General features: G+C 43.5%; 31 protein-coding genes and 1 pseudogene (1 of these 32 cut by a window edge). 2 read left to right on the plus strand and 30 right to left on the minus strand.

Features of this window, described 5'->3' with window-relative positions; genetic code table 11:
* The 14 genes from T344_RS0112565 to T344_RS0112630 all read right to left on the minus strand — a co-directional run.
* Window positions 1-307, minus strand: partial view of a YwmB family TATA-box binding protein gene (locus T344_RS0112565; RefSeq protein WP_004625633.1) — the start only. The gene continues 446 nt to the left of window position 1, outside the view; 307 of the gene's 753 nt are visible here — the first part of the coding sequence; its start codon is at window positions 305-307; its stop codon lies beyond the left edge, outside the window.
* Window positions 308-433: 126 nt separating this feature from the next.
* Window positions 434-4,498: an S-layer homology domain-containing protein gene (locus tag T344_RS0112570; RefSeq protein ID WP_027629011.1), complete on the minus strand. Its 4,065-nt coding sequence runs from the start codon at window positions 4,496-4,498 to the stop codon at window positions 434-436.
* Between the two features lie 68 nt (window positions 4,499-4,566).
* The gene (locus tag T344_RS0112575) at window positions 4,567-9,483 is read right to left on the minus strand and encodes an S-layer homology domain-containing protein (protein WP_027629012.1); all 4,917 of its coding nucleotides are present in this window, start codon (window positions 9,481-9,483) and stop codon (window positions 4,567-4,569) included.
* A 171-nt stretch (window positions 9,484-9,654) separates the two neighbouring features.
* Window positions 9,655-20,031 carry a BslA/BslB family hydrophobin gene (locus T344_RS28165; RefSeq protein WP_034861334.1) on the minus strand — a complete coding sequence of 3,459 codons (10,377 nt, stop codon included), beginning with the start codon at window positions 20,029-20,031 and terminating at the stop codon, window positions 9,655-9,657.
* A 40-nt stretch (window positions 20,032-20,071) separates the two neighbouring features.
* Window positions 20,072-22,435 carry an S-layer homology domain-containing protein gene (locus T344_RS0112585; protein WP_051571828.1) on the minus strand — a complete coding sequence of 788 codons (2,364 nt, stop codon included), beginning with the start codon at window positions 22,433-22,435 and terminating at the stop codon, window positions 20,072-20,074.
* 199 nt (window positions 22,436-22,634) lie between these two features.
* Window positions 22,635-23,036, minus strand: coding sequence for an ATP synthase F1 subunit epsilon (gene atpC, locus T344_RS0112590; protein ID WP_004625535.1), 402 nt, complete (start codon window positions 23,034-23,036; stop codon window positions 22,635-22,637).
* A gap of 279 nt (window positions 23,037-23,315) precedes the next feature.
* Window positions 23,316-24,725, minus strand: a complete 1,410-nt coding sequence (atpD, locus tag T344_RS0112595) for a F0F1 ATP synthase subunit beta (RefSeq protein WP_027629014.1) — start codon at window positions 24,723-24,725, stop codon at window positions 23,316-23,318.
* A gap of 142 nt (window positions 24,726-24,867) precedes the next feature.
* Entirely contained in the window at window positions 24,868-25,752 is an 885-nt protein-coding gene (atpG, locus tag T344_RS0112600) for an ATP synthase F1 subunit gamma (RefSeq protein ID WP_027629015.1), read from the minus strand.
* A gap of 97 nt (window positions 25,753-25,849) precedes the next feature.
* On the minus strand, window positions 25,850-27,358 hold the full coding sequence (atpA, locus tag T344_RS0112605) for a F0F1 ATP synthase subunit alpha (RefSeq protein WP_027629016.1): 1,509 nt from the start codon (window positions 27,356-27,358) through the stop codon (window positions 25,850-25,852).
* Between the two features lie 33 nt (window positions 27,359-27,391).
* The gene (locus T344_RS0112610) at window positions 27,392-27,919 is read right to left on the minus strand and encodes a F0F1 ATP synthase subunit delta (protein WP_027629017.1); all 528 of its coding nucleotides are present in this window, start codon (window positions 27,917-27,919) and stop codon (window positions 27,392-27,394) included.
* Window positions 27,919-28,404 (minus strand): F0F1 ATP synthase subunit B, encoded by a 486-nt coding sequence (gene atpF / locus T344_RS0112615; protein WP_027629018.1) that lies wholly within the window; start codon window positions 28,402-28,404, stop codon window positions 27,919-27,921. The genes T344_RS0112610 and atpF overlap by 1 nt, the downstream gene beginning before the upstream one ends.
* A 495-nt stretch (window positions 28,405-28,899) precedes the next feature.
* Complete coding sequence (gene atpE / locus T344_RS0112620; protein WP_004625527.1) at window positions 28,900-29,127, minus strand: ATP synthase F0 subunit C; 228 nt, start codon at window positions 29,125-29,127, stop codon at window positions 28,900-28,902.
* Between the two features lie 15 nt (window positions 29,128-29,142).
* Window positions 29,143-29,865, minus strand: coding sequence for a F0F1 ATP synthase subunit A (locus T344_RS0112625; RefSeq protein ID WP_242842073.1), 723 nt, complete (start codon window positions 29,863-29,865; stop codon window positions 29,143-29,145).
* Window position 29,866: 1 nt separating this feature from the next.
* Window positions 29,867-30,283, minus strand: coding sequence for a hypothetical protein (locus T344_RS0112630; RefSeq protein WP_242842074.1), 417 nt, complete (start codon window positions 30,281-30,283; stop codon window positions 29,867-29,869).
* 221 nt (window positions 30,284-30,504) lie between these two features.
* Here T344_RS0112630 and T344_RS0112635 point away from each other — a divergent pair, with 221 nt between their 5' ends.
* Entirely contained in the window at window positions 30,505-31,320 is an 816-nt protein-coding gene (locus T344_RS0112635) for a motility protein A (protein ID WP_004625613.1), read from the plus strand.
* Between the two features lie 2 nt (window positions 31,321-31,322).
* On the plus strand, window positions 31,323-32,102 hold the full coding sequence (locus tag T344_RS0112640) for an OmpA/MotB family protein (RefSeq protein WP_027629021.1): 780 nt from the start codon (window positions 31,323-31,325) through the stop codon (window positions 32,100-32,102).
* Between the two features lie 87 nt (window positions 32,103-32,189).
* Here the strand turns inward: T344_RS0112640 and T344_RS0112645 are convergent, their stop codons facing one another.
* The 16 genes and pseudogenes from T344_RS0112645 to T344_RS0112720 all read right to left on the minus strand — a co-directional run bounded on the left by T344_RS0112645 (window position 32,190) and on the right by T344_RS0112720 (window position 48,830).
* Window positions 32,190-32,654 carry a ferritin family protein gene (locus tag T344_RS0112645; RefSeq protein WP_027629022.1) on the minus strand — a complete coding sequence of 155 codons (465 nt, stop codon included), beginning with the start codon at window positions 32,652-32,654 and terminating at the stop codon, window positions 32,190-32,192.
* Window positions 32,655-32,721: 67 nt separating this feature from the next.
* Entirely contained in the window at window positions 32,722-34,515 is a 1,794-nt protein-coding gene (locus T344_RS0112650; protein ID WP_027629023.1) for a methyl-accepting chemotaxis protein, read from the minus strand.
* Between the two features lie 168 nt (window positions 34,516-34,683).
* Window positions 34,684-35,835 (minus strand): non-hydrolyzing UDP-N-acetylglucosamine 2-epimerase, encoded by a 1,152-nt coding sequence (gene wecB / locus T344_RS31550; RefSeq protein WP_027629024.1) that lies wholly within the window; start codon window positions 35,833-35,835, stop codon window positions 34,684-34,686.
* A gap of 408 nt (window positions 35,836-36,243) precedes the next feature.
* Window positions 36,244-36,972 (minus strand): annotated as a pseudogene (locus T344_RS31820) (glycosyltransferase family 4 protein); the annotation flags it as partial.
* 183 nt (window positions 36,973-37,155) lie between these two features.
* Window positions 37,156-37,593, minus strand: a complete 438-nt coding sequence (locus T344_RS0112660) for a deoxycytidylate deaminase (RefSeq protein ID WP_004625561.1) — start codon at window positions 37,591-37,593, stop codon at window positions 37,156-37,158.
* Window positions 37,594-37,640: 47 nt separating this feature from the next.
* A complete protein-coding gene (upp, locus tag T344_RS0112665) occupies window positions 37,641-38,270 on the minus strand; it encodes a uracil phosphoribosyltransferase (protein ID WP_004625622.1) in 630 nt (209 codons plus the stop codon).
* An 11-nt stretch (window positions 38,271-38,281) separates the two neighbouring features.
* Window positions 38,282-38,731: a ribose 5-phosphate isomerase B gene (rpiB, locus tag T344_RS0112670; RefSeq protein WP_004625472.1), complete on the minus strand. Its 450-nt coding sequence runs from the start codon at window positions 38,729-38,731 to the stop codon at window positions 38,282-38,284.
* Between the two features lie 210 nt (window positions 38,732-38,941).
* Window positions 38,942-39,445 (minus strand): low molecular weight protein arginine phosphatase, encoded by a 504-nt coding sequence (locus tag T344_RS0112675; protein WP_027629026.1) that lies wholly within the window; start codon window positions 39,443-39,445, stop codon window positions 38,942-38,944.
* Window positions 39,446-39,510: 65 nt separating this feature from the next.
* Window positions 39,511-40,569: an L-threonylcarbamoyladenylate synthase gene (locus tag T344_RS0112680; protein WP_027629027.1), complete on the minus strand. Its 1,059-nt coding sequence runs from the start codon at window positions 40,567-40,569 to the stop codon at window positions 39,511-39,513.
* Window positions 40,570-40,660: 91 nt separating this feature from the next.
* The gene (locus T344_RS0112685; RefSeq protein WP_027629028.1) at window positions 40,661-41,404 is read right to left on the minus strand and encodes a ZIP family metal transporter; all 744 of its coding nucleotides are present in this window, start codon (window positions 41,402-41,404) and stop codon (window positions 40,661-40,663) included.
* Window positions 41,405-41,484: 80 nt separating this feature from the next.
* Window positions 41,485-42,564, minus strand: a complete 1,080-nt coding sequence (gene prfA / locus T344_RS0112690) for a peptide chain release factor 1 (protein ID WP_004625578.1) — start codon at window positions 42,562-42,564, stop codon at window positions 41,485-41,487.
* Between the two features lie 252 nt (window positions 42,565-42,816).
* Window positions 42,817-44,025, minus strand: a complete 1,209-nt coding sequence (locus T344_RS0112695; protein ID WP_004625473.1) for an SHOCT-like domain-containing protein — start codon at window positions 44,023-44,025, stop codon at window positions 42,817-42,819.
* Between the two features lie 32 nt (window positions 44,026-44,057).
* A complete protein-coding gene (locus tag T344_RS0112700) occupies window positions 44,058-44,426 on the minus strand; it encodes a DUF2089 domain-containing protein (RefSeq protein WP_004625631.1) in 369 nt (122 codons plus the stop codon).
* Between the two features lie 561 nt (window positions 44,427-44,987).
* Entirely contained in the window at window positions 44,988-45,236 is a 249-nt protein-coding gene (locus T344_RS0112710; protein ID WP_027629029.1) for a hypothetical protein, read from the minus strand.
* Between the two features lie 848 nt (window positions 45,237-46,084).
* Window positions 46,085-48,139: a CotH kinase family protein gene (locus tag T344_RS0112715; RefSeq protein ID WP_027629030.1), complete on the minus strand. Its 2,055-nt coding sequence runs from the start codon at window positions 48,137-48,139 to the stop codon at window positions 46,085-46,087.
* Window positions 48,140-48,158: 19 nt separating this feature from the next.
* A complete protein-coding gene (locus T344_RS0112720; protein ID WP_027629031.1) occupies window positions 48,159-48,830 on the minus strand; it encodes a DUF4956 domain-containing protein in 672 nt (223 codons plus the stop codon).
* Between the last annotated feature and the right edge of the window lie 142 nt (window positions 48,831-48,972).

The following is a 48,972-nucleotide window of genomic DNA, read 5'->3' on the forward strand; positions in this document are numbered from 1 at the left end:
TTCCTGACAATTCTCTTTTGATAAGAGTATCTGTACTGGCAGAATTCTTTGAATAATTGGCTATTTCAAGGGATTTAAACACATCTTCGCAAACAGCTGTCAGATCATCCAGATTTTTCATACTCTTATCTGCCCTTGAAAAAAAGTAAAGCTCATTTATTACCATTTTTGCTCCGGATGATTTAAAAGCATCTGAAATTGAAATTTTACCGGTTTCAGCACTCCTGGAATTGTTTATGTAATAAGTTGTTCCGATGATTGCAGCAGCTAGTACGAGTGCAATTAATACAAAAAGTGTCTTTTTCATAAGTCCTCCTGTCCATAAAAAAACAATAATTTTATTTGATAATAAAATTATTGCCTTTTTAAAAAGGTCATATACATTTTTAAAATGTCTATTTCCCGGGAGAACCGTGGGTTCCGGCAATGCTGCCTATTCAATCTCACCAGCTAAAACAAGTGCTTTTTCCAGCATATACATAAACTCTCCTCTGGAAATATTTTCAGCAGGATTAAGTTTTGTTTCGGTCACATTAGGCACAAATCCATTTTCTACCGCAAAGGCCACCCTGTTCTGGATGGATTTGTCAACCTTTCCGTAGTCGCTGTAGCTTGAGATTATATTAACATTTCCCTTGGTACGCGTACCTGACTTGATTTCATACAGGACAGTTGCCATGCAGGCCGCTTCCTGTCTGGTCAGCATGCCGGTTGCCAGCTTGTTTGTCTTGACAAGCCCAAGTTTTGCTGCCGTCTGCATAAAGCCGCTGTCATACTTGTAATCATCTATGGTATCAAATAAAATTTTAACCGCATCTCCGGCAGTGATGATTTTGTCGGGACTGAAGCTCCTGCCTGTCACACTCTTCAGCTTATGCTTATATGCCACATTTGTTATGGAACTTTCATACTTGCTTCCATAAATATCATCAAAAAGATTGCCGGTTCTATTGGCTATTGCAAACAATCCCGGGGTCCGGGTTTTAAAACTCATCACTCCGGCACTGTTATCGGTATCATAGTCTGCTGAGGTGACCTGCTGCTCCCAGCTGCTCAATACCGGATTGTAATAGTAACCGTAGGTTTTGCTCTCGGTATAGTCCTTAACATTGGTATAAGGATACCTGATCACCAGCGGAATACTGAATTGTGAAACAGTTATGACATCTGCTCCTGTCTCCAGTTTCACACCGATCTGGGCCAGAGGCTGCTTTAACACCAGTTCGTTGGCGTTGGCAACAGGCTTCTGGGGAGTCAGGACAATGTCCAGGATATATATCTGCTCTCTTTTTGTGTCGGCGGTTGATATATCCGATAGTATGCCCGCTTTGAAGTCATATGTTACTATTGTGGTCTTGAAAGCAACATTTTCCTTCAATTGTTCCAGATTGTCAAACACTCTTTTTGCCACCCAAACCGAAATCCGCGTAGCAGTTGCCGGCGGCTTGGAAAGGTCAACGGTATAATCCAGGACCCTGTCGGTCTTCATTCTCTCAATGAGCCTGTCGGCATTGACTCCTATGATCTTTACAGTCCATACGCCCCCGATGACGTTGGTTCCCTTCTCTACATAATCTCCTGTTATGACATGGTCCACATCCTGATCCGAGTCATAGTCATCCGAACTTGACCTGGTCCTCACATTAATGCTCTGTGTAGGCTGGGAACGCAGTTTCTTTGCCGGATCATAGGCATATAATCTTGCAAAATATCTGTGGTTGGATATAAGTCCCTCAACCTTGAACTCCGCTACACTTCCGGCGGTGTATTCCTTGGCGTCGGTATAATCTATATCACTGGCAATTTCAAGGATATACTCCAGATTATCTTCTTTTATCCATTCGAAGATAATACTGTTTTTGGTGACTGCATCGGGTGTATTTTTAACGCCAAACCCCCTTGGCGTGGCCGGCGGCAGGTCTTTCAGCGTTTTGACCAGCAGGGAGTCGCTCCAGACAGACTTTTCACTGAGGGAATGGTCCGGGCTGAAGGATTCTGCCTGTATCCAGAAATAATACTGTGTGTCCGGCTTCAGGCCCGGTACACGCAAATAATTCAAGCCTGAACTGATCAGCTCTTCAGTAGTGATTTCAATGGTATTGCCTGCTCTGTCAGGGTTATCTACCGTTCCGTATTTAATGTAGTACTTGTTTCCTTCCTTGTAATCCCACACCAGATCTACAAAGGTGTCCGAAACGTAGTTATAGCTGAGTTCCGGAACTGTAGGCTTTTCAACCACCTGGGTATCCGACGGCAGGGTGGTAAATATAATGGGATTTGATACATCCGACAGCAGCATCTGCCCGGGATGCTCGGGATCCGGTCTTACAGCCCTCACCCAGATAACGTAGGTAGTATTCGGCTTGAGTGTATTTACAGGTATCACTATATTATGCTTTGATGTTACTGTGTTTGTGCCTGTAACACTATCCGGAGCGTTAAGCTCGGGAATTTCATATTGGTCAAGATTTTGCTGTGCAATTGGATTTGCAGGAACATTTCCAACCTTGTAGCCATCTATGGGATATTTGGTTGTGTCGGCAAGATTTGGTTCAATACCTTCGTAGTATTCCTCACAGCCCACATATAGTGAAACGCCCTCTCCATACTCAACTTTACGGTAGTTTTTATTGTCCACCGGTGTATCCGGATCATAAGGATTATACTCTATAGTGCTGGAAGGATCATTATAATCAACTCTATCGGTCTTGACATAATACCATCTGCCGGTATCGGGCACTTTGTTATACTGCTCGTACCACCTGTTTTTCAGCTGTACGGTAACACTTTTGTCTGTGATCATCTTCTTATCGCTGTCAGGCTGCTTCTTTATTTCAAGAGGCGGATTGGACGGGATAAGGGGTGTGTCGATACCGCCCCCCGGCAATGTTATTACTACCTTTATGGCAGGCACCGAGGAATGTGTGACATTTTGAATTATTCCGTCCTTTTCCTCTGCAAAAGTTTTCTTTGCTACCAGCTTAAAATAATATGTATGGTTTGGTTTCAGTCCGGTTAATTTGTATTTATAACCAATTATCTGGTTGCCGTTTGTGGCATCCCTCACAAAATTTGTTTCACCCGGTTGAAAGGATTCCCTTATAAGTGTGCCGGACGGCGGACTGTCTATAGTATCCGGATCTTCTATCAGCCAGATATCATAGAGTATGCGGTCGTCTATGGTGCCGTCGGCCTTTTTGGGAACCTCCCAGAGTATGGTTGCAGTATCCTTGCCAAGCTCACCTTTGTGTGTAACAACCCCATCTGACACAATATCTTCATAGGATATTACCACTTTGCCTGTCGAGTCCTTAATGCTTGGTACTATTACAGGCATGGGAGGTGTTGTGGGAACTTCCATTTCCAAAAGAGCAAATTTTTCAGACTCTATTTTTATTTTCAGTTCAGGCGGATAATAGGGCAGACCGTCCTTCGTAATATTCGCCCTTATCTGATAAAACCTGGCAGTGGAATTATCGGGCACCGTTATTACATGCATCGTACTTTCTTTTACCGCCAGAGTTGTTTGCTTGTTCTCGTCATCGAAACTGATTATTTCATATTCGACCTTTACATTGCTTTCGGCACCCGACAAACTGGTCAGAACAGGACTCCATTCCAGTTTCCATACGGTGCCGGAATCATTTTTAAACATTTTTGTAGTCTTTACCAGTATATTGGTTGAAGTAGCATAAGTTTTTACCTGAGTGCTCTTAACTATGGTAGGGTCAGTAATGACCGGCACTATTTTAACGTAATAAACACGTCCGGAGTTTTTTACGTTCTGAACATATTCAAGAGTCCCGTCGGTCTGATTCAGAACGACCGGACCATTTTCACCGATAAGATCCTCGGTAATGCTGATTGGGAAGGTGTTCTTGAATTCCTTGTCCTCCGAGACATACAGCTGATAGCTGATTCTCTTTCCATCAACCCACACATCATCCCATATAACTTTTACTTTTCCTGTTCCGGCTGTAAAACATTGTACATTGATATCGGTCATGAATTTTACAGAATTGGAAGCGGCCGATTCGTCGGATTTCGCCACCTGGCTGTTTGGTATGTTTGTATTGATATATTCGTAATAGGCCTTTGCATTAGCCTTATACACGGTTCCTGATTTAAGGTTTCTCATCCTTATGGGTTTGGTGTCGGCAGCCAGGCCTTTTTCCTGGGCATAAGCCGGTCTGGCAGGTCTATAGCCTTTAGGGGATTCCTCAAGATATATATTCAGATATTTCCCCAATATGTTTATACCGGCAGAACCTGAAGGGTTGGCCAGATTACCCCAGCCTATATCGGCATAAAAACCTGATTCCCCTCCGTCGGTGAGGCTGAAGCCTATGGCAGGTTCCGGTGCATTTACAGGCGTTATGGCCAGTCCGGTTGGCGCGGGCTGAACCGGGATATCGGCGCCATATACGCCGTACATCCCGTATGATGTCAATATGAATGCAATTGATAATATTGCCGCCAGAATTCTTCTTGTTCTCATATAACTGTTAACCTCCAGCTGCAGCTGCAGCGATCAAAATAAACTATCCCTCAACAAGCTTTGATTTCTCAGCTTTCCAGCATCTTCTCAACCGCCATGGTAAATTCGGCCCTGCTTACAGTATTTGAAGGATTGAATTTGGAATTGGAATCCAAACTCATAATATCCATCTGCAGACATGCGTAGACAGGTATTGCATATTTGTCGGTGATGCCGCTGTCATCCTTTATAAGCTTATTATATGATACCTTTAGCAGACCGTAGTCAGCTCCGGTTTTCTGGCAGTACAGTTTTATTATGACTGCTGCTGTCTCCTGCTTTGTGATATTCCTGTTTAAATTTGTGGTATTGATAATCTTGTCAATACCATACACCTTTGCCTTATCCTTGACATTCTTCTGGCTGTCGACCCTCGACTCGGAAATCAGCTCATAAAACAGTACTGCTTCCCTGACGGTTACGGTAAGTTTCGTATTGAACGAATTGTCGGCCCCGGGAAATACCGATGCCAGATCATAGTTTGCGGCAAGCCTGGTGATGTACTCCTTGGCGGGATTATCATCGGCTATGGCAGATACCACATCTTTTCCCGAGAATATCATGTATTTGCCGGTACCTGTTACAACATAATTCAAAAAGCCTGTTTCCCGCTTTATGTTCTGTGAAAGCTTCTGCCAGTTTCCGCTGCCGCTGTATAAAACATATGGATTGGCAAGGGTGCTTCCCTTGTACTCCATCTTTACCGCCATCGGTGAACTGAACTTTGTAATACTGTATTTTTGTATGAACAGGCCGTTGGAATATCCCGTACCGTTAATAGTATCCTCAATATAGTATGAGAGCTCGCTTTTTATCTCGTCAATAAGCTGGAGCAGGTATTCGTTTACTTTCTGCTCGTCGCCCTTGGTTTTGGAGTTATTGGGATTTTTAAGTACATCCAGCTTTTTCTGTATGATTCCCGTTTTGTCATTATACAGCTTGTTTTTTATCATATCCTTTATTGCAGTACTGGTGGCACTGCTGGCAACCACCTGGGCCGAAAGGGAATTCATTTTCGAGGCTGCTGTGGCATCGGCCGGACCTGCCGGCTGTACACCCGTACTCTGAATATTGTCAAGCTGCAGGTAAACATCCTTTGAACGGTCCAGCTCAGCAGCTTTTTTAAACTCTTCCATGTTTTCCATATCAAAGGTTTCAGGTCTGATGGTATACTCTATTTCCCTGGTCTTTATGATCACGCTCTTGTTTGTGCTCTTCATGGCGTTCAATACACTTTTGGCCAGATATATTTCATCACTGTTCACATAGCCGGGGCTTTGTGATATGTCAATGGTAAAAGTATAGTTGCCCGGGGATTCCAGTATATTTACTATCCTCTCATCCTTGACATAAATTTTATTCATTGAACCGGTGGCCTTGTCCACTTCCCAGTATACGTTCTCTTCAAGCTTATCCAGCATATCCAGGAATTTGTCCGTGATATTGGTATTATCATCTTCATCGTCGTAGTCATCCTGGTTGAACTCCGTCCTTGTATCAACAGGACCGGCATATTTTGACCTGGCCACCGCCTCAAAATTTATGGCATCAGTCTTTTTGGTCCTGACCTTGATATAATACTTTGTATTTGCCTTTAGAGGTTTATGTTCCTTTGTACCATCCGGCAATGTCACTTCAACCGACTTAATCCTTGCATTGTATGTAAAGTAGCTGCTGTTTAAATTATTTATGCTCTTTTCAATATAATAAGGATATGTATGGGTTGAAACATCAACATACTGCTCCAGATCCTCACTGTTGTTCAAAACAGTATAGTCTGCATCATCCTCTGTTTTGATGGCTATTTCGAATTCGGTATAGGGATCCATGGCAATACCCTGCCACCTGACATCTATCTCGTGATAATCATCCCTGGTCTCATAATAGCCATTTGATGAATATTTTACTATATCAATAACGCTTTCCACTCCGTTAACCCTGGTTACAACCTGTATATTGTATGGTGTATCGGGCTTGAGCTTTATGTCCTTTGTGGTTCTGGCATAATTGTAGTATCTGGAATCCTGTACTATGGTGTACTGTGACTTTGTCAGCACCGTATAATCAATTTCACCCACGGGTTTCAGTCTGATCTGGTAATTTTGGGCAGGCAGGGTTCCGTACCAGTTAAAGGCCAGCGCACAGTCATTGACCACCTGAAGCATGGTTGGACTCTCTATTAAGGTTGTGGTTACAGGTATTGAAATCCATACGCTGGATTTTACATTGTTGCCTGCATCCTCGTTTTCCGACCTTAAACTGAAGTAGTACACCTTATTGGGAAATAGCCAGGTGTCAATGGTATATCTGCATTTTGAAGTCCCCGGACTAGTCCCCGGAATTATTTCAAATTTTGCCGGCAGCGGATCAATGTTGGGATTCATAATAAGATTTGTACCGTCACCGTCATTGCCCTTGTTACCGAATGCAGTTATAAAACTTATATATGTCGGGTCCGAAAGGATACTTCCCCCGGCTGCAAGTGTGGCATCAGGGGCCACTCTTGACGAAGTCGCAATCAGATTATAGGCAGAGTCGCTGTCCCTTATGGTCCATTCAAAGGTTACACTCTGACCTGTCAGCATCAGATCTCCATTTTTGTCTACAGCTATGGCAAAATCCTCCGGTGCCTGAGGCTTTTTCTCCGAATCATCGGGAGTCGTGGGTTCTCCCCTTGGTATGGTCACCGGCAGCAGCGCGGATTTTATTGACTCTTTCGGTTCGCTGTTGACCATGACCAATCTGACCTTGACCATAAAGTAGTATGTGGAATTAGGCGCCAGCGAGCCCCCGAAAAAGTGCTCATTGATCCCGCTAAATTTATTTATTGTTGCATATACCCAGGTGACATTATTATTATCCACCTCAACTGTAAACTTAACATCATCCGGAAGTTCGGTGACGGCAGGATCCTGAGTTGAGGCAATTTTTATGAAGGTCGAAGTATCCGGGCTTGTACTCATGTAAAGATCATAATATACCGCGTCCTGTCCCTGAACCGGCTCAGGGGTATAATTTTTCCAGTCGGCGTCATTCATTTTTATCTGGTCAAACCTGATTTTTGCTGACGCTTCCTTCGGAATGGCACTGTCGCTGGGTATTACAGTGGTCTCCACCAATTGCAGGAATTTTGGTATGGATATATCCCTGGACGCAGGAGAAAGTGTTGTAAAGCTGGTTATCAGTGACTTTTCCGAAAAGGAATCACCGACTACATATCCAACATCCTTTTGTTCTTTAGTACTTGTGTACATTTGCAGATAATAAGTTTTATTCGGAAGCAGGTAATTGGGATACGGCTGCTCCCCCTGGTAAGCGTTTGCTGGCTCCAGATTCGGCAGTGGGAAGGTATCCCAGTTACCGTCACCGTCCAGATCCTCATTTTCTACGCCCTTGAAGAGCTCATAGCCATCCATGACATATTTCAGCCGCGGTCTGCTTCCGGACTTATCCACTTCTATCCTGTTTGCATTGACACTCTTTACATCCCTGTATTTAATTTCAAAGAACTTCTCCTGTCCGTCCACCATAAGCTTTTGAGGTGAACTGACCGGATCCTCCGCAAGGCTCAAGTTGAAATGGAAGTAATAGTTCTGATCCTTTATCTGATTCCACAGTTCATCACCCGGATAATCCCAGGTTATTGTCACCTTTGAGGAGGTCTCTTTTACTGTAGTTGCCGAAGTCGGATACTCCAGCTCCACATTTGTAAGTATATTATTGGGCACAGGAGGCTTTACAAGATCATCCTGCATATTGTACTCCATAACCGGAGATTGAATCCTGTTTTCAATTACAACTATTCTATATTTAACCGGATTATTTTCACCTTTGATGATATCTATAATAGGAGCGGGATCGGTACCCAAATCCCTGTCATTAATAACATTTTCACTTGGCCTCCACGATCCTCCATAACTGGTCTGAATATCATATGTCAGATTCAGCAGTGCAATTCCTTTTTGATTGACACGGAAAACACGCACATACAGATTGCCCAAGGTATCCTTTGTCAGCTGAAATCTGACACTTGTACATATGTAATCCAAATCTATGGGGCTTTGAGTGATCCCGGTAACCACACCCGAGTCATCTCCCGTACCCTCATCAAATATTGTTATCATTGATATCCTGTAAATAGTACTGGGGTAAAGCTCCTGATACGGCAGAACACAGCCCAGGTCTCCGGCAGGTATGCCCTTCGGAGTGGGCATGGCAGCTATCTCGGTATCTGAGTCCTTCCTCCCGAGGAGATAAAATTCAAATTTTCCGGTGGCAGAATTATATTTGACATCGTATTTTGTGCCGTCATCGATTGAAACCTTATAATCACTGCTGGCCGGACTTAATTTTTTAACAATTACATCTTTAAGCATGGTGTCAAGCTGTATTTTAAATTTAAAATATATCTGATTTGCGTTAAATATAGCCGGTACGGCATCTGCGTTGACCATATCACCGCCGAAATATACCTTGGGCATGTTCCAGGAAAGCTTTACGGCAGGATATATACCGGTTTCCATTCCGCCGCCGTCCATCTTCTCGGCCTGCTGGTCCACATTGGCGGCAGTTACGGTGGTTCCTGCCAGAAAATACTTGCTTCCAACGTATGCAGTGCCGCTATCGTCGATCAGTTCCAAACTGAAATCATATATGATGTCCTTTTTTATCTTTGTTATTGAAAGGGAATTTTTTGTAATATCTATCGGTACTTCTACTTCGGTAACTCCGGTACCCGTTCCGTTCGGTACATGATATACCAGCTTCCCGTTGTCCACATTGGGAACAGCTCTCCAACTGATCGTTGCAGTAGCAGTACTCTCGCTGTATGTAACCTTGATATCTTGAAGGTCAGCGGCAAAAACCGGCTGGATTATCCCGGAAAATACGGGAAAAATCATACTTATCAAAAGTATAGTTGCTATCAATCTTAATTTTTTCTTCATTTCAGAATACCCCCGGAAGTTAGAATACTAGCTATCATCCAAAATATCGGCATATTGGCACAATTTACTTATATATTATACATACTTGTAAAGAAAACGTAAAATAAAACAAACTGCCGTACAATGAATAAAACTTCATCGTACAGCAGTCCCTCTTTTTAACATTTTAATTTAAAACGATCCGTGAACTTCTATGTCTTTTCCTACAGCTTGAATTCCTCCATCCGCATCCATTATATCCGCTGATGCGTCCAATGTCAGCCAGTCACCCGAAGCAAGGTTAACTCCTGTTGTATTGCTGATTGTTACAGTCAGTACCTTTCCATCGGCATCCCAGGAGATTCCTGACTCGTCCTGATAGCCCCAGCTGTGTGTTGTCTTCTTATCGGAAGATAAAATTTTAAAATAGCTCCTGAGCAATGCCTGCGTTATTACCTTTTTGTCGGTAGGCTGACTGAAGGTGATTGTTACTGTATCCCCTGCCGATAACCCCGCAGTGCCGTCACTGTGAATATTAACACCGGTAATCTCAGGTGCCGATGTAAAGCTTCCGGTTATGAGGGAGCTGGCATTGCAGGGATCCGTAGTACCGTCTATATCCGTCAATTTCCATGCGGTTTCTACAGTTATTTTATCCGATGCAGCAAGCAGTGAAGCGGTTGGAGCAGTGACATTGTCAAATACAATAGTCAGTATGGTACCTGAGTTCCAGATTATGGATGTATCTATTGTAACTGCTGTCCACGGAGAGTTCTTCTTTTTACCATCCTTGTCCTTAACTGTGAGGAAGGTACCAATATTGGTTTTATCCAGTTTTATCCCTTCTTTCACAGGCTGATCAAAGGTAATCACTATACTGTCGTTGTTGTTTAATCCTTCACCGTTTCCGGTATTCATGGCTTTAATGCTCACAATTGAAGGCACCGGATTGAAGCTGCCCGTCAGTATACCTTTTACCGAATAGCTTGCGGAGGTTCCGGCGGCATTCTTTATATTTGCATCAGGAGTAATCTTAACTATATTACCAATCTTCATTGTTGCTCCTGACATTGTATTGTATACCAGTGTAATGGTATTTGCCGCTGTCCAGCTGGCGGTAAAATCTGTACCCCAGCTGAGAGGAGTCGTTATAGTACCTGAATTTATGTCTCCCTCACCAACCAGCAGCCAATCCTTAATATTGGTGAGCGGTGCCTTATTTGTATTTTCCTCAAAGGTTATTGTTACCGCTTTCTTACCCGCTGCATTTTTAGGAACTGCCGCTATTGTTACAGCTCCGGCTGTAAAATGTAAGATCTTTGAATTGCTTGCAAGAGCTCTGTTTGTAGCTTTTTTCCTTACCTCCACATCCTTCGTTCCGGACAAATCGCTCTTTATACTGCCATCTATCCAGCTGCCTGTTCCGATCCGGTATTCATGTGAACCCAGCAGACCTGTAATGACATTTGCATCATCATCACTGCTGACCTCGGGAGGAGCCTCCTGAACAGGTATATCATCCACAGATTCCGCATCTGACGGCAATGCAGTTTTTGTCACCGCTGTCCTGACCTCCAGCTTGCCCGGTACAAAATTAACGGTTGCAGAACCTGGTACACCGGAAGCCTGTGCGCTCAGTGCCGACCAGCTGCCTCCATTAATCCTGAACTGGAGGTTTATGGCTGAAGCATTATATATTTTCCCTTGAGCAACATTATAGCTTATCAAACCCAAATCGATGGTATTTTTATCAGCTTTCAGGAATACTCCCAGCTGTTCCTTGTTTACTGCCGGATTGGCCTTTTCCCTTACATATATTGTAAGATCAGCGGCATTATCATCAAATGTGAATGTTGTAGTACCATTTGAGCAATCTTTCCAGTCAGTGCCGTCAAGACTGTATTCCATCAGCGTCGTGGTGTTGGATAACTGTTTCTTGGAAAGATCCACCGCAACTACTTTCAGGTTAAGCATTGAAGTTTCTGCCGGAATCAGGGCAGGAGCTGTTAAATTTCCCGCCAGGTCCTTGCATACTACATATATATCGTAATGTGATGATACCGTAAGCCCGGTTAATGTTAATGTAACCTCACCGGTAGCAGGTATTGTACCTGTTGCTTTAAGGTTGCCGGCAACTGTCACATCACTTGCATTTTTATATGCAAGCACCTGCTCCCTGGTCGGTTGGGCTGCTCCAACCGGCAGCGCTACCAGGTATGCGGTACCAGGTTCATTTATCTTTACGTCTATCTCGATCTTGTTATCCGAAAGCGGCGTCTTCTGTTTAGGATAGCCGCTGCCAAATACAGGAGGTGTATCATCTTTCGTTGTAAAATCAAATTTTGTTACCGCAGCCCTGTTGCCAGGGATATCCTCCGCAACAATGTACACAGAATAATTTGTATTCTCACTCAGGCCCGATATGGATAAAGTACCCTCGGTATTGGCCGCAACTGCCGTAATACCTGAATCAATTGATGTAGCCGGTACTGTGCCTTTTGCTTCATCAACCACCTGATCAGCCGAAGGAGCTGTACTGCCGCCCGGCACTACCACATAGTATATATTTGCAGCCTCACCGGTCTTTACGAGTACAGTCGCCGATTCCTTCTCAATCGTACCTTTTTTAGGATAAGATGCGGCATACTTGGGTGCAGCAGTATCCACAACTATCGGAGTTTTAAGCGGGTCGCCCAGCGAACCGGTTTTTCCCGGTGCCGGTAATGTAATTTTAGCAGGTACACTGGTGCCGCTGTTAACTATGGCTGTACCGGTGGGCAGTACCAGTGAGCTGGTTTTCTTGTAATCCAGTTTCGAAGCAGCATCTCCCGCCTGAACCTTATATTCGAAGGTAAGGATGTTTGCTGCGGTTTTGGTCTTGTACACGGCATCCCTGTTTGTATTCAGGTTGATAACCGGTATTCCGCCGACATCAACAGCCGTATCAAACTCCACATTAATTGTAATGGTATCATCCGTCTTAAACCTATAAACTGTCCCCGATACACTTACATCTTTTACAGCAGCAGCTACTGCTGGAGCAACATTGGTTATTTTAATACTTTGCGGAGCTGAAAGCTTGTCTTTTATCCCTCCGGCAATGCACGCCGACGGTATATTCAGTACAATACCCTGATCTGCGCCTATTTCATAGCCGGTCACCGGCGGCATTGTTATTTCAATAACCGTATCACTGGTCCTTGTGATGACTGTCTGACCGGTGAGCTTTGCTGCCGCCTGTAAAGCAGGTATGGCTTTTTTCGTCCACGCTTCGGTATCCTTGGCTGCTACGACCGGGGATACGGTCAACCCCGCGAAAAACGCATTCCGTGTTGTTTCATTTGAAACAATATCTGATACCCATTTCCCGTCGGTTAATGTTACCACCAGTGTCTTTCCGCCTGCCACTATATCCGGCTCGGCAACAGGTGCCGAAACCAGTGTCCCGGACAGTGCTGCAGATATATCGGAATAAATGGTTATTTTACTTGCAGCTGCGGCATCATTAACAGCTCCTGCTATTATTGGTTCACCTGATGAAGTCTTATACGGAACAGTTACAGTTATAACTTCATTCCCAAGAGGTTTATAGTCAACCGCCTGCAGTGTAATTGTTATTTTGTTTTCAGAATTCAGGTTTATCGCTGTCTTTCCAGCACTCACAAGTGCATTGATGACCTCCGTCCAGGCAGCGGTGTTATATGTTGCCTTCAAACCGTTAAATATCGCATCCCGTTTTACCGGGTTGGTATCCACGTCACTGGCAAATTTACCGTCTTTGAGTGTAATAACTATCTTGAATGAACCTGCCTTGATGTCACCCTGGCTGAAGCTTGTCACATCCGCATTGGCCGGCGACTTCAGAGCTATTACGACACTTGATAAGGCTGCTATGGTTATTATATTATTTGCTGCTATAGGCTTTAGGGCTCCTTTGACCAGCTCGGCAGGTATTGTTAATGTTATTTCCTGATTTGCTGTTATGTCATAGGCCACTTCACTCAACCTGATCTGAATGGTTTTATTATTAACCTTTTCAACAAGTGTAACCTTGTTCATAACCGCAGTCCACTTGGCTGCCTCTGTCCCCGATGCCTTAAATCCGCCCAGCAGCAGGCTCCTCTTTGCAGTAACGGCATCATCCGTCCACTCTGCCGAATCAAGAGTTATGGTAATTGTTTCACCGCCGGCGGCAATCCTGGTTTCATCCACCGGTGAAGTAATAAGCGAACCGCCAAGTGTGGCTATAATACTTCTGAGATCGGTGCTGTTTACAGTTATATCGGCGTAGGCTTTTATCAAACCGCCGCCATCGGTTGCCGCCAGTATGAGATGCTGCCCTTCCAGTGCCTGAATATCCGAACCCGTAGTATACACATTCCAGTCTGCCGATGGGCTGTCTTTTAAAATAGCATTAATAGCACTGCTTCTGACAATATATTTTAAGACATTTGCTCCTGACGGCTTTGTGATCAATGCTTCATCTATCCTTGTGGTATTAAGGGCAGATCCTGGTTTCAGTACCTGTCCGCTGTACTGAAGCAGAGGAGCAACGCCTCTAACTATACCTGGTTTCACTTCTAAAACAGCATAGCCTTTAACCTTTCCGGTAGCCTTCTCAACGGCATACAGTATTACATACTCCCCTTCATTGGCAAATATATCCTTGCCTGCAACATAACTGTTCTGGGTTGTTACCTGTATTATGGAATCCATTTCAACCGCAGCAGGTGTGGTGCTCTGAACCTTGAATGCCCACTCCTTTTCACCTGTGGGCAGGCCGAAGAAGTCAAGGAATGCTATCTTTACAGTATTGATACCTGTTCCGGCCTCCAATTCGGAATAGTTCTGCGGCGTTTTCAGCAGAGTTGCATCGCCCTTTCTCAGACTGCTCTCAACCACCTGAATATTCTGGTAGGCCAACGCCTTGCCCGTACTGTCTACCGCAATAATCAAAATGTACTTGCCCACTTCAGCTTTAATATTTGTACCTGAAATGTACGCACTGTAATTTGAATAATCATAACCGGCTCCCGGTGCTGCCGCATAGTTGATGGTACTTCCTGCGGCAATATTTTGAGCACTGTCGGCCACTTTGACTACATATTTCGTACTGTCGGGAGCTACATATAGAGAAGTCGTCTGCAATACCGTACCAGGCTTCAGCGCGGTGTAGTTTGCTCCTGCCGTGAGAGCCGGAGCATTGACGGTTCCCTCTCCAACCTTGATGGTTTTGTATGCCCTGACTATTCCGCTTGTTTTATCAACTGCTGCAAGAATTACATATTGATTCAACATTGCAGTTATGTCTCCTGAGGTGTAGTTGCTTATGTCAGGACTCATAAATCTGCTGTTTGCCATTATCACTTCATTAGTGCTAACTACCTTTATCTGCCATACGCAGTTTTCAGAACCGGTTACGTTCATATAGGTCAAGCCGGTAATTTTTGTGGTTCCGGGCTGGCTTCCGGGAACCGGAGCTGTATAGTTTTTATCTTCTTCAAGTAAAGGCGCTTCCGAAGGCTTGATTTGAGAAGCATCTATATTAATTACCGCATAGGCCTTGATCTTATCTTCTATGGTTGCTGCAAGCAGCCAGTAACCGGGTTCTACTTCCATATCCTCATTGGTTTTGCACACTGTGTACTCGGCGCCCGAGGAATCATCATTGAAATGTGCCTTGTAACCGTAAACGGATTTCTTATACTTCCAGACTATTGTCTCTCCGGCAGCCTTTGGAATATTGGTTTCCTGCAGGACCATTCTGACTGTGCCTGCATCATTTCCAGGCACCGGAACAGTATAGTTCTCATTCAGCTTCAATTCTTTTGCAAATGGTGCCTGGATTTCATCCGAGCCGACGGTGATATCCGCAAAGGCCTTGACATAACCCGAGGTATCCGTTGCAAGCAGCAATATATGGTCTCCAACATTTACAGGGATATTTTTATCGGTACCGTTGAAAGGATACCATAATGCTCCCGAAACCTTTGTATTTTTCGGCAGGGCACTTGCAAACTGCCCTGACTGGACTTTTACCATCCATTTGCTGGCCTGTGAATCAAGTCCTACCATAACCAGTTTATCAAAGCTGGTGGTCCCTTCCACAGTTCCTTTGGTAAGATGATAATTATCAGTCGGGATACTCTCCGCATCTCCAGGATTAATGGCTTCCTGGTTAACCAGTATATTTGCATAACCCTTTATAAATCCGTTTTTATCGACAGCCAGCAACAAAACATATTGTCTTGCCGTTACCTGGATATTAGTTGTGGTTGTTAATGCCTGTGCGCCGCTTATTGTATTAATATCGGTACCCATAGCAGGCGGGGTGAAAATACTGTTTCCCACAACATATCGCCATGTCCAGCCGGTATAGTCGGCCGTGCTGTCCAGATCCCTGAAGGACAGGTATGGTATCATTGTTGAGCCTGCAGCAGTTCCGGGCACAGGAGCCGAATAGTTGATTGATGTAAGAACTTTGGCGTCCTGTGGTCTTATCTGATCGGCACTGATCTTAATATTCTTGAATGCCAATATCTGATTCTGGTTATCCACCAAATACAGTACGAGATATTTTCCTGCATCCACCGTGACACTGAGCTGGGCGGCATATCCGTTCAAGCCGCTGGCTGAACTGAATTTTACAGGCACGGCAACCGGAGCAGCTGATATGGTATATTTCCAGCTGCTTCCGCTATTATATCCCCAGAAGCCCAGTGTCCTTATCTTGGTTTGTCCACCCTTGTCTCCGGGTTCAGGAACCGAATAATTGAAGTTGACACTGTCCTCGGCACTGGATATCAGTGTGCCCGCATCCGCCTGTCTGATCTGATTGTACTGTATCTGTTCCTTCAGGTATGCAACAGTTTTACCGTCAACATCAACAGCTATTATCAGCAGGTATTGCTTTGGAGCCACATTTAAAATATCTGTTCCGGAGGTATACACCGCTGTCATACTGCCGGTAATCTTGCTTCCGGTATATGGTATTTCAAAATCATTATTTGCAAGCTTGTACCACCATTGGGAAATGGTCTTGCCTGTGTCATTCTCTATCTTGGCTTTTGCCAGATTCACAGTAATTGCTCCGCTGGTAGTTCCCGGCACAATTGAATAGTCGTTATTGGTAGTCTTGAGTAAATAAGCATTATCCGGCCTTTTCAAACTTTCATCAACTTCTATATTCATGTATGCCTTAATAAGGCCGCTGTTATCCGTAGCAACCAGGACCAGATATTTTCCTGTGACCTTCAAGTCTTTTTCCAGTTCACTGTATATATCCGATTTGCTGTTTATTTGAGGAGCAGGCTTCAACTCAGTATCCTGGAATCTGTATTTGTACTTGGTCGCACCTGCTATCGGGGTGCTAAAGTTGGTTGTTATGCTGATGGTTCCTGCTGTTGAGCCCATAACCGGTCCGATTATATTGGACGGAGGTATGGCGGCTGCATCTTCCCGGCGGACAGCTCCGGACTCTACAAGTATATCGGCATATGCCAATATCTTGCTGTCTGCATCTGTTGTTCCAACAAGCAGGATGTGCTTGCCGTCAGCTGCAAGTATGTCTTCCTTGGCATTATAGGTATTAAACTCCTGATTACCGGTGTATTTCTTAAATTCTGACGTTGCAACGTTAATTGAAGGTATAACCGCAGGATTGTCGAGTATTACATACTGCCAGACGGCTATGCCGTAATCGCCCGGAGTCAGGCTTTGTATGGAAATAGTTCCGACAGTGCTGCCATTTGCCGGCTTACTGTAATTTGTACCTTCGACAAGTGTCCCGGCAGGTTGGCTTACCTTACCCGCAACCGGTATGCTCGCATATGCCTTCACTTTTTTATTTTCTGCGTTTTCAACAGCCGCAAGTACAATGTACTGGTTGCTGGATACTTTAATGTCATCGCCGGGGTTGTATTTCACAGTCCCGTCAAATACGCTGTCGATCAATATTGCAGGCGAAGGTGCATTCTGTACCTTGATCATCCATTCGGCTGCACCATTTACCGGATTCAGGCCGTTTAATCTGACAGAACCTGCCTGTATACCCGGTTCAACGCTGATCGTTGCAGGGTCCAGAGCTGCCGCATCGTCGGGTCTTATCATAGAAGCATCAATGGTAATTACAGCATAACCCTTGAGCTTATTGGCCGCATCAACGGCAGAGAGCATTATCTGCTGTCCGGCAGCAGCCTCTATATCCTGTCCGGCCGAATAATTGGTTCCGGTCAATACCTGATCATATACAGGATCTGCAACCACATCGCCTATGACCCACCCGGTGACTCCCGGGATGCCGATAGACGAGAGCTTGGCTATCTTTGTAGTACCTGTTACAGAGCCATATTCTGGAGTTGAGTAGTTCACACCGTTGCCCTGCAGTATCTTCAGACTGTCACAGGTAAATATTGTGCTTATTTCTGCCGGCAGCTTCGGACCTATACCGTCGGCGTCAACCACGGCAGCAAATTCGAGCTGTCCTCCTGCCGGTATTTCCTTCTTCTTCAAAGTGACTTGAAGGGTATCATCGGCAGCAAGGGCAATATTATTGAAGGACAAGGTTCCGGGATCAATTATATGCGCTTTTGTCAGAGCCGTTCCGGCACCTGAATTAATGCTGAAGGTATCGCTTTCCGACGCTGTGAAGCCTGCCGGCAGCTTGAATACGATTCTGCCGCTCGTCATATTTTCTCCGGCTGTATAGGTGATGACAACATCAATTATTTCACCTGCCTTACCGCCTGACGGTGATACCGAAAGAGTACCCGACGAGGTTGTATTGCCGGAAATTACGTTGACTGTGATTGTTGAAATTGCAGGAGCATATCCCTCTTTGACGGCCGATATGTATACATTTGTTTTTCCGACTGCGACTCCGTTTAACTGGCCTTTCTCGCCCACCGTTACAATTGAACTGTCGGCAGAACTGTAGAAGATCTCTGCTCCGTTTGAAGCACGGGCATCCAGTTTCTGATTATTGCTGCCCACCATAATGGTTTTGTTGTACACATTCGAAATTGTTATTTTCGGCAGTGTGGGATCTGTAACGGTACCGCCCGGAGTTGTTTCGGTTCCTCCTCTGATATAATCTCCGCCTGGCCTTATGCTCATACTTACATTGGGAGCATATATGTAGGCATTGGTAATAGAACCGCTGCCCGTTATGGTGGCGGCCGCATTGGCCGTAATATTCTTAAGATATGCACCGCTTGATATATTCAGCTTCGACCCTTCCGAAGCAGACTCCAGTATAAGCTTATCCACTGTTCCCTTAACCAGTGAAATGTCTGTGTTTTCCTTGACATTGACATTACTTACCGTTGCAGTTCCGTTTACGGTCAGTTTGTTGCCTATTGCTCCGGTGTCAATATTTAAGGTTGTTACCGTACCTCCCAGTATTTCAATCATATTTTGGGATGCTTTGGTGGTTATGGTTTTAACACTGCCTCCGCTTATGGTCAGATTGCCGGCAGTGCCCTTTGATATATCGATTGAATCTGCATTGCCGTTTAAATTTACAGCCAGATTGCTTTCATTTACCGATATTTTATTATAATTACCCCTAAGGTCGATTTTCTGATTTTCAACGGCCGATCTCTCTGCCGAAATGTCAACAAAACCCTGTCCGGAGGTTAAGCCGCTTTCTTCAAGGATACACCCGGATTTTATATAGGTCTTGTTAATTGTTGTAGTTCCAAAAGTCTTTACACGTACATTGCCTGCGCTTTTTTCTATTACCAGGATGTCATTGACCCTTGTATTGGTCAGGGTGACACTGTTGGGCCCCCCGCCCCTTATTATCAGCTTTCCGTTTATAGAAACGCCGTCCAGCCTCACATCACCTTCACCGGCGCCTTCCCCTACAGTCAGGTCCCCCGCCACATTCATATCTTTTAGTGTGACGGCTCCCGTGTTTATCATCATATTTCCGGAAACATTATCCGATATTGTTCCTGACTTTGTAACCACCTGTCCCACACAAACATCCAGCATATTCAGTGCATCGGAAAGTTTCAGTACTCCGTAAGGAACATATCTGCCTTCAGCCACCTGGCTGAGACAGCCTTTCTCTATGGCTGCTGCAAACTCTTCCAGCTGTTTGCTCTCCACTGCCTCGGCATCGGTTATTTTGCTGATTAACCTTTTATCTTTCAGTTCAAGTCCGAATACACGCTTGACCATTATGGCTGCTTCCAGCCTGGTTATTTCCGAGAATGGATTGAATTTAGCCTTATCCTTATTGTCTATGTATCCTGCGGCTGCGGCCTTTGCGATCTCATCACCGTACCAGGTCCCTCCCGGTACGTCGGAAAAGCTGATATTGGCTTTATTGGTGGGCTTCATTATCCCATTTATGAGAGAAATAAAGTCAATCTTCTGAACAGCCTTATTAAGGTCACTGTTTGTCAAACTTTTGTCCACCAATCCGTAGCCCTGCCATTTGCCCAGCAGCGGATCGGTGACATTGGCACTGACCGCACCTGCCGCCGCCAGTGAATTAAGCGGTATTAAAAGCAGATATGCCATTGTCAGCATAATTGATATGAGTTTTATTAATCTCTTCATCGGTTCTCGCTCCTCAATATAACCATAATTGTATCAACCATCAAAGGCTAAGCGCTTTATACATCATGACAGCAGCTTCGGCTCTTGTAACATTGCTTGTAATACGTAAATAGACCTTGTCCTTCTCCTGTCTTCCTGTGATAATTCCCGCACCGCACACTGCCGATATCCTTTCTGCAGAGCCTTCCGAAATCTGCTGGTAATCGGCAAATTGCTTAAGTATGCTGCTGTCCTGTTCAGGAAGCGGTCTCCCGCTGATCTTTAGTGCCAGTGCAAGCATTACTCCGGCCTGTTCTCTTGTAATAAGCTGGTCGGGGTAAATTTTGTTATTCTTGTCGTTGGATACTATACCAAGCTTTGCTGCTATCATTATTTCCTTATAGTATTTGTGCTTTGAAGTGACGTCTGCATACCGCCCTGCCGCTACATCGCCAAGTTCAAGGCTCCTGACAATGATGGCACAGTACTCTCCCCTTGTAATACTCTGTTCAGGATAAAATTTTGTGCCCGGCTTCGCATCGAATACCTTTTTGCCGGCCAGGCCCTCAATGGCTTCAACAGCCCACTTTACCCCTCCCAGATCGGTATAGCTGGCCTTCTTGCCTCCCGAAGCCATGGCCTCATTTGAATATGCACTCTGTACAATACCGTTTACAGCTTTTACACGGTATGTAAATGTACCCTCCGACAGCGTTCCCTTGTGTATAAAAGTGGTAGTATTCGCGCCGACCCTGCCTATCTCCCTGAAGGAAGTGAACTGCTTGACTTCTATGACAAATTCCTTTTCCTGATAGGAATTGTCCTTCCAGATCAGCTGAATCTCATTTGCAGAAATATTTCTGGCCTCAAGCTCGGTGGGCTTTCCAGGTATCTGGAACGATACTTCCACTTCATTGCTGTAACTTGTCGAATTAGCCGCATCATAGACTTGAATCCTGTAGTAATACACTTTTGTGTTGTTAAGCCTTTTATCGGTATATTTGACGGTGTTGGGATTCAACTGTGCTATTTGCTGCCATTTCCCCAGCTCCCCTTCTTTTCTTTCCACCTTGAAGCCGGTTTCCGATCCGCTGGAATCCTGCCAGCTCAATTCTATTTCATTCTGCTGCAAAATGGTGTAGTCCAGGTTCAAAGGCGAGCTGATGCTGCTGACCCAGATATTCACCTGATTTGAAAAGTCAGAAAAGACACTGTAGTCATTAATCCTGGCTCTTATCCTGTATGTATACGACACCTGCGGTGATACCCCTATATCGGTATAACTTGTCGCATTCCTGCCCACACTGTCATACAGCGTCCAGTCGGCATCCGAAGCCGCCCTTCGCCATATCTCAAAACCTGTTTCCCCGTCACTGTAATCCTTCCAGGACAGATTGACCCTTGTGCCGTCAACACATGAAGCTGTCAGGGTGGACGGGCTGTTAAGAAATGTGCTTGTCACATTCAGCAGATCGGAATACTCCGAGCTGCTGCTGCCTGATATAGCCTGAATTCTATAGGTATATACAGTGTTGGGCTTAATGGGACTGGCACTGTCGTTTATATCAACATATACATTTACACTGTTGGGAACCACGGCAATGGTCTTGAAGGTGCTTTCATCGGGAGATTTCCTCTGAATCACATACGTTGCCGCATTATAACTGTCAGTCCATTCAATCTGTATTGAATATGGAGATTTTGCAAATCCATACAGATCTGTGGGTTTATATAACAGAGGGCTTGAGCTGTAGCCTTTGTCCTCCTCCGGAAAGGAAGTGGATTTGACTCTTTCGCTGAAAACTGAACGGACCTTGTAATAATAAGTGACACCCGACACTACATTTTTATCACTGTAGGTAAATTGTCCCGACGGAACGGTTGCAAGCTTATACCATTCGGTATCACCGGCTTCCCGCCTCTCAATCAACGTGGTAAAGGACTTGTCGTCGGCATAACTCCACTTCAGGTCTATCTGGTCGCTTGAAACAGCGCTGACCTTCAGCGAATTGGGTTTCTGTACGTCAATGGTGCTGAAGGTGACTTCGTCAGTATATATAGAGGTTATGTTTGAAGAATCTACAACTTTTATCCTGTAAGTGTATGTATGTCCCGAGTTGACGGAATAGTCGGTATAGTCCTCGGAATCCCGATATCGCGATATCTGCGTAAAGGATCCGTTGTCCACCTTTTTTTCTACAATATATCTTAACTCGTCGGAATAATTGTCAGTCCACTGCAGCTTGACCTGATTATTGTTTATAACTGTAACGGTAAGCTCCGACATAGCCTCACAGCGGGCTACATTGACCAATACCAAACTCTGGAGAAGAATTGAAAATACCAGTAAAAAAGCAAATCTTCTCAATAGTTTTGCATATCTGTTTCTTTCTTTATTTTGTTTGTCATTCATGTGTAAAATCAATGTCCAATACCTCCCGCAGAATTTAGCCTCTATTTTAAACCTCTATTTCAAATATTTCTCCCGTATTTATCAAAACGCTTTTACAGCGCATAAAGGTTCTTTATTAACGTATATCGGCAAAATGCAGCAATGATTTAACCCAAAAACACCCCGCCTTTCGGCGGGGTGTTTTTGGGTCTGCAAACCTCTATATTGATTTTTACTTGCTTGTGGCTTTAATCCGGGCCATCGCTCTTGCAAGAGCCGTCTTGGAGCGCATGTATTCCAGCTGGCTCAGCTGCTTCTGAAGCCTTTCTTCGGCACGCTGCTTTGCTGCCCTGGCACGGTTTATATCTATTTCTTCAGGATACTCTGCGGTATCAGTCATAATAACAACCCTGTCCGGCATAATTTTAGCAAAGCCGTCGGTTACAACAGCTTCCGTCCATTTACCCTCGGCATTCTTTATCCTGAGAGGTCCTACATTGACAGTGGTTACCGTAGGTGCATGCTTTGCAAGAACTCCCATTTCACCGTCAATAGACTTAAAGATAACGCATTCTGCTTCCCCCGAATAGAAATTTCTTTCAGGTGTGATTACTTCCAAAAAAAATGTGGACATACTCATTAGCCTCCATGAGCCGCAGGTGCGGCCACAAAAAATATCCTATAATTAACCTCTCTATTAATGCCGCATAAGGCGAATAAAGGAGGCTAATTAGCCATGCGCGCTTTTAAAGCATTTGAAGCCACTTTTAACCAGCATTTTAAATCAATGCTTTAAATATATCGCGCGGCGACTGGTTCTACAGATTAACTTGAAAGACAAGCAAAGCGGGCTTTCAAGTTAATCTCCATGAGCCGCAGGTGCGGCGACTACAAATATCTGAGCGGCAAGAAATTATTCTTCCATTTCTTTTGCTGCTTCATATACTTCGTCAATATTTCCCTTCATGAAGAAGGCAGCTTCAGGTATATGATCCATCTTACCGTCAATGATTTCCTTGAAACCTCTGATTGTTTCCTTCAGAGGAACGTACTTGCCCTTATAACCGGTAAACTGTTCTCCGACAAAGAACGGCTGAGACAGATATCTCTGTATCTTCCTTGCTCTGAATACTGTCAGCTTGTCTTCTTCGGGTAATTCGTCCATACCGAGGATCGCTATCATATCCTGTAATTCCTTATTTCGCTGTAATATTTCCTGAACTCTTCTTGCCACCGAATAATGCTCTTCACCGATTATCTTAGGATCAAGAATTCTTGAAGTGGAATCCAGAGGATCAACCGCGGGATAAATACCCATTGCAACTATATCTCTGTTTAAAACCGTGGTAGCATCCAAATGGGCAAAAGTAGTGGCGGGCGCCGGGTCGGTCAGGTCATCGGCAGGCACGTAAACCGCCTGAACCGAGGTGATTGACCCCTTGGCTGTGGATGCAATTCTCTCCTGAAGTGCTCCCACGTCAGTAGCAAGTGTAGGCTGATAACCAACTGCCGAAGGAATTCTGCCCAGCAGCGCCGAAACCTCCGAACCGGCCTGTACAAATCTGAATATATTATCTATGAACAGAAGTACGTCCTGTCCCATCTGATCTCTGAAGTATTCCGCCATGGTAAGGCCTGTGAGACCAACCCTCATTCTGGCTCCCGGCGGTTCATTCATCTGTCCGAAAACCATCGCGGTCTTCTCAATAACACCTGTGTCATTCATATCATGCCAGAGGTCGTTACCTTCTCTTGTTCTTTCACCAACACCTGTGAATACGGAATATCCGCCATGCTCGGTAGCGATATTTCTGATCAGTTCCATTATCAGAACTGTTTTTCCAACCCCGGCTCCGCCGAACAGTCCGATTTTACCGCCCTTTGCATATGGTGCAAGGAGGTCCACAACCTTTATACCCGTTTCCAGAATCTCCGTTGAAGGTCTCTGCTCTTCAAAAGAAGGTGCAGGCCTATGTATGGGGTAATAATCCGTGGGCTTTATATCTCCTTGCTTGTCAACCGTTTCACCCAATACATTGAATATTCTTCCTAAAACTTCTTTTCCAACAGGTACTTTGATGGCATCTCCCGTATCTATAGCTTCCATACCTCTTACAAGTCCATCTGTAGAAGACATGGCAACACATCTCACAGTATCGTTTCCGAGATGCTGCATTACCTCAGCAGTTATAACACTATCCCCTGAATCAGTCTTTGTGGGAATTCTGATTGCATTATATATGTTGGGCAATGTGCTATTTTCAAATCTGATGTCAAGTACCGGTCCGATAACCTGTACAATGACTCCTGTACTTCCAGCCATACTATCACTCCCATCTGCGCGTGCATACGCGGCTATTTTCCTCTCAAACATTAAAAAGAATATCTGTTTTTCCAATAAATCGGTATAAATCAATCATCCAATATCTGCTGTATCTGCTGTTGCAAATAAATTTGCCTATTCTCTATTTCAAAGCAGCAGCTCCGCCCACTATTTCGGATATTTCCTGAGTGATGGCAGCCTGTCTGGCTCTGTTTTTATACAGGTTTAATTTTTGCAGCATTTCATCCGCATTTTTTGTTGCACTGTCCATTGCGGTCATACGGGCGTTTTGTTCGCTGGTAAAGGCTTCCACAAACGCACCGTACATGATGCCCTTAATATACTTTGGTATCAGTACATCCAGTACGACAGAAGGTGAAGGCTCGTATTTTATCTGCTCATCAATTTTAATATCATCTGCATTTACATCGTCGCGCAGTGCACCGATTTCCAGGGGCAGGAGCTTCAGTACCTTAGGCTCCTGGGAAATAGCCGACAGCATCTGTGTGAAAATTATATATACTTCATCCACCTGCTTTTTGTTATACAGGTCAAGAATGATATCTGCAATCTCCCTTGCTCTGAATACTGTCGGATTTTGCACGGCATAGTCGAATTCAGTGTGAACATTGTAGTTTTTCTTGATAAAATATGATCTTCCTGAATTTCCGGCTATGAGCAGCAGTGCATTCTCTTTATCCTCACCCACTGCCTGCTCCGCAAGCTTTTTGATATTGCTGTTATAGCCGCCTGCCAGACCCTTGTCTCCGGTAATGACTATATAGGCCTTTTTACTGCCCGGCCTGGTATCTCTGATATCGAAATATTTGCTCTCAACATCTCCGCTATGTGCAAGAATATCTGCAATAGTTTCTCTTACCTTGTTAAAATACGGAAGGGTTTGTTCCAGTTGCGCTCTTGCCTTCTTTAGTTTTGACGCTGATATCAACTTCATGGCCTTAGTTATTTGCCGCATCTGATTAACACTTTTGATACGCAATTTTATTTCACGCATATTATTTGCCATATGATAACCCGCCGTTTCCGTCCCACAGCCCGACAAACAATTGATAACCCGTACTTATCTGCTGTGTATAATGAATGATAAGCACAGAATAATATTTTTATACAAACTGAGCTTTAAATTCCTCAGTAGCCGTCTTCATCTGCTGCATCATTTCGTCGTTGATGTCACCTGTTTCAGCAATGCTGGTCAGTATCTTCGGATATTTCTCCTTAACAAATTTCACCAGTTCCTGATTAAATTTGCTGACCTTGTTAACAGGCAGATCCATAAGATATTTGTTTGTTGCAGCGTACAATATCATGACCTGTTCTTCTACCGGCAAAGTGGAATACAGGGGCTGTTTCAAGGTTTCAACCAATCTTCCGCCCTGTACCAGCTTGTCTCTTGTGGCTTTGTCCAGATCGGAGCCGAACTGTGCAAAAGCTTCAAGTTCTCTGAACTGTGCAAGATTTATTCTCAAAGGACCTGCTATTTTTCTCATGGCTTTGATCTGAGCCGAACCACCAACACGGGATACCGACAGACCAACATTTACAGCCGGTCTTTGGCCTGAAAAGAATAACTCTGACTCGAGATATATCTGACCGTCGGTTATGGATATGACATTGGTCGGGATATATGCCGAAACATCTCCTGCAAGTGTTTCTATTATAGGAAGTGCGGTAATTGAGCCTCCGCCCAGTTCATCGCTGAGCTTTGCCGCTCTTTCAAGCAGTCTTGAATGCAAATAGAATACATCACCTGGATAAGCTTCTCTTCCCGGCGGTCGTTTAAGAAGTAATGACATTGCCCTGTAAGCAACGGCATGTTTTGACAGATCATCATAAATTATTAGAACATCCTTGTGCTGTCTGTACATAAAATCTTCGGCCATGGCACAGCCGGCATAGGGTGCAAGGTACTGAACAGAAGCCGTATCGCTGGCTGTCGAGGAAACGACTATGGTATATTCCATGGCTCCGAATCTTTCAAGCGTATTGACTATGCCTGAAACTGTGGATGCCTTCTGCCCTATGGCAACGTAAACACAGATTACATCCTTGCCTTTTTGATTGATAATAGTGTCAACAGCTATTGCCGTCTTACCGGTCTGCCTGTCACCTATTATAAGCTCTCTCTGGCCTCTTCCTATGGGAATAAGTGCATCAAGTGCCATTATACCCGTTTGGAGCGGCGTATTTACGCCCTTTCTGTCAATAACACCCGGAGCTGTAAAATCTACAGGCCTGTAAGTATCCGCCTTAATGTCGCCCTTTCCGTCAAGGGGTTTTCCCAACGGATTGACCACTCTTCCTAAAAGGGATTGTCCTGCAGGCACCTGAACTGTTGTTCCTGTTCTTTTTACAGTCGAACCCTCTCTGATCTCTCTGTCGTCTCCCAGTACAACACAGCCGACATTGTCTTCTTCAAGGTTAAGAGCCATACCATAAACATTATTGTCAAACTGTAAAAGCTCTCCCGACATACATGACTGTAAGCCATATATTCTTGCAATACCATCACCTGACTGAAGTACATAACCTACATCGTCAGTTTTTACCGCAGCTCCGTAACTTTCTATCTGCTGCTTTATAATTGAGCTAATTTCTTCCGGTCTAAGATTCATCCTTTTCTCACCCCATATGCTCTGACACCGGCTCTACATAGTAACCAGTTCAGTTAATGATTCAATTCTGCCTTTAATACTTCCGTCGTAGACTTTGTCCCCGATAATTACCTTTATTCCGCCAATTATCGAAGGATCCACAACTTCTGTAACCTTTACCGCACTTGCATTATATTTTTTCCCGAACTTTTCTTTCAAAGAGCCGGTTTGACTTTCTTCAAGCGGAGCAGCCGTGATAATTTTCATATCCAGTACATTTGCCCTCTGGTCGGCAAGCCGCACAAACTGTTCAAAAATGCCGGGAAGTTCAGCCACTCTCTGCTTTGCTATCAATAGCAGCATAAAGTTCAGCATTTTTGAGCTTAATTCGCCGTAGAATACATTTCTGACCAACCCCTGCTTTTTATCCAGCTTGACCCTTGGATCAGTTAAAAAGTTCCGGAATTGCATATCAGAATTAAATATTTCCACAAGCTGTTCAAATTCCTGCCTGACACTACCTATATCGTCAAGTGAAAGCTCCAATAATGCCTGGGCATATCTTTTCTCTACAAGCGGCATTATGCTGCACCTGCCTCATCTATAAATTTATCAACCATACTCTTGTTTGACTCGGTATCCATATTGGCCTGAACAACCTTTGTAGCAGCAGTAATAGCCAGTGCGGCAATCTGCTGCCTTACCTGACGCAGCATTTCCGCCCTTTCGCGCTCTACATCCTGACGGCCTTTTTCAACAATAACCAGCGCATCTTTTTTGGCATTTGCAATTATCTCGTCATATTCACGTGTAGCTTTGATTCTTGCTTCATTCAAAAGCTTATCGCTTTCTTCCCTGATCTTCTTTATCTGCTCTTCATAATTTTTTCTTGATTCCGCCGCTTCAAGTTTTGCCTGGTCCGCATCCTTCAAAGCCTGCTCTATGGATTTTTTCCTGTTTTCCATGAACTCTGTGACAGGTTTAAACAAAAACTTTTTCATGAAGAAGAACAATATCAACAGGTTTAATGCAACAAAAATAAATGTATATTTTTCAGGCATTAACATATAATTATCATTCGCCTTTCTGGCTCACAGAAATTTAATATGCACGCACCTATAGCGAGCCGTATAGGGTGGTAAATATACTTCACTCCGCATATATCCGCATAAACATCTATACGATATAACGGCGTCATTATATTCGTGGAGGCTGGAGGACAAATCGTCTCGGTGTGATCATTGATCGATATTGTCATATATATAATAGCAAGGAATATCAACCATGCTTTATAAACACTGCCATATCTGTGAAAGGCGTTAGACTGCCGGGGTATTTATATCCATATATCCCCTGGTATTTTAATACCTTTCACAGATATCCTCAGAGCCTGTTTAAGATCTCATTGTGCACGTCATTTTGGCGGATTTTGCGCCATGCCACGTTAAATTTTCTTGCAATAAACAAATTACTACTTCGAAAATTTGCCCTGCCTGACACAAAATCTACCTAAAATGCCAGACACAAGCAGATATTAAACAGGCCTTACACTGTAGACCATATTATCCCATCTTTAAGAATACGAGTACCAAAGCAACTACAAGACCATAGATGGCTGTGGCTTCTGCAAGAACCGCTCCGAGAAGCATAACATTTCTTATCTGGCCGGCAGCTTCAGGCTGTCTTGCAATACCTTCAACAGCTTTACCCGTTGCCAAACTGATACCTACTCCGGCGCCAATACCTGTAAAAACTGCTATCGCTGCTGCTATAGCTATTATTCCTGTCATTATTTATTCACCCCCTTATTCTAATACCTCTGCAATATATAGTGAAGTTAAAAACATAAACACATATGCTTGAAGTATCCCGTCAAACAAATCAAAATAAATACTTAGTGCTGCCGGTATTACCGGAGGCATTGCCATGTAAATCAGCTCCATTACTATGAACGCACCCAGTATATTGCCAAAAAGACGCAAAGCGAGAGATAAAGGTTTTATACCATAATCCAGTATCTTGAAGGGTAACATCATTGGGATAGGTTCAACAAAGCTTTTCAGCCACCCGCTCATCTTCTTGTACCTGATGCCTGCATAAATAACCACACAAATTGACATAATTGCCATACATGCAGTTACATTGATGTTTCTGGTAGGAGGTCTGAATTTAAAACCTTCTCCCGGAATAACATTAAAAATGGAAACGGTGTTGGCAAAAATAAGGAACAAAAAGATAGTACCCAAATACGGTGCAAATGCCTTCCAATGATGTTCTCCGATTGCATCTTTTGCAATATTATTTATCAACTCCACTATGATTTCTGCAACATTTTGTTTCTTGTTCGGTACGGCTGAAAGCTTACGGGTAAGGAATATGCTGAAAAATATCAGTACCGCCATTATAACCCACATCACAACTACAACGTCAGATACCGGTATTTCCAGACCCGGCAGCTTGATTGTAAACACATTATGTGGCTCCATTGCCTCTACAAGCCTGTCGCTCATACTTACTTCTTCATGCATTCTATTTCACCTTCTGTCCATAGTGATTTTGTGTAATTCCAAAAGCCTCTGTTATGGCATTTATCATAATCACAAACAGGGTTGAAAGTATTCCGCCCAGCACAGCCAGAAAGGCATGCACTCCAAATTGCATGGCAAAAACTACTGTTATCCCTATTATGACTAAGTTTAGCAAATATATTACAATATTTATTGCTACTGCCCTCTTTTTATTCGCCCCACTTAGTAAATGCCCGAGCACGGATTCGAGAACTGCAAATCTTAACAACGATATTAATACGCCGATAGTGAGCGCTGCAATCATTATAATCCGATGCCCGCTGAATATCAAACATATTATAAGAGCAATTGCATAAAAAATACAAACTCTTTTTACAAAAAATTTTAAAATGTTACTCATTATCGTTTTTTTATACAATCTCCGCAATTAGTTGTTAAGTTTCTACTTAAAAATTACGATACTTATTTAGGTTTATTTCTAACCATGCTATGTTGGGAAATTGTACATAGCATAAATTAGTTCAATAATAGCACAGTGAAAAAGGTAAATCAATGGCCCTTTGACGAAAAGTGCATAATTCAGCTTCGAATTTTAGTATAACTTGCACAAAAGAATTTACAATCAGGAGTGGTTAAAATATGGATATTACAACCATTATAGGTTTGATTTTAGGTTTAGGCGGAGTAGTTATGGGATATCTTGAAGAAGGTCATTTCGACCTGTCCCTTCTTGGCGGACTATGGGGTCCGGGTCCCTTTCTAATTGTTTTTGTCGGAGGTTTCGGAGCGACTCTCGTGGGCTTTCCCTTATCTGAGTTCAAGAAAATGTTATCTACTCTTTCCATGTTGTTTACTCAAAAGAATTACAATGAAATCGATATCATCAACGAGTTGGCCGATCTTTCCGAAAAAGCAAGAAAAGACGGATTGCTGAGTTTGGAGCAGGATGCTCAAACCAACAAGAATGATTTGATACGGAAAGGCCTGGCTTTGGTTGTGGATGGTATAGAAACCGAAGTAATTAAAGATATACTGGCCAGAGAAACCGAATTGCAGGGCGAAATATACGAGTCAGGCGCAAAGATTTTTGAAGCCATGGGCGGAACGTGGCCCGCCATGGGTGTTTGCGGAACAGTTATGGGAATGCTGAGCATATTGAAGGACCTTAGCGACCCTCTGGCTCTGGGGCCTAAAATTGCAGGTGCGTTCATTGCTACCATGTACGGTGTTGCTTTCGCCAATCTTTTATGGCTGCCTTTCGGCAATAAGATCAAAGTTAAGGCAGCCCGTGAAACCATGATAAATGAACTGATCATAGAAGGCCTCCTGTCAATTCAGGCCGGTGAAAATCCACGTATAATTAAGGAAAAGCTCAACCTTAACCTTATGGAAAAACTGAACGGTAAGAAGGAAAAAGAGGATGCTGCAATTGCTGAAGAAGGAGTTGAGGCATAGGTATGGCAAAGGAGAAGGTAGTAAAAGACAATAACGAACGATGGCTTTTGACTTATGCAGACTTGATGAACCTCTTACTTATCCTCTTCATAATCTTATTTGCCATGAGCCAGGTGGATACACAAAAGTTCCAGCAGCTGTCCCAGTCATTCAGTTCCATATTCGGTACCGGTTCCAATTCAGTTCTGCAGGGCAGCGGGCAGGGTAACTCCCTGGTTGATTTTCCGGCTACAATGCCTTCGCCTGTAATCCCCTCTGAGATGGAAGACAAGCAAATAGAAGGTATAACCCGGGAAGTTAAGGAAATGGTTCAGGGTCAGGGACTTGCAGGAAGCATCGATGTCAGGAAGCAGGAGCGCGGCGTCGTAATTTCAATTAATGAAAGACTTATTTTTAAATCGGGCAGATCTGACATAGAGAAGGAATCGGAAGACAAGGTGCTTAAAATAGGCAGGGATATCCTGGCTAATATACCAAACAAGCATATCCGAATTGAAGGACACACCGATAATGTACCTATCAAAAGTCCTCTTTACCCGTCAAACTGGGAGCTGTCAAGTGCAAGAGCCACCAATGTTCTAAGAATTCTGGTGGAAAAGGCAGGTATTGATCCCAAGCTGATCTCGGCCGTCGGCTACGGCGAATTTACTCCTCTGGTTCCAAACGATTCAGATGCGAATCGTCAAAAGAACAGAAGAGTGGATATTGTAATCCTGACAGACGTCTCAAGCCAGGGTGAGGCAAGCAACGATGACAATACCGCAGCGAATTTCAACAAGTAGTAGATACGGGATTAAAATAACACAGTTAACATTGATATTGAAGAAGCCGGCATGCTGATATGCCGGTCTATAGGAAAACCTTGAAGCTCACATGAAAGCTTCAAGGTTTCTTACATGTTTTTGTTCTTCAGAAATAATTTCAGAGATAAGCTTAATGTTTACTGCGTTTGTATCGGTTTCAGCCTTTGAGAATATATCCTGTATGCTTAAAAGTAAAGCCAGATTGTCCTTTTCAAAGTTCAGACAAAATTCCAGCAGGCTTTTCGGACTTTCGGTCCCAACTACCCGGCTGATCCCGGCATATTGAAATATTGCCGCCGATATCTTGTCATAAATAAAAAAGTCGATTTCTGTTTCAGGTTCTTTTTCCAGTTTGGCTTTGAGGGTCTGATATATTTCAATATGTTTTTTCTCCTGATTGGCAAATATTCTTGCCATGGTTTTTATCTTATGCTGTACATCCTTCCTCCCGGTTATTCCCATAAACATGTCCTGTCCTGCCTGTTCAAGGGAAATGAACTTGTCCAGCAAATCAACTATAGTGTACGCCATGCCCACTGCACCTCTCTCAATTATTACTCAATTCTCTCGATTATTATCTCTTTTACAGCTCTGTAGTCTACTGTTCCAGTTTGAATTTGGAAACATAGTTCATGAGATTCTCCGAATACTTCTTGGATTTATTGGCCTGTACCAGAAGTTCGTTTGCTCTTTCCTTTACCTGTACCGATCTTTGTGCTATGTTGCTGGTACCTTCCGCTTCTTCACTATTGGCGGAGGTTATTTCATTTATGGCTTTTATCATATTTGATATTGAAATATTGAGCTCCTCGGAGGTCCTGCTGAAGTCGGCTACCAGAAGGCTGAGATTTTCCGAATCCCTCTCATATTCACCCGATGCGTTCAGTATCATATCAAAGTCACGCTTGACAGTGGTGTCGATAAAATCCAGCAGTTCTGAGGAGTTGTCCGACAAATTGGAGACTGAACCTGTAACCTGCCTGATTATACCGGTTATTTTATTTGCCGTACTTTTTGAATCCTCCGCAAGCACTCTTATTTCATCGGCAACAACGGCAAAGCCCTTGCCCGCTTCTCCCGCTCTGACAGCCTCAATGGAAGCATTGAGCGCTAAAAGATTTGTCTGGCTTGTAATCTGCAGTATCACATCAGCCAATTCGTTGATTCTCTTAACTGATTCAGCTTCCTGGAGAGCCTTCTTAAGGTTTTTTCTCGACTTGCCTATTATTTGTGTTCCGTCTATTATAGCATTGCTGATATTTTCTTTCAAATCTTTTGCCCTTTTACTGATTTCTATTACGTGTCTCTCACTCTCCTGGGCCTTACCGGCTATCAAATCCACGGCTGTTCCTATTTCCACAGCGGTAGCATACATCTCCTGGGTCGATGCTGCCGTCTCCTCCATTCCGGCCGATAATTCTTCAGTTGTCTCTGAAACTTCCTCTATCAATTTGTTCATCATGGCCATCTGCTCTCTTACATTGTCGGCTGAGGCGTCAATATTTGCAGATTCGCTCATTACACCGTTAATAAAGCCTTTGACCTGCATAGACATCTCATTTAAGGTATTGGCGAGGATTCCGATTTCATCCCTGGACTTCAGCCGGATTTCCTGGATGCTTATCTGTCCGTCTTCATCCTTTTCAAAGGCTTTGACAATTTTGACAATAGGCTCCGAAAGTTTTTTGCTGAGTGCCAGCCCCACAAAAATCATAGCTATTATTGAAAGCCCCAGGAATATAAGTATACCTAAAATATTTTCGGTAAGGTTCCTGTTCAGTTCGACACCCTTTTCGGTTACAATATTCTGGATATCATCCACGTAATTTCCTGTGCTCACAATCCAATTCCAGGGTTTGAACAATTTTGAGTAAGCCCTTTTTTGAGTCAGCCTGTCGGTACCGGCATCCTCCGGCTTTTCCCACATGTAATCGGTATATCCCGACCTTTGGTTGTCGGCAGCCGCTTCAATAATCTCCCGTATAAGCTTCACACCATTGGGATCGGTTATGTCAAGCCTGTTTTTCCCCTCGTCTTCAGGCTTAACAGGGTGAGCAACAAGAACTCCCGAAGTGTCGTCTATCCAAAAATAGCCGTCATTGCCGTATTTCAATTTCTTGATTATTCTTTTTGCAGTTTCCTGTGCCTCCTTTTCCGGCATTAAACCTTCCTTATAGGCATCATGATATGATTCAAGTATAGTTATTGCAGCCTCAACTTCATTTTTAATCATATTGTCGTAATCACTGAACAGCATTTTTTCAACCGCTGCTGTTTCCGATTTATTCAGTTGAATTAAATTAAAAATAACATATGTACTTAAAAAAACAATGAAAAGTGTGGATGTAATCAAAAACGTACCCAGTATCCTGTATTTAATTTTTTTAGTCACTTAAAGGACCTCCCGATAATGATATTATAAATACGGCCACTATATTAGTTACCACAGTATGTTAAATTTTAAACACTTTACGACAAAATTCGTCATGATCAGATTTTCACGCAAAAAAAGAAGCTGTTTTTGAAGCAGCCTCTTTTCCCGGTAATTTAATATTTCTTTCTAAACATTAAATTCATCAGGCTTTTCATCTGTTAAGCCGAAATGGAACAGCAGCACCTGAACAATTCTTTCAGAAGCATGCCCATCACCATACGGATTTACAGCTTTGGCCATTTTCTCATAATCGTCTTTATCATCAAGTAGTTTGGAGGCATGCTCCACGATCTCCTCCTGAACCGTTCCGGCAAGTCTCACCGTTCCGGCCTTGACAGCCTCCGGCCTCTCTGTTTCCTTTCTCAGCACAAGCACAGGCTTGCCGAGGGTGGGAGCTTCCTCCTGGATTCCTCCGGAGTCTGTCATTATCATATACGAGCGGGCCATAAGGTTATGCATGTCCTGCACGTCCAGGGGCGGGATAAGATGAACTCTTTCCTTGCCTCCCAGGATATCTTTTGCCGTCTCCTGAACGGCAGGGTTCAGGTGCACGGTATAAACAACCTCCACATCCTTATAATTGTTGACAATGGTGGATATGGCACGGCAAATGTTTCGCAGGGGTTCGCCAAGGTTTTCCCTTCTGTGGGCGGTTACGGCTATCACTCTTTTATTCTTAAAGTCAATATTTCTCAGAGCTTCACACTCAAAGGTATAGTCATCCTTTACAGTGGTCTTTAAAGCATCGTTGACAGTGTTTCCCGTCACATATATGGTATCTGCGCTTACACCTTCATTCAGAAGATTGGTTTTGTTTGTCCCAGTAGGTGCAAGGTGAATATCAGCCATTGCTCCCGTAAGTTTCCTGTTCATTTCCTCAGGATATGGAGAATATTTGTCAAAGGTCCTCAATCCCGCCTCTACATGACCTACCGCTACTTGTTTGTAGAAAGCGGCAAGACTTCCCACAAAACAGGTTGTGGTATCGCCATGGACCAGTACAATGTCGGGCTTTTCCTGATCAATTACATTCTCCAGGCCCTCCAGCGCCCTTGTGGTTATACCTGTCAGAGTCTGTTTGCTCTGCATTATATTAAGGTCGTGTTCAGGAGTGATTTCAAACATCTTAAGCACCTGATCCAGCATTTCCCTGTGCTGGGCAGTTACACATACCACCGAATCTATCTTTTCACATTTTTCCAGCTCCTTGACCAAAGGAGCCATTTTTACTGCATCCGGTCTGGTACCGAATACGGTCATTACTTTTAATTTATCCAATTTCCTTCCTCCAATTACAGCCAATCTTGCCGGATTTTGAAGATGATGATTTTCTTTTGCCTTGCTGGCATTGTTCATTTCATTCATATACATCGATCCTACTATAACAAAAACCGCTACGGCTATTACAAGTATTATTGCACTTACAGGCCCTTTATAATCCAGCACCACCGCGCATAAGCCCAGTGCGGCACTGGCAACATATATCAAGGATACCGACTGCCTCTGGGTGAGCCCCATATCTACCAGCCTGTGATGGAGGTGGCCCCTGTCGGCTGTCATGGGTGATTTGCCGCTTGCCACTCTTCTCAATATGGCAAAAACAGTATCAAACAGCGGCAGTGCCAGCACAAGTATGGGCACAGCTATGGCAATTGCGGTATAGGCCTTGTATGTACCCTGAATTGATATGGTTCCAAGCATGAAGCCCAAAAAGGTCGCTCCCGTATCTCCCATGAATATTTTTGCAGGGTTGAAATTATAGGGCAGGAAACCAAGCGCCGAACCGGCAAGTATGGCAGCCAGAACCGCAGTATGTATATCCGGCTCAGGTCTGATGACCGAAACGAAAAACAGAGACAGTGAACCTATGGAGGAAACGCCGGCAGCCAAACCGTCAAGTCCGTCAATGAAGTTGATGGCATTTGTTATTCCCACAATCCACAATATGGTGATTGGGTATGAAATCCAGGGTCCAAAAGTTGATATTCCTATATCCGAGAACGGATTTGTTATAAAGTCGATTCTCGTACCTGTAACAGCAACAATAAGTGCCGCAATTATCTGAATCGGAAATTTCAGTTTGGCACTCAGTGCCTTAATATCGTCTATTACTCCCAGGATTGCAATAATTGAACTTCCCAGGAGCATTCCTATGAATTGCCAGTCAAAAACAATAGCTGTTCCCACATTCAGAAGTTTGGAAGTTACGATACTGAAAAGTATTGAAACGAAAAATCCTGCTATAATTGCAAAGCCGCCCAGTCTTGCGATGGGCTGCTTATGCATTCTCCTGTCATCCTTTGGGATATCAACGGCTCCAATTTTAAAAGCCAGGCTTTTAACTACCGGAGTTGCAGAAAATGCTACTATAAAAGCAAGCGTGAAAGAAATAAAATACTCATATACACTAGACATTTATACACCTTCCGTTCTTAGAGAAATCCCAGCTTCGAGCTTCTTAGGCTATTCTCCAAACTTTCAGGAAATTAAAAAACTATAACTTCCCATACATCAAAATAGAGGGAGGTATTTAAACTCCCTCTGAATTTAAATCTTGTTACCCTCTATTAACAATATACAATACGTTTTTGAGCGGTATTACACTTTAACTATCTCAAGCCCTGCTTCTTCAAGTAAAGCCATGGAAAGCTCATCCGGATAATCTCCGTTAAACACTATGCGCGTTATTCCTGCGTTGATGGCAAGCTTGGCACATAAAACACAGGGCTGGGTAGTCACATACAGGGTGGCCCCATTAACGCTTGTTCCGCTGCAGGCAGCCTGCACTATGGCGTTCTGCTCGGCATGGATCGCTCTGCACAGTTCATGTCTCTGGCCGGAGGGAATATTCAGCTTTTCTCTTAGGCAGCCTACCTCGGAACAGTGCCTGCACCCTACCGGTGCACCGTTATAACCGGTTGCAAGTATTCTTTTATCCTTGACAATGATTGCTCCAACCTGTCTTCTCAAACAGGTGGATCTTGTTTTTATCAAATCTACAATCTGCATAAAGTACTCATCCCAAGACGGCCTCATAAATACCCCCTACCAAAACTAAAAACCGGAAACCGCGTAAAATATCATTACTTGGTTCCAAACAACCTGTCGCCAGCATCACCCAGTCCCGGAACAATATAGGCGTGATCGTTCAATACCTCATCCACAGCGGCACAGTAAATCTCAACGTCAGGATGATCCTTGCGGATTCTTTCTATACCTGTCTTTGCAGCCACAAGACACATCAGTTTAATATTTGCAACTCCCCTGTTCTTGATGAACTGGATAGCTGCCGATGCCGACCCCCCGGTTGCAAGCATGGGATCGAGAACAACTATTTCCCTCTCCTCCACATCTACCGGCAGCTTGCAGTAGTATTCAACAGGTTCATGTGTTTCAGGATCTCTATATAACCCTATATGTCCAACCTTTGCCATAGGCAGCAGGCTCAGCATACCGTCAACCATTCCAAGACCGGCTCTCAATATGGGGACTATTCCCAACTTTTTGCCTGATATTACTTTTGTTTTGGCTATTCCAACAGGTGTTTCAATCTCCACTTCCTTCAGAGGCATATTTCTGGTTACTTCATAACCCATAAGCATTGCTATCTCTGAAACCAGCTCCCTAAATTCCTTGGTGTTTGTATTCTTGTCCCTGAGTAAAGATACCTTGTGCTGTATAAGGGGATGATCAAAAACAAATACGCTTTCCATTATTTAATTCCTCACTTTGTAAAATATTTTTTTTCAATATTTGAAATCTTTTCAACTCTATTGCCGTGCCTGCCACCTAAAAACTCGGTTTCAAGCCAGGTTTCAATAATATCAAATGCTACTCCGGGTCCAACCACTCTTTCACCTATGGCAAGTATATTTGCATCATTGTGCTGTCTGCTCATTTTAGCCATATAGCTGTCGGTGCACAAAGCCGCCCTTATGCCGGGAACTTTATTGCATGCTATTGAAATCCCTATTCCGGTACCGCAAATAACGATACCTTTTTCACATTCTTTTTTGCTTACAGCTTCGGCTACGGCTTGTCCATAATCCGGATAATCCACCGAATCGGGACAGTTGGTACCAAAATCCTTTACTTCAAGTCCCTTAGCCTGAAGTAATTTTATGATATCTGCCTTGAGCAGGTATCCTGCATGATCACTACCTATTGCTATCAAAATTTATCTCCATTTCCGGCCCAGGACAGCCAATTTACCCCGTTTTAACAACTATATGCGTTTAAGCTTGTTGGTCAGGGAAAATTGCCGGTGCCATTTTTCATTAATTATTACGTATTGTTTCTCAATGTTTTTCCTATGCCGTTCTTTATTATTTTATAGTATAAACTATTACATGTCAAAAAAAAGTGCCTTATAAACCTGCATATTTTAGCTGTCCCCGGTCAGTTTTTTTATAAGGGTCCGAACACTCTCAAAGATATCTTTTGCACAGGTTTCGTAGCTTTGGTAAGGCATTCCGAAGGGATCGGTTATATCCAGGTCACTGCTCTCAGTCAAAACCTCCCTGTATGCATATTCCTTCAACGTGAAAATAGAAGCTTTTTTGTCGGGAAATCTGCTCTTCAGATAGTCCCTGTGCTGTCTGGTCATTGTCAGTACCAGTTCTGCCCCGTCCATATCCGACCTGTCCAGAAGCTTTGCCTTATGAATGGATATGTCAATATCCCACAGCTTTTTCAACGCGGCAACCGAATGCTCTGAAGCCGGCTCTCCGTCAAAGGCCTGTATCCCCCTTGAGGAAACCGCTGATTCCTTCAAAGCCGCCTCCTGCTGTGAAAAAGCCCTGAAAATACCCTCTGCCATACAGCTTCTGCAAGTATTGCCGGTGCAGACAAATAAAATATTTGTGGTCTTATGATTTTTTACTTCCATGTTTTCCTCCAATACAGCCGTTCTCTTCATTCAGGTTTCCAATATTCGGATATCCGGATGTTTCCTTACTCTGCTTGAATGATATCATAGCCTGCGGCCTTTACCATCCTGTTCATGATGGCAAGCCCCACCTCATGCTCGTCCACAGCTTCGGCGAAAATAATATCCACACCTTTGTCATCAAACTCTCTCAGCAGTGAAAACAGCCTGGCCGCAATAGTCTCAGGCTTGTCCCTGTCCCCCATGGACAGGGTTTCAAAACCGTGATATTCCGCCTTTGTCTGATCTGTAGCACATATGCCCACCTTTTTGCCTTCCCTTTCACTTGCTTGTGCAAGGGCTGTGATCCTGTCCACCTGCTTTTGCCGGTCTTCACTTCTCACTATTACAACATGTGCCTTGGGCGAGTAATGGGTATATTTCATTCCAGGGGATTTGGGTATATTCTCCGAACTTATTTTCCCCAAAATAGTTTTATCAATGTCTATGGGACCGATAATTTTCGCGATCTGCCCGGGTGTCACTCCTCCGGGCCTCAGCAATACCGGAGGTTCAACCGTAACGTCCAGCACTGTTGACTCCAGACCCACGCGGCAGCTTCCCGCATCAACCACCATTTCTATCTTTCCGTCCATATCGTCCAGAACGTGCTGCGCCGTGGTGGTACTTGGCCTGCCCGAGACATTTGCGCTGGGCGCAGCCACAGGTACCGCTGCCAGCCGGATAAGTTCCCGTGCCACAGGATGCTCCGGCATGCGGATTGCCACAGTTTCCAGCCCGGCCGTTATTATGCCGGGTATTATGGAGCTTTTTTCAAGTACCAGGGTAAGAGGGCCGGGCCACAGCTTGTCCATCAGCAGCAGGGCCTTTTCGGGAATGTTCTCTGTCAGCTCATATACCTTTTCCTTATCTGCTATATGTACTATCAGCGGATTATCCGAAGGGCGGCCCTTGGCCCTGAAGATACTTTCAACGGCCCCGGGGTCAAGGGCATTGGCACCCAGTCCGTAAACAGTCTCGGTGGGAATTGCCACAACCCTCCCGGCGCGCAAGGCTTTGGCAGCCTCTTCGAGTTCCTGCATGTCTATATTTAACGGGTCGATTTTTATAACTTTTGTTTTCATTAAGATACAGCCCTTCCAGCTCAAAAATAATTATATGCGGTTAATCCGCACGTCTGCCGAAGACAGGGCAGGGCGCAGCTTAACCCGGGTACTAATTAAGCATTGTTACTATTATACCACATAAAATACCAAATACATTTCCTACCGAGGACATTCTGCCCAGATAAATCCTCTTTGATTCGGGTATCAGCTCACCGTATACCACATACAGCATTGCTCCCCCCGCAAAACCCAGACACAAGCCTATGAACTGCTCCGAAACATGTCCGAGTGCAGCCCCTGCCAGCGCTCCGACACCCATCGGCACACCTGACAGTATTGTAAGAGTAAAGGCTTTGACGGCCGAAAAACCTCCCACCTTCATTGGCAGTGCCATTGCAATCCCCTCGGGAATGTCATGTATGGCAATTATCAGTGTCAGTGTGATTCCCAAGCTTAATGAGGCCTCAAAACCCGAACCCACTGCGAAACCTTCCGGCAGATTGTGCATTGCAAGGCCTATGGAAACAAGTATCCCCGCCCTCAGCAGGTTTGAATTCCCATTTGCATTCTTGACTGCATCAAGCTGCTTGACAAAATCATCAATTACAATTACAATCAATATTCCTGAAAGCACACCGATAAGCGTCAGGTTGAGTCCGGCTATCTCAACCGCCTCGGGTACAAGTTCAAAGCAAACAACAGAGGTCATAAGACCTGCTGAAAATTCCAGGATTGAGCTCAATATTCTGTTACTTATATTTTTGCCCACAAAAAAGGCTATCAATCCACCAATACCTGTCCCGGTAATTCCTGATATCAAGCCTATAATCCCAATCTTCAAAATGTGTTCCACGGCAATTCCATCCTTTGATAGTAAGTCTATATGACATAATATTCATAGAACCCGTGGATTATTAATAATTCGTCCAATTTTTAATCTTCGTCCTCACTGCCGCCGCCCAGCTTTTCGGATTGGTCGGTGGTTATGAGCGCATCAATTATTTCATCAAGATCTCCGTCGAGCACCTGGTCAAGCTTGTAAAGCGTAAGATTTATCCTGTGGTCTGTAACTCTTCCCTGGGGATAGTTGTAGGTTCTGATCCTTTCGCTTCTGTCGCCTGTTCCGACCTGGCTTTTCCTGTCCTGGGCAACTTCGTTTGCCTGCTGCTGCTGTGCTATTTCATAGAGCTTTGACCTCAATATCTTCATAGCCCTGTCCTTATTCTTGTGCTGTGAGCGTTCGTCCTGACATGCGACGACCAGGCCGGTGGGAATATGTGTTATCCTGATAGCCGAATCGGTTTTGTTTATGTGCTGCCCGCCGGCACCGCTGGCTCTGTAAGTATCAATCCTCAAGTCATTGGGGTTTATCTCCACGTCAACCTCTTCGACCTCCGGCAGAACTGCAACCGTTATGGTGGAAGTGTGGATACGCCCGCTGGATTCGGTAGAGGGCACTCTCTGAACCCTGTGCACTCCGCTTTCAAACTTCAGACGGCTGTATGCACCCCTGCCTTCAATTGAAAATACTACTTCCTTGAAGCCTCCGAGCTCCGTAGGATTGGAGTCAAGTATTTCGGTTTTCCAGCGCTTCCGCTCGGCATATCTGGTCATGGCTCTGAAAAGCACCCCGGCAAAGAGCGCTGCCTCCTCCCCGCCTGCCCCGCCGCGGATTTCAATAATAACATTCTTGTCATCATTCGGGTCCTTGGGAACGATCATGACCTTCAGCTGCTTTTTAATTATTTCGAGCTTTTCCTGTGCTTCCTCGAACTCTGCCTGGACCATTTCACGGAAGTCCTTCTCAAGAGTGCCGTCCAGCAGCTCTCTGGCCTCCTCGATATCGGAGGTGACCTTTTTGTACTCTCTGAATTTCTGAACAATTTCCTCCAGATCGGAGTACTCCTTCATATATTTTTTATATTCCTCCTGATTGTTAATCACATCAGGATCACTTAATTTATGGCTTATTTCCTCGTACCTGTCCTCTGCCGACTGCAGCTTATCAAACATACTTTTTCCCAACCGTTCCTTAATTATTTGTACACTTAGTATATGTAATTGACTTTAGGTAAATATACATAAAAGAAATATAATCTATTAATGTTACGCAATTAGATATTATAACATGAACAGTCACCAGACGCAACAAAAGAACTATCTTTAAGTAGCCGTTAAAGATAGTTCTTTTTGGGGTTTTCTATATAAATTTATATCACGTAAGCAATTAAGGTTGTATTAGTAACCTTCTATAGTTTATAGCTGTTACTTAACTATTTCAATTTGTCCGTTCATGGTTTCGCCGGTAATATTAACCCTGTTGACTCCGGTTTCATAATCTCTGCTCTCAGCTTCAACGAAGCTTCCTGTAACACCCTTGCGGTTTACATTATGATATACTATTTCAGGAATAAGCAGGTTGATGGAACCGTTGCTGGCATGGGCCTTTACCTTGTAAACCCTGTTGTCCATATCGTTCATATTTACCTTGATACCGCCGTTGGAGGTCTTGAGGTACATGCTCATATCTTCACTGTCATCAACATTTTGGGCATTTTCGATATTGATTCTGCCGTTTATGGTTACGGCGCTTACATCTCTGACTTTTATGTGTTTTATATCTATAACGGCGTTGCTTGTATTGATATCGATTTTATTCCCAATGATATAATTCATCTGGACTCTGCCGTTCTTTGTAGTAACCGATACATTGTCACTGTTTACACCCATCAGCTCAATATGAGCATTTTTTGTAGTGGCTGTCACTTCCTGGGAAAGCGAATCTTCGATATAAATCTTACCGTTGGAATTTTCAATCCTTATGGCATTGAATTTAACATCGGGAACAAATACCTCATGAGAAACACTTGCATTTAAAGCCGTACTGTTAACTTTTATTGAAATGTTTGAGGGATCCTCTACAAAGCTTACAATACCTTCGCCTGTGGGTGACGTGCTCTTTATCCTTGATATGATCATTACTTTGGGATCAAGGTGCTTTTTTATTGTTATGCTCCCGTTTATTCCCGAGATTTCAAGATTTGCTCCTTCAGCAGGAATAACTTCATAATTCTTTTGAACTGTCTGCAGGCTTCCGAATACATTGAAGGAATTTGTATCCACAAAGCTTCCTACATAATCTATAACCTTGTCAACTATTCCGGCTGTGGTGCTGGCCACGTTCTTACCAAACTTTTCAGCCTTGTTTGCGAAATCATCGATCATGTTGTCGAAATCTGCCTGATTATAATTGGTTTTGAACTCTTTCTTCCATTCATTTACTCTTTCTCTCACCTTTGCAGCTTCATCTGCAAAACCGTTTGCTTTATTATTTCTTCTATAATTGAAATTTTCGGCATTTTCCCTTTTGGGTTCATCTTCAAGTGCTGCCAAAAGCTTTGCAGCTTCTTCGGTGGATATTTTCTTCTCTTCCACCATTTTTAATATCAGTAATCTTTCTTCGCTAATAGACATTGTTAAATTCCCTCCTATTTCACCCGCATTTATTATTCCTTCATTTGGCTTAATGCTTCTTCAACACTTAATTCACCGGCATTGAGTTTATCGAGAATTTCCTTTCTTCTTCCGGGAACTTCAGGTACAGGCTCACCCTTGTGGCCAAGTGCCGACGCTACATCCTCCAGCTTGTTTTTGACTGTAGGATATGAAACACCAAGCTCCTTTTCAACTTCCTTTATGTTACCTCTGCATTTTATAAACACATCCAAAAAATTTCTTTGGTCAGTAGTTAGTTTACAAAATTTGCATAGCGAAAAGTGTCCCTCTATAACCGTATCACAACTGTTACAGGTTATCCTTGTTACCTCTGTTTCACTCCCGCAAACCGGGCACTTGCCGATAGCTTCTCTTGCCATAAAATCACCTCTTAAAAATTTAGAAATATTCATTAATTGTTAATCTTTAATTCTTTTGTATAAGAAATTAATTTTTTTAATCACTTGTTTAATATTATTAAGTCTATAGATATATAATATTCCCATTCTCATAAATTGTCAACACTTTTATTTAAATATTTTTAATCAATTAATTAATTTTTATAATCTATTAATTAATTATATTAATTTCTCAATTAAATACAGCTTAACCCTGAATATAATAATTAGTGGAAAATTAGTTGAATACGCGGAAAAATAAATTCTACAGCAGAAATATGGGTATATGTCGTAAATGGTAGAAATTAAAAATTTTCATCCTCTCTAGAATAAAGGGAGTATCAAATGGCATAATCTGAAAGGTAAATGTTATTTTAGTGTTGATAACATCAATATTTAAGTCCCAAAAATCTATTAAGTATACTCTCACAGCTTTATACATCAAAAATCCCTCAGGCTAGTCTACCCAAGGGATAAATAATTTCGGGAATGCAGTATTACTTTTTCATTTGGATTTATTACCGGAGAAACCGTATAATTTCTTTAAGGTCCAGGATCTGGACCAACAAAAACAATCTCATCGCCAATCATATAGAAATTAAATATATTATCATTACTATATTGCTTATCAGCAAGAATGGCTTCTCTCTTTTTTTCAGTATCTTCATAACCTTGATAAGAGAAAACAGTACCCAACTTGCCTCTGTACTCTTCGTACTTCTCTTCAGAATTTATTAAAAACCCTTTTCCAGAGTCCGAGCCCGATCCGTCCCATTTTGGATTAACCGCCATTCTGTCTACTGTAAATTTTTAACTAATCATTGTTTATATAATCTATCAACCACTACGTCTGGCGTGAACATAGCCGGAAAGATTTGCTTCATCAACATAAAACCGTGATGCTACTATAAAAAATAAAAACATGATTACCATAATGATTATAGATATCCATACACTGGGAGAATCTGTTTTGGCTGTGAAAGGACCTGAATTTCCCACCAGGTTGCTTGTACCATGCGATATATGTATATTCTTTGTCTAAACTATAATAATGATTTGAATAAGTATATTTTTGGACATCCTCCACTAGTTTTTACAAAGTGGAGAAGGACGGGAAGATAAAGTCTTTTTACGATCAGACCTCAGATTTTTATGATTTTACCAGAAAACCCCATGATAAATTTAAAACCAAACTTTTAAAAGAAATTGATGAAGAGAAAAAGTAATTGTAATATATAAATTATTTTTGATTATGTTGCGCCAATACCTATTTATTTAATTTAACCCGTTCTGCCAATTAAAATTTTATTTTGCTTTATAAATTCAATTAGAATCAACTGGTAACGCGAGGACAACTTCATAAACTAAGGATGCACAGTTAAAAACAATTACGATTAATTGCCGCCGAAGGTAAAGCGGTTTTGCCGGCAAAGCAGCAGGACGCTGCTTTGAGCTTCAAATCGAGACAGGATGTCGAGTTTGAGCGACGGCAAAACCGCTTTAAATGAGGCGATACAATTTTCGTAATTGTTTTTGGTGCATACTTAGTTTATGAAGTTAGTACGGAAGTTACCTGTTGATATAACGATTACACAGTAAGGCAAAATTTAAATCATCCGGCACAACGCGTTAAATTAAAATCAAATGTATTTATTTCTTTTGAACTTCATTGCAAAGCCCAAACCTCCCATCAGAAATACTGCACTTCCCGCTATAATCACAATATTATAGCCTCCAGACTGTCCTCCGGCAGCCTGTTGCCCGGCAGGCCCATTAATTCCGAAGCCGCCCTGTCCCGGGCCTCCCATTCCCCAATTGCCTCCTCCCGGACCATCCGCGCCTTGCTGCATACCGTCAGGAGGCTGTGCTCCCTCCGGCAGCTGGCCATCACCCGGGGGCTGAAATCCGTCAGGGAGCTGCATGCCCTCGGGCAGCTGTACCATTTCGTCCTGCTCATTTCCCGACTGCTGGTTATCAGGCAGTATTTGGTTGCCCTGCTGTGCGTTCTGCTGCTGGTCGCCGGTTTTGGAACTGCCCGGCGGCTGAGCGTTTTGGGTGCTGGAATTATTTTTATCCCTATCCTGCCGGTTCATCCCGCCACGGTCACCTCCGCCTCCCTGTGAGCCCATGATTGAAAGATTTATGGCGGATGCATCCACAAGCTTGCCGCCTGCACCCGACTGTCCGGCTGTTGTAGAAGGAATAGTACCATTTAGCTGCCCCTCTATACTTTGCGCTCTCAGCGTCCCGAATTCCTTAAGCATTGCAACAGCCTCCGTGTATTGCTCGTGGGTATAGAAAGCAGTTGCATCCTTACTGACATATTCTGAAATGAGGGCATTTACAGAGTCTACAGTTTTCTCGAAATAACCGCTGTTGAAATATTCATCCACAATCTGTTTCAGGTATTCGTGGTATTTATCCTTGTATTCTTCCACTTCCAGCAGTTTTGCCAGCATTGGCCTTTCCGACATTTCAACTCCCGATACCGGAGTATCGATGGCAAGGTTTACCGCCGCCTCGGCCGAACCCATTTGAAAACCTCCAAATGCCAGATTATAGTCCCAGGGCAGCATTGTCAGCTTTCCGTCTTTTTCATAAAGGTAATAGTTGTGTTTCATATTGCTGAAATAGCTGTCCATGTTGACCACAACAGTACTTGCCGCCAGATACCTCAATGTTGCATCAACATCTATATATTTCTCTATATCAGTACCGGAGTTAAGGTTTTTCAGCGCCTTGACAACTCTGTTATAATCAGCTGCTGAACCATTGAACACTTCATTGTCAAAGATGTTGGAATAGCTGTCAATTTCATCATCGGTATAGACCAGATCGGTACCACCGCCCGAACCGCCGAACATGCCTCTTCCCATATTTCTCTGTTGTGTATCCTGTTGTTGACCCGGCTGCCGTTCCTGCTGCAATGGGTTCTGCTCCTGTGTATTTTGCTGCTGCGGGACATTTTGCATCACGTTTCCGGTATTTTCCCCGTTATTGTTCTGCCGTGCAGCAGGTGCCGGTCTCTGCCCGGCATTGTTATCCCAGTCACCGCCGCCGCCCATCTCCATACTTTCGGGCTTGTAAATCATTCCGTAATCACTGCCGTAATTACGCTGTGCAAAGGATTCCTCAATTGCCTCGACAGCTATATACAACCCCCAGTCCTTACCGTTGACGGTTACATTGGAATATGCAAAAAGAGGGGACTTGACTCCGATGTAGGTCATGAGGTCATACGACAGGTAATCCTTCATATAGGTGGCATCCGACTGCACATTGTTTATTACCATTTTATCCAGGCCCATAAAGGTCTGTCCCTCAATATAATGGTCAAATTCAAATTTAAAACTGTATCTGTCCGAATCGGAGCTTGCAACGGTTTTAAGACTTGAATTTCCTTTTGGCCTTATTCCCACGGCAGTTATGGTTTGACCGTTTATGGTCAGATTGCAGGAAATGTATTCCTCTTTGGTGGCATTGTCAAGCATATTCTGCCAGTCATCCTCATCCACCTGAATATCGATGGCCGTTATTTTATCCTTATCGAACACCCCTCCTGCATAATCCGGTGCCGATACTGCGGTCTCAGCATTTCCTGCAACTTTGGGAACAGCAGCCAGTATGCCTGTAAAAATTACAGCAAGTATAACTAAACTTATTATTATAATATTGATTTTCCTGCCGGTTATCATAGCAACTCAAACCTCCCACCTATGACATATATTCGCCGTTATAGCTTACCAGAACTGCATTTGACACACCTTCGAGCTGCGATATGCTGTTGACGAATTGAGTTGTCATATCTTTAAGTCTCACTTCCATTGTCAGTTCGATACCTGTTGCCGACACCGCCTTGGATTTGACCAGATATTTGCTGACATTTTTGTCCACCATACCCGTGACCAGCTCCTCGGATTTGTCGTCGGCACAGTTGACTACCAGTATATAAGGATTGTCAGAGCTCTTTTTGTTAACGAAAACTATCATTATTATTCCTATGAAAACCGAACCGAAGACCGAAAGCGGTATTAAACCCGCACCTGTTACAATTCCTGCCGATATGGCCCAGAATAAGAACGCAATGTCCATGGGTTCTTTAATAGCCGATCTGAAACGCACTATGGACAGGGCGCCTACCATTCCCAGCGACAGTATTATATTTGAAGTAACAGCCAGAATTATAAGTGTGGTTATAAGAGTCATTGCCATGAGTGAAACCCCAAAGCTGGCCGAGTACATCACTCCGTTAAAGGTTTTCTTGTAGACATAAAAGATGAAAAGTCCCAGAATAAATGAGAGTCCCAATGCAATAACCATGTCCAATGGTGAAAAGGAGCTTACCTTTTCAATAAAGCTCGATTTGAAAATATCGTTGAATGTCATAATATCCTCCTGAAATTTAATTTATTTATATTAACCTCCATGAGCCGCATTGCGGCCACAAAATGTAATGAAAACTTATATCCTTTATCGCAATGTGGCGAATAAAGGAGGTTAATTGGCCATGTGCGCTTTCAAAGTATTG

The sequence above is a fragment of the Ruminiclostridium cellobioparum DSM 1351 = ATCC 15832 genome, from assembly GCF_000621505.1.
GTDB classification, from domain to species: Bacteria; Bacillota; Clostridia; order Acetivibrionales; family DSM-1351; genus Ruminiclostridium; species Ruminiclostridium cellobioparum.

Coding starts and splice junctions, on each gene's coding strand:
- T344_RS0112570 (WP_027629011.1), bottom strand. CDS start 4,498: ATGAGAACAAGAAGAATTCTGGCGGCAATATTATCAATTGCATTCATA.
- T344_RS0112575 (WP_027629012.1), bottom strand. CDS start 9,483: ATGAAGAAAAAATTAAGATTGATAGCAACTATACTTTTGATAAGTATG.
- T344_RS28165 (WP_034861334.1), bottom strand. CDS start 20,031: ATGAAGAGATTAATAAAACTCATATCAATTATGCTGACAATGGCATAT.
- atpC (WP_004625535.1), bottom strand. CDS start 23,036: ATGTCCACATTTTTTTTGGAAGTAATCACACCTGAAAGAAATTTCTAT.
- atpD (WP_027629014.1), bottom strand. CDS start 24,725: ATGGCTGGAAGTACAGGAGTCATTGTACAGGTTATCGGACCGGTACTT.
- atpG (WP_027629015.1), bottom strand. CDS start 25,752: ATGGCAAATAATATGCGTGAAATAAAATTGCGTATCAAAAGTGTTAAT.
- atpA (WP_027629016.1), bottom strand. CDS start 27,358: ATGAATCTTAGACCGGAAGAAATTAGCTCAATTATAAAGCAGCAGATA.
- T344_RS0112610 (WP_027629017.1), bottom strand. CDS start 27,919: ATGCCGCTTGTAGAGAAAAGATATGCCCAGGCATTATTGGAGCTTTCA.
- atpF (WP_027629018.1), bottom strand. CDS start 28,404: ATGTTAATGCCTGAAAAATATACATTTATTTTTGTTGCATTAAACCTG.
- atpE (WP_004625527.1), bottom strand. CDS start 29,127: ATGACAGGAATAATAGCTATAGCAGCAGCGATAGCAGTTTTTACAGGT.
- T344_RS0112625 (WP_242842073.1), bottom strand. CDS start 29,865: ATGCATGAAGAAGTAAGTATGAGCGACAGGCTTGTAGAGGCAATGGAG.
- T344_RS0112635 (WP_004625613.1), top strand. CDS start 30,505: ATGGATATTACAACCATTATAGGTTTGATTTTAGGTTTAGGCGGAGTA.
- T344_RS0112640 (WP_027629021.1), top strand. CDS start 31,323: ATGGCAAAGGAGAAGGTAGTAAAAGACAATAACGAACGATGGCTTTTG.
- T344_RS0112645 (WP_027629022.1), bottom strand. CDS start 32,654: ATGGCGTACACTATAGTTGATTTGCTGGACAAGTTCATTTCCCTTGAA.
- T344_RS0112660 (WP_004625561.1), bottom strand. CDS start 37,593: ATGAGGCCGTCTTGGGATGAGTACTTTATGCAGATTGTAGATTTGATA.
- upp (WP_004625622.1), bottom strand. CDS start 38,270: ATGGAAAGCGTATTTGTTTTTGATCATCCCCTTATACAGCACAAGGTA.
- T344_RS0112675 (WP_027629026.1), bottom strand. CDS start 39,445: ATGGAAGTAAAAAATCATAAGACCACAAATATTTTATTTGTCTGCACC.
- T344_RS0112680 (WP_027629027.1), bottom strand. CDS start 40,569: ATGAAAACAAAAGTTATAAAAATCGACCCGTTAAATATAGACATGCAG.
- prfA (WP_004625578.1), bottom strand. CDS start 42,564: ATGTTTGATAAGCTGCAGTCGGCAGAGGACAGGTACGAGGAAATAAGC.
- T344_RS0112695 (WP_004625473.1), bottom strand. CDS start 44,025: ATGTCTATTAGCGAAGAAAGATTACTGATATTAAAAATGGTGGAAGAG.
- T344_RS0112700 (WP_004625631.1), bottom strand. CDS start 44,426: ATGGCAAGAGAAGCTATCGGCAAGTGCCCGGTTTGCGGGAGTGAAACA.
- T344_RS0112710 (WP_027629029.1), bottom strand. CDS start 45,236: ATGGCGGTTAATCCAAAATGGGACGGATCGGGCTCGGACTCTGGAAAA.
- T344_RS0112715 (WP_027629030.1), bottom strand. CDS start 48,139: ATGATAACCGGCAGGAAAATCAATATTATAATAATAAGTTTAGTTATA.
- T344_RS0112720 (WP_027629031.1), bottom strand. CDS start 48,830: ATGACATTCAACGATATTTTCAAATCGAGCTTTATTGAAAAGGTAAGC.